General features: G+C 54.4%; 58 protein-coding genes and 7 pseudogenes (1 of these 65 only partly in view). 41 read left to right on the top strand and 24 right to left on the bottom strand.

The features are described 5' to 3' along the window. Together HYI44_RS27980 and HYI44_RS27975 are read left to right on the top strand one after the other, a co-directional pair. Positions 1-59, top strand: the final stretch of a protein-coding gene (locus HYI44_RS27980) for an acetyl-CoA C-acetyltransferase (protein WP_225571081.1). 1,219 nt of this gene lie to the left of the window's left edge; 59 of the gene's 1,278 nt are visible here — the last part of the coding sequence; its start codon lies off the left edge, out of view; the stop codon is at positions 57-59. Between the two features lie 188 nt (positions 60-247). Next, positions 248-1,141 (top strand): PA4780 family RIO1-like protein kinase, encoded by an 894-nt coding sequence (locus HYI44_RS27975; RefSeq protein WP_045058174.1) that lies wholly within the window; start codon positions 248-250, stop codon positions 1,139-1,141. 204 nt (positions 1,142-1,345) lie between these two features. On the opposite strand, the gene cueR is transcribed toward HYI44_RS27975, so the two are convergent. From cueR to HYI44_RS27960, 3 genes are all read right to left on the bottom strand, one after another. Continuing rightward, positions 1,346-1,783 carry a Cu(I)-responsive transcriptional regulator gene (gene cueR / locus HYI44_RS27970; protein WP_122841649.1) on the bottom strand — a complete coding sequence of 146 codons (438 nt, stop codon included), beginning with the start codon at positions 1,781-1,783 and terminating at the stop codon, positions 1,346-1,348. After that, positions 1,780-4,173, bottom strand: a complete 2,394-nt coding sequence (locus HYI44_RS27965) for a heavy metal translocating P-type ATPase (RefSeq protein WP_225571080.1) — start codon at positions 4,171-4,173, stop codon at positions 1,780-1,782. Before HYI44_RS27965 ends, cueR begins: the two co-directional genes overlap by 4 nt. Before the next feature lie 92 nt (positions 4,174-4,265). Beyond that, positions 4,266-4,649, bottom strand: coding sequence for a hypothetical protein (locus HYI44_RS27960; protein WP_045058177.1), 384 nt, complete (start codon positions 4,647-4,649; stop codon positions 4,266-4,268). A gap of 149 nt (positions 4,650-4,798) precedes the next feature. Between HYI44_RS27960 and HYI44_RS27955 the strand changes: the two genes are divergently transcribed. Continuing rightward, on the top strand, positions 4,799-4,996 hold the full coding sequence (locus tag HYI44_RS27955) for a heavy-metal-associated domain-containing protein (RefSeq protein WP_122841651.1): 198 nt from the start codon (positions 4,799-4,801) through the stop codon (positions 4,994-4,996). 93 nt (positions 4,997-5,089) lie between these two features. After that, positions 5,090-6,286: a multidrug effflux MFS transporter gene (locus HYI44_RS27950; protein ID WP_122841652.1), complete on the top strand. Its 1,197-nt coding sequence runs from the start codon at positions 5,090-5,092 to the stop codon at positions 6,284-6,286. A gap of 8 nt (positions 6,287-6,294) precedes the next feature. On the opposite strand, the gene HYI44_RS27945 is transcribed toward HYI44_RS27950, so the two are convergent. After that, positions 6,295-6,462 carry a hypothetical protein gene (locus tag HYI44_RS27945; RefSeq protein ID WP_163019560.1) on the bottom strand — a complete coding sequence of 56 codons (168 nt, stop codon included), beginning with the start codon at positions 6,460-6,462 and terminating at the stop codon, positions 6,295-6,297. Positions 6,463-6,598: 136 nt separating this feature from the next. After that, positions 6,599-7,612 carry a zinc-binding alcohol dehydrogenase family protein gene (locus tag HYI44_RS27940; protein ID WP_122841653.1) on the bottom strand — a complete coding sequence of 338 codons (1,014 nt, stop codon included), beginning with the start codon at positions 7,610-7,612 and terminating at the stop codon, positions 6,599-6,601. 116 nt (positions 7,613-7,728) lie between these two features. Here HYI44_RS27940 and HYI44_RS27935 point away from each other — a divergent pair, with 116 nt between their 5' ends. Beyond that, positions 7,729-8,658, top strand: a complete 930-nt coding sequence (locus HYI44_RS27935; RefSeq protein ID WP_225571079.1) for a LysR family transcriptional regulator — start codon at positions 7,729-7,731, stop codon at positions 8,656-8,658. Between the two features lie 139 nt (positions 8,659-8,797). On the opposite strand, the gene HYI44_RS27930 is transcribed toward HYI44_RS27935, so the two are convergent. The 3 genes from HYI44_RS27930 to HYI44_RS27920 form a co-directional block, all read right to left on the bottom strand. Then, the gene (locus HYI44_RS27930; RefSeq protein WP_122841655.1) at positions 8,798-9,751 is read right to left on the bottom strand and encodes an adenosine deaminase; all 954 of its coding nucleotides are present in this window, start codon (positions 9,749-9,751) and stop codon (positions 8,798-8,800) included. Positions 9,752-9,833: 82 nt separating this feature from the next. Then, complete coding sequence (locus tag HYI44_RS27925) at positions 9,834-10,799, bottom strand: 2-oxoglutarate and iron-dependent oxygenase domain-containing protein (protein ID WP_225571078.1); 966 nt, start codon at positions 10,797-10,799, stop codon at positions 9,834-9,836. Positions 10,800-10,963: 164 nt separating this feature from the next. Then, positions 10,964-12,046: a BMP family ABC transporter substrate-binding protein gene (locus tag HYI44_RS27920; RefSeq protein ID WP_045058184.1), complete on the bottom strand. Its 1,083-nt coding sequence runs from the start codon at positions 12,044-12,046 to the stop codon at positions 10,964-10,966. Between the two features lie 287 nt (positions 12,047-12,333). On the opposite strand from HYI44_RS27920, the pseudogene HYI44_RS27915 reads away from it, so the two are divergent. From HYI44_RS27915 to HYI44_RS27900, 4 genes and pseudogenes are all read left to right on the top strand, one after another. Further along, a pseudogene (locus tag HYI44_RS27915) lies at positions 12,334-12,660 on the top strand (calcium:proton antiporter); the annotation flags it as partial. 590 nt (positions 12,661-13,250) lie between these two features. Further along, a complete protein-coding gene (locus HYI44_RS27910) occupies positions 13,251-14,297 on the top strand; it encodes a DUF1837 domain-containing protein (RefSeq protein WP_225571077.1) in 1,047 nt (348 codons plus the stop codon). Continuing rightward, positions 14,294-16,924, top strand: coding sequence for a DEAD/DEAH box helicase (locus HYI44_RS27905; RefSeq protein WP_225571076.1), 2,631 nt, complete (start codon positions 14,294-14,296; stop codon positions 16,922-16,924). Before HYI44_RS27910 ends, HYI44_RS27905 begins: the two co-directional genes overlap by 4 nt. A 261-nt stretch (positions 16,925-17,185) precedes the next feature. After that, entirely contained in the window at positions 17,186-18,106 is a 921-nt protein-coding gene (locus HYI44_RS27900; RefSeq protein ID WP_205891951.1) for a DUF808 domain-containing protein, read from the top strand. A gap of 203 nt (positions 18,107-18,309) precedes the next feature. On the opposite strand, the gene HYI44_RS27895 is transcribed toward HYI44_RS27900, so the two are convergent. Then, positions 18,310-19,983 carry a DUF262 domain-containing protein gene (locus HYI44_RS27895; protein WP_225571075.1) on the bottom strand — a complete coding sequence of 558 codons (1,674 nt, stop codon included), beginning with the start codon at positions 19,981-19,983 and terminating at the stop codon, positions 18,310-18,312. 386 nt (positions 19,984-20,369) lie between these two features. Between HYI44_RS27895 and HYI44_RS27890 the strand changes: the two genes are divergently transcribed. Next, entirely contained in the window at positions 20,370-20,954 is a 585-nt protein-coding gene (locus tag HYI44_RS27890; protein ID WP_225571074.1) for a hypothetical protein, read from the top strand. Between the two features lie 90 nt (positions 20,955-21,044). On the opposite strand, the gene HYI44_RS27885 is transcribed toward HYI44_RS27890, so the two are convergent. After that, positions 21,045-21,506 carry a transcriptional regulator gene (locus HYI44_RS27885; protein WP_225571073.1) on the bottom strand — a complete coding sequence of 154 codons (462 nt, stop codon included), beginning with the start codon at positions 21,504-21,506 and terminating at the stop codon, positions 21,045-21,047. A gap of 230 nt (positions 21,507-21,736) precedes the next feature. On the opposite strand from HYI44_RS27885, the gene HYI44_RS27880 reads away from it, so the two are divergent. From HYI44_RS27880 to HYI44_RS29475, 5 genes are all read left to right on the top strand, one after another. Beyond that, complete coding sequence (locus HYI44_RS27880) at positions 21,737-22,135, top strand: DUF6957 family protein (RefSeq protein ID WP_225571072.1); 399 nt, start codon at positions 21,737-21,739, stop codon at positions 22,133-22,135. A 33-nt stretch (positions 22,136-22,168) separates the two neighbouring features. Further along, complete coding sequence (locus HYI44_RS27875) at positions 22,169-22,591, top strand: hypothetical protein (protein WP_225571071.1); 423 nt, start codon at positions 22,169-22,171, stop codon at positions 22,589-22,591. Positions 22,592-23,081: 490 nt separating this feature from the next. Next, entirely contained in the window at positions 23,082-23,297 is a 216-nt protein-coding gene (locus tag HYI44_RS27870; protein WP_225571070.1) for a hypothetical protein, read from the top strand. A 164-nt stretch (positions 23,298-23,461) separates the two neighbouring features. Beyond that, positions 23,462-23,839: a hypothetical protein gene (locus tag HYI44_RS27865; RefSeq protein WP_225571069.1), complete on the top strand. Its 378-nt coding sequence runs from the start codon at positions 23,462-23,464 to the stop codon at positions 23,837-23,839. Between the two features lie 92 nt (positions 23,840-23,931). Beyond that, positions 23,932-24,390, top strand: a complete 459-nt coding sequence (locus HYI44_RS29475) for a metallophosphoesterase family protein (protein ID WP_318653953.1) — start codon at positions 23,932-23,934, stop codon at positions 24,388-24,390. A 373-nt stretch (positions 24,391-24,763) separates the two neighbouring features. On the opposite strand, the gene HYI44_RS27855 is transcribed toward HYI44_RS29475, so the two are convergent. Both HYI44_RS27855 and HYI44_RS27850 read right to left on the bottom strand, forming a co-directional pair. Further along, the gene (locus HYI44_RS27855) at positions 24,764-24,925 is read right to left on the bottom strand and encodes a type II toxin-antitoxin system CcdA family antitoxin (protein ID WP_225571068.1); all 162 of its coding nucleotides are present in this window, start codon (positions 24,923-24,925) and stop codon (positions 24,764-24,766) included. Between the two features lie 40 nt (positions 24,926-24,965). Beyond that, positions 24,966-25,118 (bottom strand): antitoxin Xre/MbcA/ParS toxin-binding domain-containing protein, encoded by a 153-nt coding sequence (locus tag HYI44_RS27850; RefSeq protein ID WP_225571067.1) that lies wholly within the window; start codon positions 25,116-25,118, stop codon positions 24,966-24,968. A gap of 231 nt (positions 25,119-25,349) precedes the next feature. On the opposite strand from HYI44_RS27850, the gene HYI44_RS27845 reads away from it, so the two are divergent. Beyond that, positions 25,350-25,712 (top strand): LexA family protein, encoded by a 363-nt coding sequence (locus tag HYI44_RS27845; RefSeq protein WP_225571066.1) that lies wholly within the window; start codon positions 25,350-25,352, stop codon positions 25,710-25,712. A gap of 390 nt (positions 25,713-26,102) precedes the next feature. Here HYI44_RS27845 and HYI44_RS27840 read toward each other — a convergent pair. Then, positions 26,103-27,532 (bottom strand): annotated as a pseudogene (locus tag HYI44_RS27840) (IS1182 family transposase). Between the two features lie 678 nt (positions 27,533-28,210). On the opposite strand from HYI44_RS27840, the gene HYI44_RS27830 reads away from it, so the two are divergent. From HYI44_RS27830 to HYI44_RS27800, 7 genes are all read left to right on the top strand, one after another. Next, positions 28,211-28,630, top strand: coding sequence for a curli production assembly/transport protein CsgE (locus HYI44_RS27830; protein ID WP_225571065.1), 420 nt, complete (start codon positions 28,211-28,213; stop codon positions 28,628-28,630). Continuing rightward, complete coding sequence (locus HYI44_RS27825; protein WP_225571064.1) at positions 28,627-29,067, top strand: curli assembly protein CsgF; 441 nt, start codon at positions 28,627-28,629, stop codon at positions 29,065-29,067. The genes HYI44_RS27830 and HYI44_RS27825 overlap by 4 nt, the downstream gene beginning before the upstream one ends. A gap of 68 nt (positions 29,068-29,135) precedes the next feature. Then, positions 29,136-30,125 (top strand): hypothetical protein, encoded by a 990-nt coding sequence (locus tag HYI44_RS27820; RefSeq protein WP_225571063.1) that lies wholly within the window; start codon positions 29,136-29,138, stop codon positions 30,123-30,125. A 55-nt stretch (positions 30,126-30,180) separates the two neighbouring features. Further along, positions 30,181-31,083, top strand: a complete 903-nt coding sequence (locus tag HYI44_RS27815) for a CsgG/HfaB family protein (protein ID WP_225571062.1) — start codon at positions 30,181-30,183, stop codon at positions 31,081-31,083. Beyond that, positions 31,067-31,576, top strand: coding sequence for a curlin-associated protein (locus tag HYI44_RS27810; RefSeq protein WP_225571061.1), 510 nt, complete (start codon positions 31,067-31,069; stop codon positions 31,574-31,576). Before HYI44_RS27815 ends, HYI44_RS27810 begins: the two co-directional genes overlap by 17 nt. An 8-nt stretch (positions 31,577-31,584) precedes the next feature. Further along, positions 31,585-31,902 (top strand): curli-like amyloid fiber formation chaperone CsgH, encoded by a 318-nt coding sequence (gene csgH, locus HYI44_RS27805; protein ID WP_225571060.1) that lies wholly within the window; start codon positions 31,585-31,587, stop codon positions 31,900-31,902. Positions 31,903-32,030: 128 nt separating this feature from the next. Further along, complete coding sequence (locus HYI44_RS27800; protein ID WP_225571085.1) at positions 32,031-32,309, top strand: hypothetical protein; 279 nt, start codon at positions 32,031-32,033, stop codon at positions 32,307-32,309. A 133-nt stretch (positions 32,310-32,442) separates the two neighbouring features. Here HYI44_RS27800 and HYI44_RS27795 read toward each other — a convergent pair. From HYI44_RS27795 to HYI44_RS27785, 3 genes and pseudogenes are all read right to left on the bottom strand, one after another. Beyond that, positions 32,443-33,614 (bottom strand): annotated as a pseudogene (locus HYI44_RS27795) (IS1182 family transposase); the annotation flags it as partial. Positions 33,615-33,727: 113 nt separating this feature from the next. Then, positions 33,728-34,048, bottom strand: coding sequence for a hypothetical protein (locus HYI44_RS27790; protein ID WP_225571059.1), 321 nt, complete (start codon positions 34,046-34,048; stop codon positions 33,728-33,730). Positions 34,049-34,295: 247 nt separating this feature from the next. Next, positions 34,296-34,691 (bottom strand): annotated as a pseudogene (locus tag HYI44_RS27785) (hypothetical protein); the annotation flags it as partial. A gap of 184 nt (positions 34,692-34,875) precedes the next feature. Between HYI44_RS27785 and HYI44_RS27780 the strand changes: the two are divergent. Beyond that, positions 34,876-35,115 carry a hypothetical protein gene (locus tag HYI44_RS27780; protein ID WP_225571058.1) on the top strand — a complete coding sequence of 80 codons (240 nt, stop codon included), beginning with the start codon at positions 34,876-34,878 and terminating at the stop codon, positions 35,113-35,115. Between the two features lie 174 nt (positions 35,116-35,289). Here the strand turns inward: HYI44_RS27780 and HYI44_RS27775 are convergent. Together HYI44_RS27775 and HYI44_RS27770 are read right to left on the bottom strand one after the other, a co-directional pair. After that, positions 35,290-35,510 (bottom strand): annotated as a pseudogene (locus tag HYI44_RS27775) (hypothetical protein). A gap of 85 nt (positions 35,511-35,595) precedes the next feature. Next, a pseudogene (locus HYI44_RS27770) lies at positions 35,596-39,732 on the bottom strand (CheR family methyltransferase). Between the two features lie 399 nt (positions 39,733-40,131). Between HYI44_RS27770 and HYI44_RS27765 the strand changes: the two are divergent. Next, a complete protein-coding gene (locus HYI44_RS27765) occupies positions 40,132-40,353 on the top strand; it encodes a hypothetical protein (protein WP_225571057.1) in 222 nt (73 codons plus the stop codon). 205 nt (positions 40,354-40,558) lie between these two features. Here HYI44_RS27765 and HYI44_RS27760 read toward each other — a convergent pair whose 3' ends face one another. Next, the gene (locus HYI44_RS27760; protein WP_225571056.1) at positions 40,559-41,008 is read right to left on the bottom strand and encodes a low affinity iron permease family protein; all 450 of its coding nucleotides are present in this window, start codon (positions 41,006-41,008) and stop codon (positions 40,559-40,561) included. 404 nt (positions 41,009-41,412) lie between these two features. Between HYI44_RS27760 and HYI44_RS27755 the strand changes: the two genes are divergently transcribed. The 11 genes from HYI44_RS27755 (at position 41,413) to cydB (ending at position 49,257) form a co-directional block, all read left to right on the top strand. After that, positions 41,413-41,661, top strand: coding sequence for a hypothetical protein (locus HYI44_RS27755; protein WP_225571055.1), 249 nt, complete (start codon positions 41,413-41,415; stop codon positions 41,659-41,661). Positions 41,662-41,674: 13 nt separating this feature from the next. Then, positions 41,675-42,175: a CinA family protein gene (locus tag HYI44_RS27750; RefSeq protein ID WP_225571054.1), complete on the top strand. Its 501-nt coding sequence runs from the start codon at positions 41,675-41,677 to the stop codon at positions 42,173-42,175. A 5-nt stretch (positions 42,176-42,180) separates the two neighbouring features. Further along, positions 42,181-42,699: a hypothetical protein gene (locus HYI44_RS27745; protein ID WP_225571053.1), complete on the top strand. Its 519-nt coding sequence runs from the start codon at positions 42,181-42,183 to the stop codon at positions 42,697-42,699. A 7-nt stretch (positions 42,700-42,706) separates the two neighbouring features. Continuing rightward, positions 42,707-43,153, top strand: a complete 447-nt coding sequence (locus HYI44_RS27740) for a DUF421 domain-containing protein (protein WP_225571052.1) — start codon at positions 42,707-42,709, stop codon at positions 43,151-43,153. 90 nt (positions 43,154-43,243) lie between these two features. Then, on the top strand, positions 43,244-43,471 hold the full coding sequence (locus HYI44_RS27735; RefSeq protein WP_225571051.1) for a PLD nuclease N-terminal domain-containing protein: 228 nt from the start codon (positions 43,244-43,246) through the stop codon (positions 43,469-43,471). A 131-nt stretch (positions 43,472-43,602) separates the two neighbouring features. Continuing rightward, positions 43,603-44,487, top strand: a complete 885-nt coding sequence (locus HYI44_RS27730; protein WP_116030808.1) for a manganese catalase family protein — start codon at positions 43,603-43,605, stop codon at positions 44,485-44,487. 317 nt (positions 44,488-44,804) lie between these two features. Then, positions 44,805-45,638, top strand: coding sequence for a ZIP family metal transporter (locus HYI44_RS27725; RefSeq protein WP_412548520.1), 834 nt, complete (start codon positions 44,805-44,807; stop codon positions 45,636-45,638). 152 nt (positions 45,639-45,790) lie between these two features. Then, positions 45,791-46,291 carry a ferritin-like domain-containing protein gene (locus HYI44_RS27720; protein ID WP_225571050.1) on the top strand — a complete coding sequence of 167 codons (501 nt, stop codon included), beginning with the start codon at positions 45,791-45,793 and terminating at the stop codon, positions 46,289-46,291. A 167-nt stretch (positions 46,292-46,458) separates the two neighbouring features. Further along, positions 46,459-46,692, top strand: coding sequence for a DUF2934 domain-containing protein (locus tag HYI44_RS27715; RefSeq protein ID WP_225571049.1), 234 nt, complete (start codon positions 46,459-46,461; stop codon positions 46,690-46,692). 175 nt (positions 46,693-46,867) lie between these two features. Next, positions 46,868-48,259, top strand: a complete 1,392-nt coding sequence (locus HYI44_RS27710; protein WP_225571048.1) for a cytochrome ubiquinol oxidase subunit I — start codon at positions 46,868-46,870, stop codon at positions 48,257-48,259. Beyond that, positions 48,256-49,257 (top strand): cytochrome d ubiquinol oxidase subunit II, encoded by a 1,002-nt coding sequence (cydB, locus tag HYI44_RS27705; RefSeq protein ID WP_225571047.1) that lies wholly within the window; start codon positions 48,256-48,258, stop codon positions 49,255-49,257. The genes HYI44_RS27710 and cydB overlap by 4 nt, the downstream gene beginning before the upstream one ends. Positions 49,258-49,267: 10 nt before the next feature. Here cydB and HYI44_RS27700 read toward each other — a convergent pair whose 3' ends face one another. Both HYI44_RS27700 and HYI44_RS27695 read right to left on the bottom strand, forming a co-directional pair. Then, a complete protein-coding gene (locus HYI44_RS27700; protein ID WP_225571046.1) occupies positions 49,268-49,798 on the bottom strand; it encodes a cupin in 531 nt (176 codons plus the stop codon). A gap of 38 nt (positions 49,799-49,836) precedes the next feature. Next, positions 49,837-50,094 (bottom strand): hypothetical protein, encoded by a 258-nt coding sequence (locus HYI44_RS27695; RefSeq protein ID WP_225571045.1) that lies wholly within the window; start codon positions 50,092-50,094, stop codon positions 49,837-49,839. Positions 50,095-50,216: 122 nt separating this feature from the next. Between HYI44_RS27695 and HYI44_RS27690 the strand changes: the two are divergent. The 3 genes and pseudogenes from HYI44_RS27690 to HYI44_RS27680 all read left to right on the top strand — a co-directional run. Then, positions 50,217-50,447: pseudogene (locus HYI44_RS27690) on the top strand (transporter); the annotation flags it as partial. A gap of 504 nt (positions 50,448-50,951) precedes the next feature. Next, positions 50,952-51,245: a DUF1652 domain-containing protein gene (locus HYI44_RS27685; RefSeq protein WP_412548518.1), complete on the top strand. Its 294-nt coding sequence runs from the start codon at positions 50,952-50,954 to the stop codon at positions 51,243-51,245. A 93-nt stretch (positions 51,246-51,338) separates the two neighbouring features. Then, entirely contained in the window at positions 51,339-51,593 is a 255-nt protein-coding gene (locus tag HYI44_RS27680; protein WP_225571043.1) for a hypothetical protein, read from the top strand. Positions 51,594-51,843: 250 nt separating this feature from the next. Here the strand turns inward: HYI44_RS27680 and HYI44_RS29470 are convergent, their stop codons facing one another. Together HYI44_RS29470 and HYI44_RS27670 are read right to left on the bottom strand one after the other, a co-directional pair. Then, positions 51,844-52,005: a hypothetical protein gene (locus HYI44_RS29470; RefSeq protein ID WP_318653952.1), complete on the bottom strand. Its 162-nt coding sequence runs from the start codon at positions 52,003-52,005 to the stop codon at positions 51,844-51,846. 266 nt (positions 52,006-52,271) lie between these two features. Then, entirely contained in the window at positions 52,272-53,495 is a 1,224-nt protein-coding gene (locus tag HYI44_RS27670) for a zinc-dependent alcohol dehydrogenase (RefSeq protein WP_225571042.1), read from the bottom strand. Positions 53,496-53,682: 187 nt separating this feature from the next. On the opposite strand from HYI44_RS27670, the gene HYI44_RS27665 reads away from it, so the two are divergent. Together HYI44_RS27665 and HYI44_RS27660 are read left to right on the top strand one after the other, a co-directional pair. Continuing rightward, positions 53,683-54,384, top strand: a complete 702-nt coding sequence (locus HYI44_RS27665; protein WP_225571041.1) for a glycosyltransferase — start codon at positions 53,683-53,685, stop codon at positions 54,382-54,384. A gap of 59 nt (positions 54,385-54,443) precedes the next feature. After that, positions 54,444-54,659 carry a hypothetical protein gene (locus HYI44_RS27660; protein WP_412548519.1) on the top strand — a complete coding sequence of 72 codons (216 nt, stop codon included), beginning with the start codon at positions 54,444-54,446 and terminating at the stop codon, positions 54,657-54,659. Between the two features lie 67 nt (positions 54,660-54,726). On the opposite strand, the gene HYI44_RS27655 is transcribed toward HYI44_RS27660, so the two are convergent. Next, positions 54,727-55,521: alpha/beta fold hydrolase (locus HYI44_RS27655; protein WP_225571040.1), on the bottom strand; the 795-nt coding region annotated here is incomplete at its 5' end.

The following is a 55,521-nucleotide window of genomic DNA, read 5'->3' as shown; positions in this document are numbered from 1 at the left end:
GCCTGATCTCCATCTGCGCCGCGGGCGGGCAGGGCGTGACGGCGATTATCGAGCGTTGATAATCCCTTGCGCCGTTGAAAAGTCCGCTGAAAGCGGCCAAATTGACGGGGCATAATCGGCACATTGTGTGCATCTTTAGGCAGATAGCAGCGTTCATAGGTCGGCAACCCCTCCCACCGGCGAGTGGATTGCCGTATAACGAATGACTTTCGCGTGTTTGGTAATAAAGGACCCACAATAAAAGCTGATGAAGACTCCAAAACGCATTGAACCCCTGATCGAGGACGGTCTGGTCGACGAGGTGCTGCGCCCACTCATGAGTGGTAAAGAAGCAGCTGTTTATGTGGTGCGCTGCGGCAACGAGTTACGTTGCGCGAAGGTTTACAAGGAGGCGAATAAACGTAGTTTCCGTCAGGCGGCCGAATACCAGGAAGGCCGCAAGGTGCGCAACAGCCGTCAGGCCCGGGCCATGGCCAAGGGCTCGAAGTTCGGCAAGAAAGAAACCGAGGACGCCTGGCAGAACGCCGAAGTGGCGGCTTTGTTTCGTCTGGCCGGTGCTGGCGTTCGGGTGCCCAAGCCTTACGACTTCCTTGAAGGCGTGCTGCTGATGGAGCTGGTTGCCGACGAGTACGGCGATGCTGCGCCGCGTCTGAACGACGTGGTGCTGGAGCCGGACCAGGCGCGCGAGTATCACGCGTTCCTGATCTCGCAGATCGTGCTGATGTTGTGTACCGGCCTGGTGCACGGTGACCTGTCCGAGTTCAACGTACTGTTGACCCCGACCGGCCCCGTGATCATCGACTTGCCTCAGGCAGTGGACGCGGCGGGGAACAACCACGCGTTCAACATGCTGGAACGGGATGTGGGCAACATGGCCTCATACTTCGGGCGGTTTGCTCCGGAGTTGAAGCAGACCAGGTTCGCCAAGGAGATGTGGGCCTTGTACGAAGCCGGCACCTTGCACCCGGCCAGCATCCTGACCGGCGAGTTCGACGAGCCGGAAGAGTTGGCCGACGTTGGCGGCATCATGCGCGAAATCGAGGCGGCACGCCTGGATGAAGAGCGCAAGCAGGCGGTGCGCGCGGCAGATGACGCGCCACCAAACAAAACCGAAGAACCGCCTCCGCCCTGGATGCAGTGACTGGTTGATGAAAAACCCGGCTTCGGCCGGGTTTTTTGTGACCGGCTTGCCCGCGATCGTCGTCGACGATGACGCGGGACAGCCGATACCCCGCAGCGTCCTAAACCCGTGTAGGAGCGAGCTTGCTCGCGATGGTCGTCAACGGTGACGCGGGGCAACTGATACCCCGCGGCGCCCGCTGGTTTTTCGCGAGCAAGCTCGCTCCTACAGGGGGGCTCGCGGTCTCGTTGTTTGATGGGCAGGCTCAGCACAGCAGCCCGACTCCAGGTTCTTGAGGATCGGGCAATCGGGCCGATGGTCGCCCTGGCAGTGCTCCACCAGGTCCTGCAGCGTGTCGCGCAGTTGGCCAAGCTCGCGAATCTTCTGGTTCAGCTCGTCGATATGCTGGCGGGCCAGGGCTTTTACATCGGCGCTGGCGCGCTGGCGATCCTGCCAGAGGGTCAGCAGCTTGCCGACCTCTTCCAGGGAAAACCCCAAATCCCGGGAACGCTTGATGAAGGCCAGGGTGTGCAGGTCATCGTCGCCATACACGCGGTAACCGCTGTCAGTGCGATGGGCGGCTTTGAGCAGGCCGATGGATTCGTAGTAACGAATCATCTTGGCGCTCAGGCCACTTTTGCGGGCTGCTTGGCCGATGTTCATCGGTTGTCCTCCAGGTCCTTGGGCTTCCAGGTTTTCAACAGTAGCGCATTGCTGACCACGCTGACGCTCGACAATGCCATCGCCGCGCCCGCCAGCACCGGATTGAGAAAACCGAAGGCTGCCAGGGGAATCCCGACCAGGTTGTAGACGAAGGCCCAGAACAGATTCTGCCGGATCTTGGCGTAGGTCTTGCGGCTGATCTCCAGTGCCGCAGGCACCAGTCGTGGATCACCCCGCATCAAGGTGATACCGGCGGCGTGCATCGCCACGTCGGTGCCTCCGCCCATGGCAATGCCGATGTCGGCGGCAGCCAGGGCCGGGGCGTCATTGATCCCGTCGCCGACCATGGCCACGACTGCAGTTTTCTTCAACTCGACCACGGTGGCGGCTTTGTCGGCCGGCAGCACTTCGGCGTGGACATCCTCAATACCCAACGCGTCCGCGACCACTTTGGCGCTGCCGCGGTTATCACCGGTCAGCAGATGGCTGCTGATATGCCGCGCGCCAAGTTGTTGCACAGCCTGCAATGCACCCGGCTTGAGGGTGTCACCAAAGGCGAACAGGCCCAACACCTGCGGCTCGGGGCTTTGCTCGATCAGCCATGACAGCGTGCGGCCTTCGGTTTCCCACGCGCTGGCCGAGTCCGCCAGGGAGCCAGCCTGCAAACCGGTCTCCTCCAGCAGACGGCGATTACCCAGGGCCAGGCGCCGTCCTTCAAGCGTGCCGGCAATCCCACGCCCGGTCAGGGACTGGCTGTCGCTGACATTGGCGACGCTCAGCCCGCGCTCGGCGCAAGCATCCAGCACCGCTTTGGCCAAGGGGTGCTCGCTGCCTCGCTGCAACGCGCCGGCTTTTTGCAGCAATGCATTTTCATCGCCGCCGATGGCGCTCAAGTGAGCGATGCGCGGCGCACCCGACGTCAGCGTGCCGGTCTTGTCGAACACCACTGCACTGACTTCATGGGCGCGTTCCAGTGCCTCGGCATCCTTGATCAGGATCCCGTAGCGTGCAGCGACCCCGGTACCGGCCATGATTGCCGTGGGAGTGGCCAGGCCGAGGGCGCAAGGACAGGCGATCACCAGCACGGCAACGGCGTTGATCAGCGCTGTTTCGATGGGCGCACCGTAAAGCCACCAGCCAACCAGTGTTGCCAATGCGATCAGCAGCACGGTGGGGACGAAAACCTGGCTGACCTTGTCCACCAGTTTCTGGATGGGAGCCTTGGCCGCCTGGGCGTCTTCCACCAGGCGAATGATTCGCGCCAGCACGGTTTCGGCCCCCAGTGCCTGGGTGCGCACCAACAGCCGGCCCTCGCCATTGATCGCGCCGCCCGTGACCTTGTCCCCAGGTTGCTTGGGCACGGGCAGGCTTTCGCCGCTGATCAGGGCTTCGTCCGCATGGCTTTGGCCTTCGACAACTTCGCCGTCTACCGGAAAGCGTTCGCCGGGTTTGACCAGCACCAGGTCACCCAGGCGCAGGGCGCTGATGGCGACGTCCTGTTCGCGGTCATCGACCACCTGAATCGCCCGTTCCGGGCGCAGGGCTTCGAGGGCGCGGATGGCGCTGGCGGTCTGGCGCTTGGCGCGGCTTTCGAGGTATTTGCCCAGCAGTACCAGGGCAATCACCACTGCCGAAGCCTCAAAGTACAGGTGCGGCATGCGCCCGGCAGCGGTGGCCCATTCGTAAATACTCAGGCCGTAACCGGCGCTGGTGCCCAGGGCAACCAGCAGATCCATATTGCCCGCGCCGGCGCGGACGGCCTTCCAGGCGGCCACATAAAAGCGGGCACCCAGAATGAACTGCACCGGCGTGGCCAGCGCGAATTGCGCCCAGGCCGGGAGCATCCAGTGCACCCCGAACGGCTGCAGCAGCATCGGCAAGACCAATGGCAGGGCGAGGGCAATGGCCAGGATCACCCTCCAGCGTTCGCGGTGCAGGCGTTGTTGTTGGTTATCGGCAGCAGCGTGCTCGACTTCCCGCACGCTGGCCGAGTATCCCGCCTTGCTGACGGCTTCGATAAGGGTTTGCGCAGCGACCTGGCCCAGCAATTCGAGGTGCGCACGTTCGTTGGCCAGGTTGACGCTGACACTCTTCACGCCCGCAACCTTGGCCAGCGCCCGTTCCACCCGGCCGACGCAGGAGGCGCAGGTCATGCCATCGATGCTCAGTTCCAGGGTTTGCTGTGGCACGCTGTATCCGGCCTGGTGCACGGCGTCCATCAGGGCCGGCAGGCTGTCGCCGGGTGCCTGCACCCGGGCCTGTTCGGTAGCCAGGTTGACACTGACGGCGCTGGCGCCCCGGACTTTGCTCAAGGCACGCTCGACCCGCCCGGCGCAGCTGGCGCAGGTCATGCCGGCAATCGGCAGGTCGAACGTAGTGGTCTCGCTCATGGTCAAGCTCCCTGTAGTGGATGCCTACAGGATCAACCTTGCCATGCGGGCAAGGTCAAGCGCCAATATCACCTTGATCCGATCTGTGGCGCTCAGTAGTTCAACGCCGCAGGCTTGAGGTACATCCCTTCCTGCGACATCGCAATCCGGAATTTCAACACATCCCCGGCCTTGAGCGTGATGGTTTGCGAACCCGGCGCGAGCATCCCCGGATTGCACCCCGGGGCCTGGCCCGGCAGCAGTTTCAGGCGCAGGGAGACATTGCCCGGCGGCAAGTTGAATGACGTGCTTTGCTCCTGGAACAGCCGAGCGGACAGCTGGTCTTGCAGGTACACGCCAATTTCGCAATTGGTCGACACTTCCAGGCGCTCGCGGGAAATGATCAGCACCCCGTAGTCCTCCCCGGCAGCGTTGGCCGAAGGCAGGGCCGCGAAGAGGCCAAGGAAGCCAAACAGGCTGAGAGCTGACCAGCGCATGGCTGAATCTCCTGATGTTGAAGTCATTGATACTCGCAGCTTGGCCGAGCTCGACGGCGATTGCCAGCCCGGCCGTTCACTTCAGAACTTGACCTTGCCATGGTGGCAAGCTCGAGACTGGTGTCAACCCCATCAACAGGAGTCATCCCATGCAAGTGTTCACTGTTCAAGGCATGTCCTGCGGCCATTGCGTAAAAGCCATTACCCAGGCGCTTCAAGCCAGGGACCCGGCCGCCAGCGTGCGAGTCGATCTGGGCGCCAGGGAAGTTGGCGTCGAGAGCAGCCTGTCGGCTGAAGAGGTGCTCGCCGCCATCACTGAAGAAGGATATGAAGCAAAGCTCGCCTGAAGTCTTTATTAGTTAGCGACCTATCGGAATGTTCAAGGCGTCCATCCCCGGCTAGACTGTTGGGCTGCTGACTTTTGTCCAACTGGATGCCTGATGAACTTTCGTACCATTTTAATCCTCGGCGCCCTCAGTGCATTTGCGCCGCTGGCAATTGATTTTTACCTGCCGGCTTTTCCCGCAATGGCGCTGGCTTTCGGCACCGACGAGCAACACGTTCAAGTGACGCTGGCGGCCTATTTTCTGGGGCTGTCGATCGGTCAATTGGTCTACGGGCCGATTGCCGATCGCTTCGGCCGGCGGGTGCCATTGCTCACCGGCGTGGTGTTGTTCACGGTCGCTTCACTGGCCTGCGCCTTTGCGCCGAACCTCGACTGGCTGATCGGCGCGCGCTTCGTCCAGGCGCTGGGCGGTTGCGCAGGGATGGTGATCTCGCGGGCAATCGTCAGCGATAAATGCGATGCGGTGGGCTCGGCCAAGGTCTTTTCCCAGCTGATGCTGGTGATGGGGCTGGCACCTATCCTTGCGCCAATGCTGGGCGGGTTGCTGGTCAATACCACAGGCTGGCAGTCGATCTTCCTGGTGCTGACCGGCTTCAGTGCGCTGGCGGCGGTAGCCGTGGCGATGGGGTTGCCGGAAAGCATGCCGGCCGACATGCCGCGCCAACCATTGTCTGGCTCGTTGCGGCAGTACGGCCGGTTGCTCGCGGACCGGGTATTCCTGGGTCACGCCCTGACGGGCGGTATCGCCATCGCCGGGATGTTTGCCTACATCGCCGGCTCGCCTTTTGTGTTCATCAAGCTGTATGGCGTGCCGGCCGAGCATTTTGGCTGGTTGTTCGGCACCAATGCGGCAGGTTTCATTCTGGTGGCCCAAGTCAACGCCCGGTTGCTGGCCAAGCGTGGGCCGGCATTCCTGCTGGCTCGTGCGGTATGGGTTTACCTGGCGGCAGGCCTGGCGCTGCTCGCCGTGAGTGCGCTGCACACCGAGAAACTGTGGCCGCTGCTGATTCCGTTGTTCATCTGTATCGCCAGCCTGGGGTGCATCCTGCCCAACGCGTCAGCCTGCGCGATGAACGGCCAAGGCGCCCGTGCCGGCAGTGCGTCGGCACTGCTTGGTTGCCTGCAATTCAGCGTCGCCGCCGGGGCTGCGTCACTGGTGGGGATTTTGTACGACGGCACGGCCATGCCGATGGCCATGGTCATCAGCCTGTGCGGGGCTTTGGTGGTGAGCGTCGCAATGCTCACCCGACGTTTGCAGAATACCCGGGCGCTGGTGCAGGCCCAGGTTTGAGGGCGTGCTCAGCCAGCAGCGCGCTGCTGGTCGGGAAAACGGTGAGGCGCCTGCAGCCGCGCTTCCAGGGTTCGGGTAAAGGCGCGCGCTTCGGCTTCGCTGCGGAATGTCACGGCATGTTGGTCCAGGCGGACCTGCCACTGGGAACGGGCCACTTCTTTTATCAGGATCTTCATTGCTGACCTCCTATAAGTAAAAGATTTGCCTTGCAGAGGCCTCGATTGTAGTCCCGATCCAGCGCGTAATTGTGACAAAGGTCAACTCTCTGACTGACGGTGTCGGCCCTGTGCGCACGACACCGTCACCTCTGTTCTAGAAGCCTTCCAGGACAATCTTGCCTTTGGCCTTGCCGCTCTCCAGCAACTCATGGGCGCGTCGCAGGTTCGCCGCGTTGATGGTGCCGAAGTGTTCGCCCACCGTGGTTTTCAGCGTCCCGGCGTCGATCAGCTCGGCCACGCGGTTCAACAGTGTGTGTTGTTCGATCATGTCGGCGGTTTCGAACAGCGAGCGGGTGTACATGAACTCCCAGTGCAGCGACAGGCTCTTGCGCTTGAGTTTGGTGATGTCCAGTGCCTTCGGATCGTCGATCAGCGCCAGTTTTCCTTGCGGCGCCAAGGCCTCGACCAGTTGATCCAGATGCTGGTCAGTCTGGGTCAGGCTGGCAACGTGGGTCACCTGTTCCACGCCCGCGCGCTTGAGTGCTTCGCTGAGCGGCTGGCTGTGATCGATCACCAGGTCTGCGCCCAGCTCACGTACCCAGGCTTGGGTTTGCGGACGCGACGCAGTGCCTATGACCTGAAGGCCGGTCAACTGGCTGGCCAGTTGGGTGAGGATCGAACCGACGCCCCCGGCCGCGCCAACGATCAACAGGCTCTGGCCCTCCGCGGCTTGGCCTTCGCGCACTTGCAGGCGCTCGAACAGCAGTTCCCATGCGGTGATCGCGGTCAGTGGCAGGGCCGCAGCTTCGGCAAAGCCCAGGGTTTTCGGCATGTGGCCGACGATGCGCTCATCGACCACGTGCATTTCGCTGTTGCCGCCCGCACGGGCGATGGAGCCGGCGTAGAACACCTTGTCGCCGGCCTTGAACAGTGTCACTTCGCTGCCGACCGCCTTGACCACGCCCGCCACGTCCCAACCCAGGACCTTTGCCTCGCCGTCTTGTGGCTGGACGTTCTGCCGGACCTTGGTGTCCACCGGGTTGACCGAAATCGCTTTGACTTCGACCAACAGGTCTCGCGGGCCGGCGACGGGGTCCGGCAGCTCGATGTCTTGCAGGGCGTTGTTGTCGCTGATCGGCAGGGACGCGTAGTAGGCAATGGCTTTCATGGAGCACTCCAGGAGTCGGGATGATTTCGATGGGCAGATGATTAGCTATTTCTACCGAAGATAAAACCCGCTAAAAGAGCAGTCTCTTTCAATATTTTTTTGATAATAGGCCGCACATGCTGCGTTTTGATGACCTGCAATTATTCGTCCGGGCTGCCGACCTGGGGAGCCTGTCGGCGGCCGCCCGGGGCATGGACATGTCAGCCGCCGTGGCCAGCGCGGCGTTGAAGCGCATCGAACACCAGCTCGGCGCGCGTCTGCTGGCCCGTTCAACCCGCAGCCTGCGCCTGACCGCCGAGGGCGAAGGTTTCCTCGAATACGCCCGCGCGGCGTTGAGCAATATAGAAGAAGGGCGCCGCCTGCTGGCCAGTGGGCAGGATCAGGTCAGCGGAGTGTTGCAGCTGTCGGCACCATCGGACTTCGGCCGCAATGTATTGCTGCCCTGGCTGGACGATTTTCAGCGCGAGCACCCCAAGCTCACGGTGCGCCTGCTGCTGGGGGACCGCATTGCCGACCTGTTCCGCCAGCCGGTGGATATCGCCTTGCGCTACGGTGAACCGGAGGACTCAAGCCTGGTGGCGCTGCCCATTGCCCCGCATAACCGCCGCGTGCTGTGTGCAGCGCCGAGCTACCTGGCCCGCCATGGCGAGCCGCGGCATCTCGAGCAACTGGCCCAGCACAATTGCCTGCTGTACATGCTTGGCAGCCGTGTTCACGACCATTGGAGTTTCCAGGACGGCAAACGCGAAGTCGGCCTGACAGTCAGCGGTGATCGCTTCAGTGACGATGCCGACGTGGTGCGTTTGTGGGCCGTGGCGGGGGCAGGCATTGCCTATAAATCCTGGCTGGATGTTGCTGCAGATGTCCTGGCTGGCCGCTTGAAGATCCTCATGCCGGAACTGACGGGCGAGCGCGCTTCTCTGAATTTGTTGTGCGCTCATCGCGCACAATTGAGTAAGCCTGTGAACCTTTTACGGGAAATGCTCGCCAGTCGATGCGCGCAATTGAGCAGGCAATTTCCCGGTTTATCTGAGGCAAGGCACTAATCGCCCGAATAGAGAGAAATGTCCTCCAGCAGCTATCCCCCGAAGCTTGGGGGCCGCTGTTCATGCAATCACAAACCCTGTTCCCACAGGTATGAACACCGGTGGGAGCAAGGCTTGCCCGCGATGGCGGTGCCGGGTGTTACGGCTTGACCAGCCGCGCATCCAGGCTGTTCTGCGCCAGCCGCCTGGCCTGATCCTGGGTCATGCCCAAATGGGTGTGCAGGGCATGGAAGTTCTCCGTCACATAGCCGCCGAAGTACGCCGGGTCATCGGAGTTCACCGTGACCTTCACTCCGCGCTCCAGCATGTCCAGGATGTTGTGCTGGGACATGTGATCGAACACGCAAAGCTTGGTGTTGGACAGCGGGCAGACGGTCAGCGGAATCTGCTCGTCAATGATTCGCTGCATCAGCCGCTCGTCTTCGATGGCGCGCACGCCATGGTCGATGCGCTGGATTTTCAGCAGGTCGATGGCTTCCCAGATGTACTCCGGCGGACCTTCCTCACCCGCGTGGGCGACGGTCAGGAAACCTTCGTGGCGAGCCCGGTCGAACACTCGTTGAAACTTGCTCGGCGGGTGACCCATCTCCGAGCTGTCCAGGCCTACCGCGACAAACGCATCGCGAAACGGCAGGGCTTGATCCAGGGTTTTCTGCGCCTCATCTTCGCTCAGGTGGCGCAGGAAACTCAGGATCAAGCCACTGGTGATGCCCAGTTGCTGCTCGCCATCTTTCAACGCGGCGGCGATGCCATTGAGCACCACTTCAAAAGGAATGCCACGATCGGTGTGGGTTTGCGGATCGAAGAACGGTTCGGTGTGAATCACGTTCTGCGCCTTGCAGCGCAAGAGGTAAGCCCAGGTCAGGTCGTAGAAATCCTGGGAGGTGCGCAACACGTCAGCGCCCTGGTAATACAGGTCCAGAAACTCTTGCAGATTGTTGAAGGCGTACGCCTTGCGCAGGGTTTCCACATCGCTCCACGGCAGGGCGATCTTGTTGCGTTCGGCCAGGGCGAACAGCAGCTCGGGCTCCAGCGAACCCTCGAGGTGCAGGTGCAGTTCTGCCTTGGGCAGGGCGTTCAGCCAGTCGTACATATTCTTTTCTCATCAGGTGCAGATGACGAGCATTCTACAGATGCTCGCCGCCACAATTGGTAAAACCTGACCAGGTGGTTCATCACCCTGCCTGGGGCTCGCGGCGATAGGCATAGGTGTCGGCGAATCGCGAGAGCAGAAACTCGGCGCAGGTGGTGGCCGGGTACTTCGCCGGATGGTGCTCGTCCTGGCAGCCGGGCAGGCATTCAATCCGGGTGTCGGGGTGTGGTTCGGCGAAGAACGGCATCGAGTAACGGTCCACGCCCAGCGGGCTGATCACCCGGTGGGGCGTCGACAGATAACGGTCGTTGCTCCAGCGCGCCATCATGTCGCCGAGGTTGACCACGAAGGTACCTTCGATGGGTGGAGCGTCGATCCACTCGCCCTTGACGTTACGCACCTGCAGGCCGCCGGCGGCATCCTGGTACAGCAGGGTGATGCAGCCGTAATCGGTATGGGCGCCGGCACCTTGTTGTTCTTCCGAGCTGGCGGTATGGCGGGGCGGATAATGAATCATGCGCAGCACGCTGACGGGCTCGCTGAAGCGCGAGTCGAAGAAATCGGAATCGATGTCCAGCGCCAGGGTCATGGCCCTCAGCAAGGTCTGGGCAAGGGCTTGCATGTCGAGGTAATGCTGCTCCATCAGGGCTTCCCAGCCGGGTATCGACGGGTGGCGATTGGGACCTCGCAGCGGTTTTTCGGCCAGCACTTCGGGGTGGTCGGCTGGCAAGTGCAGGCCCATGTCGAAGGTTTCTTTCAGGTCGCTGGGTTTCGACGGGTCGAGTTGTTCCGTGGCTATCGCGCCATAACCCCGGTGGTGGCGGGTCTGGGTGATGTCGATCTGCAATTTTGTCGCGCTGGGCTGGGCGAAGAAATCCTTGGCCTGGGCGAGTACTTCTTCGATGCGCGCCGAACTGATCGGGTGACCCTTGATATAGAAAAAGCCCCATTCGCGGCAGGCACGGTCGATTTCCATGGCGACTGATTGCCAGGCAGCCGGGTTGTCGCTGTAGAGGGGGGCGATGTCGATGATGGGAAGGCTGTTCATGCGATTGTCCTGAGAGTGCGCCGTGTGTGGAACATCGGAGAAATATCGTGGGAACGAGCCTGTTCGCGATGAGGCCAGGGCATTCAGCATGGGTGTTGAATGCAGTGGCGCCATCGCGAGCAGGCTCGCTCCCACAGGAAGGCCAGTGGTTCAACCCAGGCGAGTTACTTCGGTATGTCAGCCTTCATGCCTTCCACGTAGTAATTCATCGAGGCCAGTTCGGCATTGGTCGCCGTCACGCCCGCCGGGATTTTCTCGGCACCGGCCTGGTCCTTGATCGGCCCGGTAAACGGGTGGAACGCGCCGCTCTTGATATCTGCAATGATCTGCTCGGCCTGGGCTTTCACCGGCGCGGGCACCAGGTCGCTGATTGGCAGTTCAACAGTACCTTCCTTCAGGCCGCCCCAGTAATCCTGGGACTTCCACGAGTGATCCAGCACGCTCTGCGTCGCCTGGATGTAGTGCGGGGCCCAGTCGTTGACGATAGAAGTCAGCACGGCTTTGGGACCGAAATGTGCCATGTCCGAAGCGTAGCCGACGGCATACACGCCGCGACGTTCGGCAGCCTGGATGGGTGCCGGGCTGTCGGTGTGCTGGAACACCACGTCCACGCCCTGATCGATCAGCGCATTGGCGGCGTCGGCTTCCTTGCCCGGATCAAACCAGGAGTTGACCCACACCACCTTGATCTCGGTGCCGGGGTTGTACTTGTTCAGTGCCAGCTGGATGGCGTTGATGTCGCGGATCACTTCCGGGATCGGGAAGGACGCGACGTAGCCGATTTTTTTGCTCTTGGTCATTTTGGCCGCGAGGAAGCCGCCGACATAGCGCCCCTCATAAGTGCGCGCCAGGTACGTGCCGAGGTTCTTGTCCTGCTTGTAGCCCGTGGCATGTTCGAAGGTCACTTTGGGAAATTGCTTTGCCACCTTCAGGGTCGGGTTCATGTAGCCGAAGGACGTGCTGAAGATCAGGTCGTATTTGTCCTTGGCCATGTTGCGGATCACCCGTTCGGCGTCGGCGCCTTCGGGGACGTTTTCCACATAGTTGGTGGTGATCTGGTCGCCGAATTTTTCGGCCAGTGCCTTACGTCCCTGTTCATGCTGATACGTCCAGCCGTGGTCACCGATCGGGCCGATGTAGACGAAACCGACTTTCAGCGGTTCGGCGGCCGTGGCGGTCAGGCTGGCGCTCAAACCGATGGCTGCGGCGACGGCGCAAAGCAGTTTCTTCAACGGGCGGTTGTGCATGAATTGAAACTCCATGTTGTTGTGAGGTTGGCAGTGGGCAATGCAAATTGCTGACCAACAGGACAACAAAATCAAAAGATCGCAGCCTTCGGCAGCTCCTGCATGGTCTGCATTGTTCTGCAGGAGCCGCCGAAGGCTGCGATCTTTTGATTCACCAGGACCAACCCGGTGCACGTGACCGAACCTGCGCCATCCGCTGGTGCGCTAAGGTGTAACGAAACGTTAGCGCCGCACCGTAGTCAGTAGCTCATCACATCAACTGCGCTTCATTCGGTAAAAGGCCCGCAATGTTCACACTCCTCAAGCAAGAAAAGTTTCTGCTGCTGGCCCTGATTGCCGCATTTGTCGCTTATCCACTGGAACACTGGCTGCTCAACAGTGGCCAGGCGGTAGCGCTGATCGGTGGCCTGGTGCTGATCGCATTCATCGTCGTCGCTTCCATGCGAGTCGCGCATCACGCCGAGTTGCTCGCGGAAAAAGTCGGCGATCCCTACGGGACCATGATCCTGACGCTGGCCGCCGTGCTGGTGGAAGTGGTGATTCTGGCGATCATGATGAGCAACGAAGCCTCGCCTACGTTGGTGCGTGACACGATCTACTCGGCGGTCATTTTGTAGACAATGCTTTTATGGGGTCAAAAAGTGTCAATCCACTTTATTGGTTGTCGACTTAAGATATTGATTTTATTTAGATATTTTTCTGATTAGATAGCTTTCAATGTGATTTCTCCACGTGCACTGTGTCTAAACTCGGTGTCACGCCCGGTGTCAAACTCCTTGCGCCTCAGCCACATTGAAAAGAGATGCCGGTCTTGTCGATGGGGAGTAAACCTGCATACCTCCTACCTGGTAGTGGGTGCTGTTGTTACAGCCTCATTTTTCTAGACACATCCCTCTTTGGTGTCAAAGCACTTAGGCTTTGACCTGCTTCTGCTTCTGCTTCTGCTTCTGCTTCTGCTCCTGCTCCTGCACTTGATATTGATCAGGTAGAGAAGAATGCTTGTGCTAGATGCTGGCCCCGCCGTGTGCCCTGATAATCAAAACGACACACATTTAAAGTCATGTCCCATGGTAGGGGGGGGGCGGCGCGATTCTTTAGGGTGATGGCCATTTGGCGCTTTTCGAGTCATGATCAATTTCTGTGTTCGCGGAAGCGTAGTGAACAGTGTCAGCCTATGCCTTAGGCCAAACCAGGGATCGGATCAGTGTCATCATCTGCAGATAGTGCCCCGTCGCTCAGTAGTGTCATCCAGAAGCTGTTGGATAAATCACCTCTGGATCGTTTCGTGAAGTGTACGGTGGACATAGCTACCGTACCTCCATATAAGGCTCCACGAGTCGCGCTACTGCATGTCCGATTCAAAGAAGATATTCCCAGTATCAGGGCGTTTGCCGATTTCCTTGGTAACCAAGCAGCGAACTATGCGTTGAGCCGGCGGCGTCGAGATGCGTACCAGGCCCGGATAGCTTCTGCAGAAAACGGGGATGTTTCAGCTGCGCAAGAGCTCAGTCGGGCTGTAAGGAATGCATTCATCGAGTTTCGAAAGGCTCACCCCTCTAGGGCTAGCGAAGTGGGGGAGGTGCTGGCTTACTGCGTCGCCGTTCACCATCTACAGGCGTCTCAGCTGATCGCCAAGATGGCCTTGAAAACCAGCAATAACATGCCGGTCTATGGCCTCGATGGTATCCACGCCTCGGTGATCAACGGTGAATTAAATGTATTTTTCCTAGAGTCGAAGCTTGCAGGTACTGCCGCCAGCGGCACAGCTGATTACGCGGAATCTGTCTCAGGCTTCCTCAAAGACGATGGGCAATATGAGCATGAGTACGGGCTGGTTACTAGCCTGGGGAATCTTGATGCGCTCGACCCAGCTGATAAAAATTTGATGATGGACTATCTCGATGTATTCAGTAATCCAAATGCCCCCAGGCGTGAGCGATCTGTGGGAGTAGTGTGTTACTCAGAGGTCAAGCATTTTGCGAACAAGCTTGAAGTCGATGAAGGTTCAATATCCAAGCATGAGGATCATTTCGGTGAACTCTATAGGAGCGATTTCAACAGACACCATACCAATCTGGGCAATCAGCTGGGTGTTAAGAAAGTTGATCCGAATAAATGCATGGTTTATTTGATAGCGGTTCCCGATGTCGACGAGCTGAGAGAGATGTTTTACGACTCGATAGGCCTTACGGGCTTGGAATCAGATGTTCCTCTTACTCCGCCTTCCGTCATCGAGGGGGGCGCGCTATGAGCACTTTCGCGGCGGAGCTATCCTCACGGTTTGTCCAGAATGAAAAATTCAGACGTGCGCTAGGTCACCTCCAGGCTTGCGGTGCTGCCAGTGCGCTGCCTTGCTCGGTCGTGCAGCCGCATGGAATACCCGATCAGAATGCGATCGGGAAAATGCTGTATTGCGCATCAGTGTTTGCACAATCTGGTTCCGAGTTGCATATAAGTCTGGCTCAAACGATTGCTTTTAATGCAATGTTGATCTCGCAGGAATCGAGCGTTCTTGAAAGATGCGCAACGATATTGACAGAGATCGGAAATTTTCCGAGTTTGACTTATGCGGAGAAGCGGCACTCTACAAAGCCTTCAACATTGCTAGGGATGATTCAGAGGAATATTGTTGAGCAGCTGAATACTGTTGAGGTGGCAGGGTCGTCGATTACTCTCACCGATTATCAGCGTAAGGTGTGGGACTCTCTTCAGGAGGGGCGCTCTTTAGCGATATCGGCACCTACGTCCGCTGGAAAGTCATTCCTGGTAATCGAACACTTGTGTAGAGATGCGCTGGCGCTTCCACATTTTGTATTTGTCTACATCGCACCGACGCGAGCACTGTTGTCCGAAGTCCATTTGAAAATAAAGGAGCGTCTTGCAAGTGACGTGACTATCCGCGTCACAGATATCCCCACTTTTGAGGGCGTGCCTCGACAAATTTTTGTGCTGACTCAGGAGCGATTTAAAGTTCTTCTTTCGATAACCTCATCTCCGATAAACTTTGTGGTTGTTGACGAGGCTCAAAACTTGTCAGATGGCGCCCGGGGGATGATACTGCAGGACTGTATTGAGCAATGCTATGCACGAGATCATAAAACCCACGTGGTGATGCTCGCACCCGGCGCACAAGGTTTTGCGAATGCACTGGAAAGCCTAGGTATGCCTGGAATTCCGGAAGTCAGCACCACTGTCTCACCTGTGCTGCAAAACCGCATCGTGGTATCTAAAACTCCGGCCCTCAATCAGCTGGAATTCAAGCTGCTCAATGCCCATGGATACTCTCTTATTGGCACTATGCCCTGCAAAGTCGGTCTTGACTTGGTTGAAAGCAAGCTTGCAGCTGTCGCATTGGAATTGGGGAGCGGCGGTGCATCCCTGGTCTATGCAAAGACGCCTACCGAGGCGGCAAGCCTCGCCGGTTCAATTGCTCTAGGTTTAGATGATGTGGCAGATGCTGGAGCTAATGAGCTGGTGGAGTTCATTAAAGATCATATACACCATGAGTATCACTTGATCGGGATGGTTAAGAAGGGAGTCGCCTTCCACTATGGACAAATGCCTTCCCTACTTCGTGAAGCGATTGAGGCAGCATTTCGTGCCGGTATCATAAAATTCCTGGTGTGCACTACAACCCTGTTTCAGGGTATCAACCTTCCTGCTCGCAATGTTTTTATAAATACCCCGGCCAGGGGACGGGGAGAAAAGGTAATGCTGGATCCTGCCCTGCTTTGGAATTTTGCCGGTCGAGCAGGGCGCATGGGTAAAGACATAGTCGGGAACGTATTCCTCATCGATTACGACGCCTGGAGTACGCAGCCCATGGATACGTTCTACAAATTCACCATTCGATCCGCGCTTTCTGAGTTTGTCACTGAGAATGCTACGGATGTCCTGACGGTGTTAAATAAAGGGAAGCTTGATTCCAGGCCAGGGGATGAGCGTTCTCGGAATGCAACTGCATCAGCCGGCATGCTCGTGAATAAAGCTCGCCAGGGCGACGTTACGGATTATCTGATCCGAGTCGCCCCGGCGTTAGATTATTTTGAATTCCGGGATATCCAAGAGGCGGCTAATAGGGCCTCTGAAGAGCTACTGCTGCCTCAGCATGTAATAGAAGGAAACTGGACATTAGATTTGTTCGCACTGGACAGGTTGATGGCTCACCTCGTTGAGCGCCTCAACGATGGAACCTTAGATAGCGTGGTACCTAAAAGCCCCTCAGATCTAGGTAGAGCGGCCTTCAGTCACTACCAAGAAATTTTTAATATATTGTTCAGGTATATAAAAGGTTTCGATAAAAATTTTGGGGGCTACGTTGCCCGTATTGCAGTGAAATGGATGGAAGGCAAACCCTATCCCTTTATTTTGAGTTACGAGATCAGATCCGAAAAGCTTCGTATCACGAAGAAACGTAATCAAGAAAAACTTAATCTCATGGCTGATTCTAATTATAGGGTTAAACATATAGCCGAGGCCGATCCGAGTAAGGTGATCAAAAAGGCGTTTGATACCATAGAAGATGTCGTTCGTTTTCAATTAGTACAGATGGGTAAGGCTTATAACGATATTTTGATACATATCTTCAATGATAATGGTCTCACGCACAAGGTGCCCGAGATTTTTGATTTTGCGTTGGCCTTGGAGCTTGGAGTTAGCACAAATACCGGGCGCGCGTTTTTGGAGTTGGGTCTCTCTCGAATTGCTGCTTCCGAACTTCAGAAGTTAATTCCTAATAGCGATCTTGATATTTCAAGTGCCAGGCAGAAGCTGTTAAGTTTTGATCCGTCGCCGCACAAGCTGAGCTCGGTCATCTTGGCAGAGATAGATAAGGTGAGATCTACTATCGCACCTGTTGATACCGCTGTTTCGGGTTAACCCACCCGTACATCGTTTCTCGCGGCTTACAGGTCAAATGTTCCAGACACGGGAATGAAGTGAATCATCTCGTTGCGCGGTCAAGGGCGTGAATATTCACTGCATCCATGGATGAACGTGTTGGTAAGTCAATTGTCTAGTAGAGGTGCTTTCCGTGTCACATGACGAGATGCATCTCTGAGCCTACGGAGAGCGTATGGAAAGAATTGGCCCCGGAATGCCTGAAGTGGCCGGGGAGCAAAATACCGGAAGGAGCCTTAGATGGCCGGCAGCAGCCTGTTCGCACTATTAGATGACATCGCCACACTACTAGACGACATCTCGCTCATGAGCAAAGTCGCTGCAAAGAAATCGGCTAGTGTCCTGAGCGACGACCTTGCTGTGAATGCTGAGCAGGTTACCGGCATGAAAGCAGACCGAGAGCTGCCGGTGGTATGGGCTGTATTCAAGGGGTCGTTGAGAAACAAAGCAATCCTGGTGCCTTGTGCGTTGGTGTTGAACGCACTGCTGCCTGCGGCGGTTCACTGGCTGCTCATGATTGGGGGAGCATATCTCTGTTATGAAGGCTTTGAGGCTATCAAGGACAAGCTCACGGCGAGTCGAGACGATGGCACAGAGCAGCCAAAGAAAACGAAGCCTAAGACACCTGAAGAGCTCGCGGCTTATGAAAAGAAGAAGATTGCTGGGGCGGTACGCACGGATTTTATCCTGAGCGCCGAGATCATCGTCATCACCCTAAATATCGTTACTGATGCACCAATGCTCCAGCAGGTTTTAACGCTAGCGTTGATTGCTGTGGTCATGACGGTGGGCGTTTACGGCTTGGTCGCTGGGATCGTACGCCTGGATGATGCAGGCCTTATCCTCCAGAAATCTAAAGCTACCGGTACATGGGGTTCTGTGGTGAGAACTGTCGGAGGATGGCTGCTGTCAGCTGCGCCAAAGCTTATGAAAGCACTGTCCTGGATAGGAACTGTCGCAATGTTTTTGGTCGGTGGAGCGTTTATCACAGAAGGCATTGAGCCGATGCAGCATTTTGCTGAGAGACTGGTCGAAGAGGCAGGTGCGTGGGAAACCGTCGCAACTCTAGGTATCCACTGCCTAGTAGGCGCCTTCGTAGGCATGGCGGCGGTACTTATCGTCAAAGGCATCACCATTATCTCTGGTAACGCCTCAACTTAGTCTGCCGGAGCTGACCAGGCGCACTCCCTCCCGGCTCACCTTCCTCAGAAAACCGAGTGTTGGACGTAGCAGAGCTCTAAGAAGCGCTCGCTACAATGTTCCGTAATTGGCGCATTAAGCTTCAAAATAGGGCTAATGCGCCGTTTTGGGGACACTAGCGTCTCCCTCCAGCGTCCAGGGTTGTGAATCACTCATGCCTCGAATCAGTCGGCCCATTCCAGTCTGATGAAGTCTTCGATGCTCTGTGCTCGAGCTAGAACCATTTCTTCAGTCCATGATTCAGCGTCATGAATCTGTTGGCCAACCTGGATTGTGGCAATGAGACCGCAGTTACGATAAACCTCAAACTTTTCAATTGGAGGCTTCGCTTTGAGCGATGAGTTGATACCTGGCGGGAGCATAGTCAGATTGCCCAAGTGATGAGCCCAATCAACGCCGCTGCTTTGAGCTGCTATGTGCTCTATAGAGCTCGCGGGATCTTGCTCCCAGATCTTGCTCCATTGGCTTTCGTTGAGCTTTTGTCCGGCAAGTTTTGCCAAGTGCTCGTCATAACGGTTAAGCACATAGCGCAGTTGATTTTGCCAACCCTCGTAGCTGCTTATCCAATCGATGTTTTTTAAAACCTCGTCAATCGAATATCCCTTGGAGATTTTCTGGATCCCACTAAGGATCTGATCCTTATCCAGGTTATTCCGATAGATTTCATAACCAAGACGAATGTACTCCCCAACCTTGTGACGGCTATCCCGGCTTGCCAGCTCGTAGATCCTGAAAGTAGCGCGCTCCCATTTACCCAGTAGCTCTTGCTCTGTCTTCTTGTCGAACTTCCGCAGGAGGATCGCTGCCGCAACAAATCGAGCGTGCACAATACGCGTCACAGCCCGTAGGCGCGGATCTCGAAACAAGCGCAGGTTCGCTTGCACGACTGCGTCGAGTTCATGACCAACCTCTGCAATTGTTCTCAACTGGGTGCCCGCCTTTGAGGTAAGCAGTGCAGTCGAGTCTGCTTCACTGGGAATCCGATTTGGTCGAGCGTCAGAGGCCCATGCTCCTGCAAATCGGAGTGCTTCGTCTCCAATACGTGTGCTGGTCTCCAGCGACCGGTAGATACCTCGCCAGATATCCTGCATTTCACTAACCGCCTCATCGCGGGTTCCGCCTTCAACGTGCTCAAATAACAACGCCATCAGCTGGCTTTTGAGCTTGTCGATCCATTTAACGTCTAGACCACGGCTGTTAAGAACCTCGAAGACCCGGTATACAGTCGCCTCGTCCGAAATCTCATGGTAGATGATAGTTAGCTTGTTCCTAATGGTCACCAGCAGCTCAAAGATCGTAGATCCTCGCGCTAACCATTTGCTCACAAAGAGCTCGCAATCACGGGCGGCCTCAACCAAGTTCTGATCCGCAGCGGTTTTTGCAAAGCCTTCCTCCACCAACCCTTTGCGGATGTAGTTGGTAAAAACCTGACTCGCATCATGGTTGGTCTGGAGCAGAATCAGAGAGTGGTCGTCACCTTTTACAAGCAACTCTCCTAGTTCACGGCGAACCTTCGCTTGCGCTGCATCATCGTTGTCTAATGCCTTTTCAATCGCCTTCATCAAAATGATCAGCGTCGTTACGCGCTGCTGGCCGTCCACCAGCTCAACAGTCTTAAACTCGTCAACGCCGATTAAGCGGGTCTCCTTCTCTTTGGCTAGGGCAACCAGAGTCGCCATGAAGTGCTCTCGACCAGATCGAAACGCCTCCTCGATGTCGCCAAACAAGTCCTTACGCTGGCGGGATGTCCAGGAGTAGGCGCGTTGATATTCGGGGATTCGGAACAGTCTGCCCTCAAGCAAACCAGCGATCTTGACGTGTAGCGGATTAAGCTTCATGGGCGTTCCCTGCGGTAAGATCGTGAAAGAATAGCTATTGGCCATTGCGCGTGGCTAGCGAATTCCTTGTCCTTCGTTCCGGCAAGGTTTGATGGGGAGGGCATGAGTGTCAGCAGTGACTGTGAGGCTGAGTCAGTGCACCGTTTGCCTCCTTATGTATAAAGATCTGGCCGTGGGTGCCGATTACATGCGGGCGGCTAGTCGCGGTGCGTCTGACATGCACTCGTTGATCTGTTCCTAATAACTGACAAGGGGAGCCGAAACCTCGATGCGTTTGGTGTTATCCACTCAGCCTTAGCTATTTGATAAAAATATTCTGAAATCTGCTAAAGGTTTCTCGAATTTGATCCGTTTAAGCTTTCATGAGCCAACTTTTCGAGAATGCTATGAGCGGCAGTAAACGTTTGAAATCCAGCCTCACCTTCAAGTTATTTGAAACGTTCATGTTCCCAGGAACGAATGAAGATTTTCGTACGACTGTCAAACTCACTGCGTCGCAGCTGGTACGGGTACGGCTGCACGATTTCAACGTCAGTTTTACATCTCTTCAGGCATATGATGTGGGGTTGGGTTTAATAGAGGCAATCATCAACACCAATGGTCATGGTGAAAGTGAGTCGGATAAGTCAAACCATCAAACGAGTCTCGAGTTTTGGCGCACTCTCATTCAGCGCAATGAAACGTTTGGATCGCCAGAGCAGTCCGATTTGCTCCAAGTTGTGAGCACAGGAAGAGAGTTCCTCATTGTCGGAACTCTGTTGGATCCTGAACCCATTATAGAATTTGAGGACGATGAGGAGCCCTATTACGATCTGCAAATCGGGCTAGAAGGACAGTACATTTATTTGAGTTTTGGCTGGGTTCGGTGGAATTTCACTACCAGTGAAGCAGAATGGCTGGCAGAACAGTTGTTAACTGCCGCATTTTTGGCAACAAAGTCGGTGAGGGCCATTCCACGGAAAGAAGCATAGCTCGGTCTCTCAAAAAATCGACTGGGGCATCACACCTGGAAATCAGACTCAGTGGCATACGGTCTTTAGGCAGGGCCGCCAAACTGATGCCTACTTTGTGTCTGATTTGTGCCAGTAGCGGCCCACACTCGGTCTCGGAATCCCCAGCATTTGCGCTACCTGCGTTGGCGTATATCCTTCGTGCTTCAGTCGCTGAACAGCCTCTCGCTTTTTTTCCGCATTTATCGTTCTTGGTGGTCTGAGTTTCTTGGGCTCTGCAGGGAGCAGTTCGTCTAACAATGACAGCGCTTCCAATTCATCGAGGGCTATCTGCAGTATTTCGCGTGCTGATTTCTGCTCGTATGACGCCTGGACTAGGGTAAGCAGCGTCACGGGATTCAGGTTGAGTGCCGATGCCAGATCTTCATTGGCCTCCAAGGTCGGTGACGTTTTAGCGGCCTCAAGTTGACTGACGTGTGAATGCGTCACCCGTACAGCGATGTCCTGCTGCAGCAACCCACGGCGTGTTCTAACGAATTGCAGCACCGCTGCGTACGCCATCCGTAATGACATTCGATCCGTCCTCTGTAAACCGAACGGTATGCCGTGTTTGCTACTTCTCACTCAAATCTATATATTTAAGTGAGTGATAAATCTGGGTGGGTGACACTTAATCTACTCCTTCGCTCTCCGGGCCTGAGCCCTAGGAAGGAGTGAGCTGTAGGGCTTCCTAAGCTCCTGCTCGTAAGGGGCGGGCTCGCCTGAAGATTTTATATGTATTGCCAAAGCAAAGAGGATGCACAGTGAACGAGCCAACATCAGATAGCGAGCTTCTCAATGGCCCAGGAGCCCCTCGCCAAGGGCCCATGGACTCAGACGAGATTCTCATCGGGCTCGTGCAAGCGCTCTATCCAGGCAAGCCGTATTGCTTAGTGGAGGACTGGACGATCTTCAAAGTCGACGTCACAGAAGACGAGTTCGCAAAAATCCAAGCAGCCGGCCAACTGCCCCTAATTGTTTTTGCCCGCAACGTACGCTTTGACAGTCAGAGGCGCTTCGACATCGGCGATTGGGTACGTTCCACCTTCGCCACGTCCTTTGAAGAGGGCTTTCTCTTTGAGACCAGGAATACCGTCTACGTCCTCGCAGGGGCAGGACACGAGAAGACCGCGAGTTCCAGCACGATCATGTCCATTTTTTGATCTTAGAAGAAGTAAATTTACGGAGTTTTAAAGATGTTTCGGACACACGACAGCGCTCTTGCCGGTATCCCTGGAATGTTCGGTGAGGGGTATAGCAACTGGCACGTGGTTGGGCGATTACTGGATCTGCATTGTTTTCACGTTTGCTTAGAACATAGCCAGGAAGGTCGGACGTGGTCGTTTATTCAGATGACGAGTGACGTTAAAAGCTTGAAGGAGATCCTGAATCAAGGAGATTCGTCCACTGTGGTCACCGAGCTTCAGGTGATGACTCCAGCATGGATGAATAGGTGGGATAGCTGGAAGATGGAAAAGCTGGTTAGCCTGGCCATTGGGTATGACCAACTCGGTGTAGCGGTCTCAGTCATCGAGGTCGCAGGTGGACAAATTTATACGGACGTTCATGCCGATAATTTTGATCCTTCGTCACTAAAAGACGTCTGCAAGATCTACTGATCTTCATAGCCATGGCTGTGCCATGAACAGTCGAGCAGGGGCAAAAAAATGCAGGAAACCAACGTTGAATTCCATTTCAAGCGGCTCACAGATTTTCACTTACTACGGATTATTCGAGCGCAAAAACACGTCTACGAAGCACCGATCACAGCTTACTTGAGCGACGTGTTCTTTTCGGCCGGGTTGGCGTACGGAGTTTTTTTGAGCACATCAGACGCGACCTGGAGGGACAGTTTTCGGATGGCCATCTCATGCGTACCTCAACAATCCGCTTTGTGCGAAAAGAGGGGCGCTTCTGGGTACTAACCACAATGAATTCCCGGTATGTCATCGCGTCCTTCAAAAAGTGCCATGGGCGGCCTAGCTTCCAAAATTTCCTTCGATCCACGGCGAGTGAACCTGGCTGTCCATCGCATATCACCCATTAGCTACCTGCATTACCCTACGAAGTCTTGGCATCAACCTCGAAACCCATAATAGGTGATCGGTGATGGCCTTCAACGATTACGACATGGTGTACTGCGATGTTCAGATGCCAGTCGCGCAGGGCCGAGATTTACTGCAGGTAGTGAGTGTCTTGCTCAATTCGGGAGCTCATCCAAACATCGATACAGTTTTTGCTCATATGCAGCATGAGCTGACAACGTCGATTGATATTGTTGAGACCCCCCTGCCTCTAGGTGCAGCCATACCTACCAATCACTGAAATATGAAAAGGCTAGGCGCTGGCGCGAAAAGGCGATTGCAGGCTGCAGGTTAGGGAATCAAAAGTCGTCCTTGGTCTGTGTGCGTCGACGAGGCGCGCGAGCCTGTCTGCTACCCCGGCGCTAGCAGCGACCTCAAATACAGAAAATGGAGCATTGGAATCATATGACGGATGACCTATTGCCCATTTTACGAGGGCGCTATCCAGAGCTTTTCTCCGATACCCATCTTCGGGAGATTGCATGCTTGCCGGGATGGTTAAATCTGATTGATGAACTGTGCCGCACTTTGCAAATTCACCTGGCTTCTCAGCCTGATGTTCCTCAGGTGAAGGTGCTCCAAGTGAAGGAAAAGTTTGGTGGGTTGCGCTTCTATTTTTCTGGCGGTGATACGGCATGCCGTGGGGCGGTTGCCGCTGCAGAAGAGCGGTCGCTCTCGACTTGCGAAGTTTGTGGGCAGGCCGGGAGTTTAGGAGGGGGGCGTTGGCTGAGCGTACGATGCTTTGAGCACATCCATTGGTCACCTTCTGACGACTCCAAATGAAGTGATCGGATGCAAGCCATCGACCAGATGAAACGGCAGACCGCTCACACCGGTTTAACAATGCGGCGGGCGTTGCTCGGTCGGGTAATCCAATGAAGCTACAAATCTATTCAGATCTGCACGATGAATTTTCCAAATTTGATCCTGTCCCGAGCATTGCGGACGTGGTCATCCTCGCGGGTGACATAGATCTGAAAACGCGAGGAGTGAAATGGGCGAACGAAGTGTTCCAATGCCCGGTAGTTTACGTGTGCGGCAATCATGACTACTACGGTGGGCACATCGACCACACATTGCGAAAAATGAAGGAAGCGGCAGCGCCGAATGTTCATATGCTGGAGAATCAGACGCTGCTTTTGGATCAAGTTCGGTTTCTGCAGACTACGGGTTGGACGGATTACACATCGACTGGATATGCCCAGGCTGCAATCCGGATGGCTGCTGAATGGTTGAACGATTTTCGTGTGATTAGGGCGGATGATAGCTACAGGCGCTTGAGACCTGCTGATCTGATAGCGAAATCAAAGAAGGCTTACAGCTGGCTAGCCTAGGAGTTAGATTCGGCTTTCGCCTGTAAAACCGTGGTAATCACCCATCACGCACCAGTACCGGATTATTATGTCTGATGCGCATGAAGGACACCTGGCAGCGGCCTATGCGAACGACTGGTCGGATCTATTGGGGAAGGCCGATCTTTGGATCTATGGGCACACGCACGTAGAGGCAAACATTCATCAAATGTGGGTGCCGTTTGGATTTCAAATCCGCGCGGCTATCCAGGGCAGCATACGGGCTTTGCTCCTGATCTGATTATCGAGCTTTAAAACCTGGAGATAGCCGCTTACGCGAAGAAGCGACTTGCATTCGATTTCGCTGCACGACCGCTGTCGCAATCTCGTTATCCTACTCGTGGAAACCGAGGCATCAGAAGCTTCGTATGTTGTCGCTGAACACGCCTTGGGTTTCCACTTCTTCGTTGTAGGCATTTACGGCTTCGCTGTTCTCTGCCAGCCATTGCTCGCGCCGTTGCTTCTTTTGGGCATCGGCCAGAGCCTGCTCCAATAGAGCTTTCTCTTGATTGTGCATGGTATTGTCTCCCGTTAAGTCGCGATCATAAGGGGAACCCTTAAGCAAGTACCCCATTTTCCAGCCGGCCGATCAGATCCAGTACGGCTTGAGTTTCCATCCGCGTTTCAAGCATATCTATTGGACATTTTCCTAGTCTCCGCACTGGTGTGCTCATCCAACCAATTGCAGCGCTGACTTCACCTTGAAACAAAAGACAAAGGCATCCTGAAGAACACCTAGCCGCTTACGCGAAGAAGCGACTTGCAGCAATGTCGACGGTATAGCGAAAAGTGGTCAGGGTTCAATCATCATGGCCTCCTGACCTACCTGCAGATTTTGCTCCCGTGAATCCTTCGGTCGCAATTTTCCTCCCCCAAGAGTGACCGCTAGCAAGCTTTGACGTTAACTGTATGCATATACAGTTTAGGTTAAGGCACCCTTCATGAGCGTCACCATCCTCGGCCCGTTGGCAGCAGGGGGAGTCCAGCTCCCGTTTTACTCGTTCAAAGTCCCTGCGGGATTTCCGTCGCCGGCTGCGGATCACCTTGAACAACATATTTCCATCGACGAGCTTCTGGATATTCGAGCACCCCATATCTACCTGGTGCGCATCGAAGGCCACAGCATGGAAGGCGCTGGAATATTCGATGGTGATATGGCTGTGGTTGATCGCTCGATCACCGCTGAACACGGCCACATAGTGATTGCGGCAGTGAACTGCGAGCCGGTGTGCAAGCGCCTGTGCAAGCGAGGCTTCGACATCATCCTAATGTCCGAGAATACAGGGTACCTGCGTCAAATATAATTTCGTTGGATCCCCGCGGGCCGAGAAAGCTTTGAGATAACAACGCGCATTCGGCTAGTCGCCTGGGAGTATGGGCTGGCCTATTCCGACCACTTTGCTGCTCAACCTTGATGCGGCGAGCCGGAAAGAGCTGAGCGCTCTGCTAGATTGAGGCATCTCAGCCGGCAGCTCCGGGCTAGAGGCTTCCTGGCTACTGAATGCGATCCGCCGATGGAAACAGGCAGCTATCGGCCCAGAGTGTGTAAAAACACTTTCCGTATGTTGGATGCCTGAGCCCAGCGCTGCTGGGCGAGGCGATTTCCCGAACATTTGCCAAGATCGGCGCCGATAGCGCGTCAGATCGTTTATGAAGCGCTTTGGTACCTCCTGGTGCAGTAAAAGCTGCGGTTTTTACGCCGCCATCGCCTTCGGCAAGCCTTCTGTACCGATGATTTTCATAACCCGCTTCAAGTTATAAGCGAGCACATTCAAGCTCATCTCCGCACTCACCCCGTTCAGTTTTCGAGTCAGGAAGTGCGTTGCCCCCATCCATTGCTTGAGCGTCCCGAAGGGATGCTCAACTGTCCGTTTTCGAACCTTCATCATCTCTGGTGCCTGGTTCAACCGACGCTGCATTTCCTCCAGCACAGCTTCATGTTCCCAACGCCTTACTCGACGATTTGTGCTTGGCGTGCACTGGGTTTTCAGCGTGCAACTCTGGCACTTTGAACTCCAGTAGCAGTGCATATACAAGCCTTTCTCAACGCTGGAGAATCGCCAGATCAGTGCCTCTCCCGCCGGGCAGGTGTATTCGTTTTTCGTCGCGTCATACACGAAGGCATCTTTGTTGAATCGGCCATCAGCTTTGGCGCTTGAAGTCATCGGCTTCGGCACGTAGGCGGTGATGCTTGCGTCGTGACAAGCCAGGATTTCTTCGCCTTTGAAGTAGCCTCGGTCGGCAACTACCGACAACGTTTCTACGCCGATGGCTTCACGAGCCTGCTTCGCCATTGAACTGAGTTGGTCACGGTCAGAACCTTTGTTGGTGACTTCGTGAGCAACGATTAAATGGTGCTCCGTATCGACAGCCGTCTGCACGTTGTAGCCAACGATCCCGCTGCACGCGTTATCATCGAACGGGCATCCGGGTCGGTCAGCGAAACCTGTTTATCTGGCGATTCGTTGAGCTGAGACTCAATCCCCTGAAGCTCTTTCATCTGTGCTTTGAGCTTGGCGATTTTATCTTCCAAGCTCACCGTGTCGGGCTTGGAGGCGCTAGGGATCTGGCGATCAGCCGCATTGAGCGAGGCCAAATAACGGCTGATGCTCGCCTCGATTTCTTCCATACGCCGCTTCAGTTTGGCGCTGGTGAAGTTCCGGTCGCGGTTGTTCACCGCCTTGAATTTACTGCCGTCGATGGCAACCAGGTTTTCGCTAAACAACCCCAACTGCTGGCAGAGCAAAACGAACTGGCGGCAGACACCGCGAATGGCTTTGCTGTTGTCTTTTCGGAAGTTGGCGATGGTCTTGAAGTCGGGCATCAGGCGCCCGGTTAACCACATCAACTCGACGTTACGCTGAGCTTCTCGCTCAAGACGTCGGCTCGATTGAATACGGTTCAGGTAGCCGTAGATATAGATCTTCAGCAGGATCGCAGGGTGATAAGCAGGTCTGCCGGTTTCGGCTGGAATGACGCTATCGAAACCCAGTTTGGCTAGGTCGAGTTCATCGACGAAGACATCGACCACACGCACTGGATTGGTATCGCTGACGTAGTCGTCGAGGCTTTCTGGAAGTAAGGTACTTTGACCTCGGTGTTCACCCTGGATAAACCGTTTCATGGGTTCCCCCTGCGATGAGATTCCCAGAAATCATAGCAAGGGTTTGTCCGCGCGTTTTTACACACTCTGGGCCATAAGCAGACAGTGCTCATGCCGATCTACCAGTCACTTCTAGATGCCGCTTTGTAAACCACAGGTTTACAAACTCTGGTAGCGCTCTTTGAAGCCACTGGCCGGCTGTTCAAGCGTGACGCTTCCTAGGTGATCTATAAGCAATGCCTGCGCCGCGTTAAACGCTTCGGTTAACCATCACACCACTAATGCCGGTGTTTGCTGGCTACGCGGTTGATTCACGCCGCACCTAACGCCGGGAAGAAGCAGACGGGGCGAAATCCGGTGGGAAAACAAAAGTGAGGCCACTAAGTTTGCTTTTTTCAAACAAGGCTACGAGCTGCGAGCCCGCGAATTGTCCTGTATCTCCTTTAAAGATCGGCAAGTTTATACGTAGCAAAATAGGAGCGTGCGTTTTTTGTTATTACGAAAAATTGACGCCATACTTCTGTCTCTTTATTGATTAGCGCTCTATCAACAAAACTAAAAAAACAAAAAATAATTGACGCCAAAAAAAGGTTAAATTAAATTTAAAATTATGCTGGCATAATAATATTATTCGTATATACATAACGTCATACCTGTAACGATGGTTTAACAGCTATGACTTGCACTCGAGTTTTCAGTGTGTTTGCTCTACAAATGTGTGTTGTTTCTACCGTATTTGCCCAAGCGAGCGTGAACAGTACTGCAACCGTCGATCAACACCGAACGTTGAACTACAAAGACGTTGGTGGTGTTGTCATCGGACAGACAATTACTCTGGCGGGGCGCGCGTTTTACGACAGCTTTGCCAGCGCGTGGAGTGAAAAAGACGAGACCGGAGATTTCACTGTCGCCATTACTGAGCGACCTACCGCACGCTTGGGCAGTCAGGTGTTCGTCGACTACGGCAATCGTCGCCTATTTCAGATGTTTCTTCCTCCAAACCGCACACTCATCCCTGCCATCGGTACTGACGCAGCTGCTCAGGTGTACCAGGCAATTCTTGACTACCAACTCGCACAGTTTTTTGGCGATCCGGACTTGGGGCGCGACGAACTATGAAAGGTACCCGCATGCACTCTATATCGCGGGCTGTCATCAGCCTGACGTTCCTATCTGGCTTGACGCATACCGCACATGCTAGCGAGCTCGCATACGTGCCCAATAACCCTTCGTTCGGCGGCAACCCGCTGAATGGCCCGGTACTGCTGAACCAGGCGCAGGCGCAAAATCGCTTTGTTGAAAAGTCATCAACCTCCGCTTCGGGGCAAACTGCCCTGACTCAATTCAACAGTATGTTGCAGAGCGCCATTCTCAGTCGGGTGTCTTCTGCCGTGACCTCCAGCATCGTCGGCACCAACGGCCAACTCGTTCCAGGAGTTGTCGAGACCACCGACTTCCGCATTGCAATTACCAATCTTCAAAGTGGTTTACTGCAAATCGTTACCACCGATAAGAACACCGGGCAGACCACCCAGTTTCAAGTTAATCAACCATGAGTTCTGCTGTACAAACCAATACGCAACACCCCTACCTGTAAGCACTACACTTAAAAAGGAAGTTTATAATGCACGCACGTAAATCAATCCTGTCACTGGCAATTCTGGTTGCACTGTCCGGCTCGGCCATGGCTGATTCCAGCAGCGTCAGCACTTCGCAAAATGGCTCCCGTAACGTATTGAACGTTGACCAGCGCGGCGCGACCGAGTCGTCAATCAACATCAACCAGACAGGCAACAGCAACACTGCTGGCACTGGCTCGGCACACGGTTCGCCGATCAACCAGACCGCCACCTACAGTGCCCTGGGCATCAATCAAAATGGCGCTTACAACAGTGCCGCCGCCAATCAGGCCGGTAACAACAACGGGGCGGCCATCAACCAGACGGGCACCGGCGTTCAACGCGCCGATCTGACTCAGGCTGGCGGGTTCAGCAACGCCACAATCGCGCAGGACTACAACAGCAATACATCGGCCAGTATCAACCAAGGTGGGGGCAACAATAATACCGCTAACGCTGCTCAGAGCAGCAACCGTGGCACCACTGCTACTATTACTCAATCCGGTAGCTACACTTCCGGCAACATTTCTCAGCAAGACAACACCAGCGCTGTGGCCCGCCTTCGTCAAGCAGGCAACGGCAACACAGGCACCGTGTCTCAGCAAAACAACACCTTGGTTTCGGCCAGCCTGCAACAAAGCGGCAATAACAATACCGGCTATGTTCAGCAAGTCAATTCTGGCATCAGCTCCGCCAGCGCCCTGCAATCGGGTGATTACAACAGCGCCAATGTTTACCAGAACGGCAGCGTCCTGAATGCTGACATTAACCAGTATGGCAACAACAACTACGTCTCCAGCACACAGACCGGTTCCTTCAACGAAGAGTCGCTGCTGCAAAGTGGCAATAACAACCGCGCAGTTGTCAGCCAGACCGGCGCAGGTTCACTCTTTGCCGCCAACACCGTCGGCCTGACCCAGGCAGGCAACAACTTGACTGCTAATGTCAGCCAGACTGGCGGCAGCGGCAACGTCGCCACTATCTACCAGCACTAAGATGTTTTACCCCGCCGGTTTTCCGGCGGGGTTTATTTGCAGGAAGAGAGCCCGTATGCGCGTCCGTTCGCTATCGTTGATTGTATTTGCTGCATCGCTTCTCGCTGGTTGCGTCACGTCCCGCCCGGCGTCGACCATATCCCCGGCTACGCTGGCACCGCCTACACAGAGCCTGCGTGATTTGACACACCTGCCAGCCCCTGCGGGCCCTATCAGCGTCGCGGTGTACAGCTTGCGAGACCAGACCGGTCAGTACAAACCGTCCCCTGACAGCTCGTTTTCAACCTCGGTCACCCAAGGGGCAGCATCGCTCTTGATCACCGCGCTGCGCGATTCGCGCTGGTTCCAGCCTGTCGAGCGCGAAAACCTGCAAGACCTGCTGACCGAACGCAAAATCATCCGTGCGCTGGAGCAGCCGCAAGATAAGGCCCAAGTTCAGTTGCCGGCATTACGGCCGGCCAACATGCTGATTGAAGGCGCCGTCGTCGCCTATGAAAGCAACGTCAGAACAGGCGGCATTGGCGTTCGTTATCTAGGGGTCGGGCCATCGGAGCTGTACCGGCAAGACCAGGTGACCGTCAACCTGAGGGCGGTCGACATCCGAACCGGCGACATCATTCAGAGCATTACGACGACCAAGACAGTGTTTTCGATTCAGGTCGATTTCGGCATTTTCCGTTTTGTCTCACTCAAGCACCTGCTGGAAGTCGAAACAGGGCTGTCGCGCAACGAGCCCGTTCAGCAATGCGTGCGCGAAGCGATTGAAACCGCACTGATTCACATGATTGCCCAAGGCGTCCGCGACGGTAGCTGGAATCTGAAAAACCCGGACGATCTCAACAAACCGTTGCTTCAAAGCTATCTGCAAAGCTACGACGAACTAATGACCACCTTGCCGATTGCCGCAACCGATAGAGAACTTCTTCCAAACGGAGACAACAATGGCACTCAAAAATAATCGAAACTGGTATTTGGCCGCCGCGCTGTCCGCCATCAGCGGTCTATGTCAGGCCGCAGACCTTATGCCCGAGACGCGTTACGCCGGCATAACCGTGGGCAACAGCGTCGCCACCATTTCGCAGATCGGCTCGAACAACAACACACGAGTCGATCAGAGTGGTGGAGCACAGCGCCTGGTTCAAAGTCAGGTGGGACATCTCAATCACGCGGCGATCAACCAAGGCGGGGTTAGCAACTCGACTTCTGCACAGCAGTCAGGATTGAACAACGGTCTGGAGATTAACCAGTCTGGTGGCTACAACCAGGCAGGCGTGGTGCAGCAAGGCGCTTATAATCTGGTCAGCGTCGTCCAGAACGGTGCGTACAATCAGGCGTTTGTCGGCCAATACGGGCAAGCTAACCAGGCGACAGTGAGCCAGTCCGGGTTCGGCGGCACGGTCTCGATCACCCAGTATGGCAACAATATGAGCGCCAACGCGACGCAGAGGTAGACCCCTTGATGGACTTCTCCCAGTTGGCCGTGTCGATCGAAATGCAACGTAACGCAGGAATTGTAATGATCCGTCCGCACATCGAGAACCCCACACCCCTGTCACTTCAGTATCGAATGACAGTGCGCCAGAGCAGCTCGAACGGAAGCGCCGGTATCAGTCAGCAGGGTGAAGTTCAGAGCGGTGTTTCGTCCAACGGCGTAAGCCTGAGTATGCCTGAGGGCGCAACCTGCCAAGTGCATTTGGAAGTTTTTCAGAACGACACGCTGCTCAAAGAGATCGATAGTTCGTGCAGCGGCCCGTCTGGGGCGCCGCTGCAAAAGTAGCCAGCGCCGCCAAGTAGCCCGTTGCTTGTGCACCGCCCCGGCTCGATCGTGTTGAGATAGGCCGTCAACGCGCCGATGGAGCGTGTGTTGGAGGACGGTAGAAATCTTGGACTATCTGGAGGCAGTTCATGTATTCGTACAAACACCGCATCCGAGCAGTCAAGCTCCACATCAAACAGAGGAAGCACGCCGGGGCAACTATTCGTCAGTTGGTTGAGACTGCTGGGTTGGATCAAAACAGCGCCAGCACAAGGGTCAAAAATGCATTGGCGGTAATAACCCATGACGTTGATACGCGTTTTAAGACCTATGCCTGGTCTATTTCTACCGGTTTCGACTTGCAGCTGGCCGATATATGCATTCCACCAACGGCAGCTTTTGTTCCAGAGTGTGTAAAAACGCGCTGATGCACTGTCGGCGCGCAGCGCCGACGGTTGTTAGCTGAGTAATAGCTCGCAACAAGTCCTGCGGATCATCACTAGGGCCTGGAAGCCCCCAGCGCTGCTTCTACCTTGGCGGGTGGTCAAAATAACGACCTCTTCAGGCCGACAGCGCCTTCATTAAACCGCTGGTACCGAGAATTTTCATGACCCGCTTCAAGTTGTAGGCGAGGACGTTCAAACTCATCTCCGCACTTACTCCGTTCAGCTTTCGTGTCAGGAAATGCGTGGCGCCCATCCATTGTTTGAGTGTCCCGAAGGGATGCTCGACCGTACGCTTGCGGACTCGCATCATGTCCGGCGCGTTGCTCAGTCTGTTCTGCATTTCCTCCAGTATGGCTTCATGCTCCCAGCGTCGAACCCGCCGTTCCGTGCTCGGGTGCACTGCGGTTTCATTGCGCAGCCCCTGCATTTCGAACTCCAGTAACGGTGCAACGTCAGGCCTTTTTCAACGTTGGTATAGCGCCAGATCAGTGCTTCTCCCGCCGGGCAAATGTATTCGTTTTTTGCCGCGTGGTAGATGAAAGCATCGTTATTGAAACGCCCGTCCGCTTTGGCTCCAGAGGTCATCGGCTTGGGCACATAGGCAGTGATGCCTGCATCGTGACAAGCCAGGATCTCTTCGCTTTTGAAGTAACCTCGATCAGCCACTACCGACAACGTTTCTGACGCCAGAGCCTCGCGGGCCTGCTTGGCCATCGAGCTGAATTGATCGCGGTCGGAACCGACGTTGGTAACCTCATGTGCAACGATCAAATGGTGCTGGGTATCGACCGCTGTCTGCACGTTGTAACCGACGATTCCAGTGCCGCGAGTCATCATGGAACGGGCGTCTGGATCGGTCAGTGATACCTGTTTATCCGGTGATTCGTTGAGCTGAGTTTCAATGATCTGTAACTCTTTCATCTGAGCTTTGAGCTTGTCGATTTTCTCTTGCAGACGACCAGCCTTGGGCTGAGCGACCGAGGGTTCTTGCCGATCGGCTTCGTCGAGCGCAGTCAGGTACCGATTGATACTCGATTCAATTTCTTCCATCCGCCGCTTCAGCTTGGCGCTGGTGAAATTGCGGTCGCGGTTGTTGACGGCCTTGAATTTACTGCCGTCGATGGCGACCAGATTTTCTCCGAACAATCCCAGCTGCTGGCACAGCCCCACGAATTGGCGGCAGACGCCTCGGATGGCCTTGCTGTTGTCTTTTCGGAAGTTGGCGATGGTCTTGAAATCGGGCATCAAACGTCCGGTCAGCCACATCAGCTCGACGTTGCGTTGGGCTTACCGCTGGAGTCGGTCACCTTATCTGTTCATCCAGAAGATGTGCTGAGATTTGAACAAGCCATTGCCGAAGCAATAAGACGTGGCGGCGCCTATCTAACTTGACCTAGGCGTCAATCACATTTACGGAGCGAGCTGAACCATCCAGCATAAAGGGAAGTTGTGACCCGATGCATGTTGAGGTCGGGACTGCCATCTTCCCACCAAACAGGGCCCCGCTCACCAAGTGCTACTTTGGCGAGTTGTACCTTTTCCCGAGCGCGCTTCATCTGCGATTCGTCTTCCGAATCCTTTGCTCTCTTCACCTCGCGTCGAGCTGCCATGAGCTCATCGACAAGACGCTGGCGCACGTCCTCTTCCAATGACGGGTTTGAACAGCGCCACAGCTGCCCTTTGACAACGAAGTAACGACCGTCAGGGGTCACAGGATGCATTTTCTCACCGCCGATCTTTCCAAGGGCGCTTCTCTAGGGAATTCACGGAGGACGACTACCTCAGCTTTCGAATAGGAAGGCGTTTGGCCTGTTTGACCCCAAACAGTATTCCCAGTAATAGCGCAGCGCCCGCCGCTAGGAGTATTGGATAGGGATGTTTACCTGACATCCGGACGCCCTCAGCTCCGTGTTGATCGCTTGTCGGAGCAGGGCGATGACCCGATGACGACGGATTACGACTGATTGGAACGTCAGAGGAATCGATCTCTGCTTCGTAGGGCATTTCGTTTAAGGGTAAACGCGCACCGTCTGCGAGAATGAGGGTGAGGTCTTCGACCGTGCCGGCAAGTCGATTGGGGAAAACCGGCTCACCCGTGGGATCAAGCTCATCGTAATAAAACTGCTGTCCTTCCAGCCAACCAATGGCCGTCATCAATTCGGGGCCAAGGTAATATTTCCCGTCCAGGAAGAAGCCTGGGAAATGTCGTGTGCGTTCANCTTCCAGCCAACCAATGGCCGTCATCAATTCGGGGCCAAGGTAATATTTCCCGTCCAGGAAGAAGCCTGGGAAATGTCGTGTGCGTTCAAGACTTTCTACGATGTAGCGCTCGCCCGCCTTCATACCGGTTGCTGGGTCGATCATGATGAAGCCCTCAGATTCGCTGGTGTTGCGATAGAGGATGCGACTTGGCGCAATGTTCCATCGAGATGACTGAAAGGCTGAGTGGCAGGAAAGTGACGGTCGGTAAGCCAATAAATCGAACACTCGAAATACGATCCCTCTCCAAGCTACATGCCCCCACCATTGAGGGTGCTGAGAGGTGTGTATGAATAGCGATCCAAAGCTGCAAGGAGGGATTGGTCAAGATGACCCTATCCCTACATCACGTGATCCATTGAGCCCAGGCCGCACCGAAGTTGATCCAATGAAGGAAGAGGGGATTGACGAACTGCCGGATAACGAAGGTGAGCGCCCGCTTGATGATGACGACGTCGGGCTTGACCCTGAGCGTGTGCGGGAGGAGACGGATAATGCGGTGATGGATAAACAGCAGGATCCACGCTAAAAGCCGGACATTCCTTCCAGGGCTCTTTGATGCAAGCGGGTCAGGGACGGCCCGCCATATAAGAAGAACAATGGGCTCTATCGACTCGATCTCAGTTAATGCTTAAAAGCGAGCAGTAAGATCCGAGAGCGCCAATAGAGCTGTTGATGATGGTGTTCAGTATGAGTTGATAACCTATGATTGGCGTAGCCGGTAAAGTCCTCAGTGATTCCTTGAGCATTTTTGTCCAGCGTTTCCATTGCTGTCACTGCGTTGACCGCAGAATTCCCCGCACCGTTTTCCGAAAGCCATTTGGTGGCCTCCTCAATTGCTGTGCATATTGCATGCTGGTTATGCAGAAGCAATGTAAGAGCGTCAGCTGCAGCTACGTTTGCTTCAAAACTAGACGATGCCACAGGTATCTTCCCTTAGTGTTCTGTTCGGGAGCCTAGCGAAACTGCGAGAGCATGTGCAATTTTGCATCCTGCTCTCTCGCCAGAGTTAGGATCGTTGACCAGCCGCAGTAACCAATTCGCAAATCAACGTTGTCAAATCCTCAACGGCTACCGGTTTCCCGAGAGACGCATCAAAACGGCCTTCCCCTTGGTACTGAGCCCCCTCCGCCGCACCGTAGCCTGTCAGAGCTATTGCCGGCACGGCTGCGTAATCCGGAAACTTACGTAGCGCAGCAAGTAGCTCATGACCATCCATAAGCGGCAGTCCGATGTCTGAAATAATTACATCGGAGCGTTGCGTTTGCGCGATTTCCAAGGCTTTGGAAGGATGGTCGAATGCAAGAACCTCCGCGTCCTCTAATTCAAGCAGTAGCTGAAGTGCTTCCAGTACCTCAGGCGAATCATCGACGAGAAGGACACGAATCTCAGCCAACTGACCTTCGTCGTTCTCGGCGTCATTGCTGGCATGTTGATGGGGTGGTTCAGTCAGCGGCAGTTCTACGGTAAACCGCGAACCCTTACCCGCGCCCTCAGAATACGCCTGTATCTTGCCATGGTGGCTCTCAACCAGTTGTTCGACCAGTGCTAAGCCAATTCCCAAGCCACCTCGATGCTGGCCCGAAGGGCGATGGTCGGCCTGTCCGAACATTTCGAAGATACGTTCCAATTGATCCTTCTCGATACCCGGCCCAGTGTCGATCACTTCGATACGTACAGCTTGCTCCAGCTTCGTCGTGACAACTTGCACTGTACCTTCAGCAGGGGTGAACTTGATGGCGTTACTGATCAGGTTCCAAATGATCTGTTCAATCCGGGTCTGATCTGCATCGATGAATAGACTTTGTTCCGGTGTCTTGAAGTGAATCTTGCAGCCGGATTCTGCTTTCAGCACGACTTGTTGAATTTCATTGAGTACCATCACGAGATCCAGTGGTTTGCATTGCAACTGCAGCTTTCCATTGCGTACCCGCGCAACGTCCATCAGGTCATCGATGATGCGTGCTTGGCTGGCTACCGCATCAGTGATGGTGGTGATCGCTTTTTGTAGCGTCGGGTCTTTCTTTGACACAGGAAGCCGACGAGCCAATTGAGCGTTTAGTTGAATGAGGTTCAGCGGATGTTTGAGTTCATGCGACATGACCGCAAAGAACTGGTCTTTTTGCTGGCTAGAATTTAGGGATGCCGTAAGGTTCCGCTGTTGCTCTTCGTGCAACTTGATATGGTCAGTCAGATCGCGCGCGATTTTGACAAAGCCTTGGAAGCCTTTGCTCGCCAATGCCGTGACCTCGCCGCTGCAATAAAACTTGCTACCATCCTTGCGTGCGTGCCAGCGCTCATCGTCACTACGACCTTTAGTACGGGCCGTTTCCAACTCCATTTCTGGTATTCCTGCGCGCTGATCCTCGGCGGAAAAGATGAAGCGAAAATGCTGACCCTCCGCCTCGTCACGGCTGAAGCCAAAAGTGTTCCTCGCCCCGTCATTCCAGTCAGTGATGAAGCCCTCTTCATTAAGCACGATGATCGCGTAGTCATGGGTGCTTTCTGTGACCAGACGCATTCGCTCCTCACTCAAACGAAGCTCTTGCTCAGCCTCGCGCCGTGAGGTGATATCAATGAAAGTCAGAACGATACCGCCTATCTGATCCACATTGGAACGATAGGGCAAGATTCGCACGATGTACCAGCGGTCATCGGAACTCGCGACTTCGCGTTCGATGCCCTTGAGAGTCTCGAATACTGACATCGCATCCTCGGCCATTCCGTCGTATTTGAGGCGATGAGTGATATCCAACAAGGGCCGACCGGCGTCTACCGCCAGCATGCTAAAAATATCCGTTGCTCGAGGGGTGAACCATTTGATTCGCAGCTCTCTATCAACGAAAACAGTGGCAATGTCGGTGGAACTGATCAGGTTGCTCAGGTAGTCGTTGACCTGGTCTGTTTCCTCAACCTTGATCTTCAATTCGTGGTTTACAGTGAGGAGCTCTTCGTTGATCGACTGCAACTCTTCCTTGCTGGTTTCGAGTTCTTCAGATGCTGAACGAAGCTCTTCATTGATTGCCTGCATTTCCTCGTTGGAGGCCTTCAGCTCTTCGCTCGAGACCTCCGACTGCTAAATAACGTCCTGAAGTTGCAGCTTGGTACGTTGCAACTCCCGATCCAGATTAGAAAGCATTTGATTTTCAGACTGTACGGATGCGTTGGAACTGACGTTTTGTGCGTCTATTTGTTCCTCGGTGAACGAGATGTAAAGACAGTTCAGCTCTGTTTCAGCATCAGTGAACGGGTGTACCTCGACCTGCACCTGGTAATGCTGCCCGTCGCGTTTATGATTGATCGGGCGGGCCCGAGCGGATTGGCCGGATTGTTGAGTTTGGTAGATGGTAGTGCGTAGTTCCAAGCGCAGATCTCCGCTCACCAGCGATAGGAGATTATTGCTGACCTCGCCGGTCATGTGCTGCAGATATCGACCAGCGCCTTGACTGATGTAGAGAATATCGGCTTCGCTGTTGACGATGATGCTGGGTGGGGAAAAGCGCTCTGCAGCCCGCTGATATATTTCGACCGTGGACGGCTTTTTCACTGGTCGTGTATCACTAGGTAGAGACGATGCAATGGTGCGCGCATATCCCCCCCGAGGCATGGCAGGTAGGCGGTGAGTATTGGGGCCGCCGCGAGCACGAAAAATGCGATTCTTCTTGTCAACGGTGGTGAAAAGTTCAGGGCAAGCATCCGCTGATTCAGAGGTGCCGAGAAAGAGATATCCACCTGCACGCAACGCAAAATGAAACATTTGCAAAATTTCGCGCTGAATGTCGCGATCTAGATAAATAAGCAGATTCCGGCAAACGATCAGGTCTATCTGAGAAAAAGGTGGGTCAGCCAACAAGCTGTGCTTGGCGAAGAGCACTCGTTCACGAATATCCTTGCGGACGCGATAGTTGGCATCTTCTTTGATGAAGTATTGCCGCAAGCGTGCGGGTGAGACGTCAGTGATGATTGCTTCAGAGTACAGTCCTGTACGTCCGGTGCTTATGGCACGGTCATCGATATCGCTGGCGAACACCTGGATTTTGAAATCAGACGACGTTTCAGCTTTGTAATCATTGAGCAGGATTGCAAGTGAATAGGCTTCCTCCCCCGTGGATGCACCCGCCGACCAGACTCGAATCTCATGAGCGCTATCGATGTCGTTTTGACGAGCGAATAACTGGGGAATCACCTCGCGTTCCAATGATTCAAAAGACTCACGGTCGCGGAAGAAATTGGTTACTCCGATGAGCATGTCATCGAGCAGAGACTTGGTCTCATCAGCATGTTCACAGATGTAGCGATAGTAGGCGGGCAAATCAGTCTGCGTGGTCACCTGCATACGGCGTTCGATACGGCGCAAAACTGTGGCACGCTTGTAGTGCTTGAAGTCATGGCCGGTAGCGGCGCGTAGCTTGGTAAGGATATCAAGCAACGCTTGTTCTGCCTGCTCGACAGCCCGTTCGTCTAGCTTAGGTGGAGTGCCTGGCTGGAGATCCGCAGCATTTGGAAGTTGAATACGTTGGGCGTTGTGCCATACATCCAGAATTTTCTGCGGCATTTCGACAACCGGTAGTACGAAATCGACTTTATGAGTATTGATCGCCGCCTGCGGCATTCCATCAAACTCGGCATCCTCTGGATGCTGAGCTAGGGTGACACCGCCTTGCTCCTTGATACGTGACAAGCCAACGGCTCCATCAGATCCCGTGCCGGAAAGAACAACACAGAAAGCGTGTTCTTTGTGGGCGTCCGCAAGATCACGAAAGAAGAGGTCGATGGTTACGTGTCGTCCATTTCGTGGCTCGGGTGGCAAACCACGTAAGTAGCCGTCGTTCATCGAAAGGCGCTGCGCTGGGGAGATTCCATATACATGGTTGCGTTCGATGGGCGCAGCAGAAACCAACTGGGTGACAGGCATTTTAGTACGAGACGCGATCAGTTTTCCCGCGCTACTTTGGTGATCGGGGGACAAATGCATGACCACTACAAACGCCATACCGCTGTCAGCTGGCATATGCTCGAAGAAGTGCTGAACAGCCTGCAAACCGCCTGCGGAAGCTCCAATTCCTACTACCGGAAAGCCCAGATGACTAGGTTGAATATCCTGTCGCTGAGGACGATCTGCGCCCGCATCATTTTCGGTGTTCATCACGTAAATCCTATCGTGGTCGCGCGTTGTGGAGATCACCTCTAGAGGTAGCGTGTCAGCTATGGTTGTTCATGGCAAACCAACAATCTGCAGCGAGCGAACACTTCGAAAGGAGATGTTTAATAATAGCCGATAGGGAGGGTATCGAAGACATTTTCACATACTTTGCTGGTGCGCACGTATGAAAGCGGGAAGTCAGACCGGACGAGGTCATCGAGTCAGGTCGACCCGCTGAAGAACCCATTCCAAAGCTATTTGTACGACAACCCTTGAACCGCGATGCTAGATCAGTTGGGAGGAACATGCCGGTGAAAGCACTGGCGAACCGCCATTCATCGACAGGCCTGAGCTGCGCTAAATGCTTTTGTCTCTACTGCTGACACTGTGGAGATTTTCATCATGTATGAAGACAGAAAAGCGCACGCGTTGACGACATGGCATCAGCTCCTGGAACACCCTGAGATTCGAATGAGCGCTCCGGAACAGTACGACGAGCTACTTCGCCTCGCTGAGGAGTATTGCGAGGAAGGATTTATCACCCGGGAAGACCGTCGACGGATGATTGAGAAGGCCACCGCAAACTATCGGCGAGCAGTGGAAGGTCTCGGCCAAGGCATTTAAGCTCATGGCGGGCGCAAATCGCACAACGCCCACCTCCCCGAGGATTATAAGATGGTGGAACTTTTGACTGGGGCTTACGTGCTGAATGATGTATCGCGCCGGTCATTCAGAGATGAGCTAATTGCGCCGCGACCAACAAGGTACACACAAAAGACTTTCACAGGCAGAAGACGTCAATGACATCAGCAGCGAACGGAGGAGAATTTCACCTTTGCACGCCTCCTAGGTCGGATTCAGACGTTTTGCCTTGACGAGATGGTTGAACGGAAAGCAACTCGTTCGTGCCGGCTGTGTCGAGATTGACCTGATCATTTTCACCGAGAGAGCTGTACTGATCCCGGAGCTCTCGAAGGTCTTTTGAGCCCATCTTCTCCAAGCACAACGTCGCGTTTTGTGCGTCTTTAGTGGCTCGAATCAATTCGTCGATTTTGAGATGCAAAATGTCGTTGTCACGGTTTTGCGTGTTCTGAATAAGAAAAACCATCAGGAAGGTGATGATGGTCGTTGACGTATTGATGATCAGCTGCCATGTATCGTTGTAGTGAAAGTATGGGCCCGTGAGCGCCCAAACTCCGATTAGAACGATGGCCAGTAAGAAGGTTTTCGAGCTGCCTGCCCAGTTGGAAAGCGCTTGGCAGAAACGTGCGAATTTCATGATTGCGATCTCTCGTTGTATTCATGAAATAGACAACCTATGCGCCTGAAATACTTTATTACATTTTGACCTTTCGTCGGACTTCTCTATCACAGGAATCAGCTTCATCTAGGTGAAACCCTGAGAAGTTTGCTGCCAGTTCTTCCCCCTCTGTAAGCCCGTTTTAGCTCAAAGGGTCGACAAGGTGAAAAACCATACAATTCTTTATACGCGATACCTTGACGAAAACAAGTGAGCAGACTGGATCTGACAGGCCACCCGCCACTAGGTCTACGAGCGCAGTTCATTCTCGCGGGGTTAGGCGCCTCCTCCTACTTTTTCGTTCCGGTATCTGATTTTCGTCAGACATTTTGAACCTAACTCGAATTCGGTCGCTCAATTGGAAAATGGTCGGGGGAAGCAGAATGAACGCTTTCAAGAACCAACTGACATTCACGCAAGAAATCAAATTGCTCGCCTTGGCAGCTTGGCAACGTGCACTGGAAAACCGTGAATTGCGAATGGATAGCCCAGACGCCTATCACGACGAACTGCTGCGACAGTCGGATGAAATGGATCGCCTCGGTATACTCAGCTGGGATGAGTGGCGCGACTTGCGAAGAGAAGCGGACGTGGCGTACCTCCGAGCAGTCGCCGGAGACGATTACCACTGAGGTTATTCAAGTTATGTCCATCGCCAGTGACACAGTCCAGTACCTGCGTAACAACGCATTGGTGATAACCACAGCGGAGTCGTGTACGGCGGGCAAGATCATCACGCGGTTATCCGAGATAGAGGGTAGCGGCGAATTTATTGAATGTGGTTATGTCGTTTACTCGCCCCAGGCTAAAGAGCGCCTACTCCATGTCAGCCCGCAGACTATCGAAACCTTCAACCTGACGAGCGTCGAGGTGGCGAGAGAAATGGCTAGGGGGGCCTTGCGAGATAGCACCGCGAATGCCGCAATCGCGACTACCGGAATTCTCGGGCCGGACGATGTCGATGGCATCCCTGCAGGTACGATTTGTTTCGCTTGGGCATTTCAGGCAAATAATGAATGCTACGTCTTCAGTCATGAACACCGGTTCTTCGGAGGACGTTGTCAGGTTCAGGCACAGGCGACGGAATATGCGTTGCAGTGGCTACCGCATTTTCATCGCCGTGCGCGCGCTGGCGAGAAGGCCTAAGCCTGATGAACGAAGACTCCGATAACGCAGATATGAGAAGCCGCGAACATCCGATTCGCGAGGACATGGCCTATCAATTGAAGGTCTGGCGTTTCGAGCGCGTTGGCTGGTACGTATTGGTTTTAGTCGTGTTGATGGGGTTAGTGGGCGTCTTTTCCAGAGGCTTACTCAGTTCAAGAGATGTCCGCAGTGAGGACGGTAAAGTCAGAGTGGAATATGAAATGTTTCATCGCAATGGCTCGACTAACTCGATGAAAATCACTTTGAGTTCAACGTCAGATTCTCAGGTAGAGCTGGAGCTCGCAGGTCAGTTATTAGAAGGCTTCAGTATTGAAACTCTTCAACCCGAACCTCTGCGCTCAAGAAGTTCTTCACAGGGCATCAGGCTTTGGCTACAGACTGACCTTGATGGTCAAGCGACGCTGTACATCACTCTGCGAGGGGATGGCCTTGGCTTCTACCGCAGTCAAATCTCGTCACCGGGCACCAACAGCTTAAAGCTTGTGCAGTTCATTTTCCCTTAGGTGATTTATGGATTCGGTTTTGCGTGCAGGTGCGATGTATGTGGCTCTCATGGTGCTCTTCAAGATCGCTGGGCGGCGCTCCTTGGCGGAACTGACGACGTTCGATTTCGTCCTATTGATGATGATTGGCGAAGCTACGCAGCAGGCGCTGCTAGGTGATGATTTCTCGCTGACCAATTCGATGATAGTCATCGTCACGTTGATCGCTATCGACGTCGGATTGTCCTTGCTCAAACAGCGCTCGGGATGGATTTCACGACTGATCGATGGTGAGCCCACCGTCATTGTCGAAAACGGAAAGCTCCTTCATCAACGATTGCGTCATGCTCGATTGGTTGAAGCTGACGTCATGGAAGCTGCGCGATCCAGTCAGGGGATAGAGAAGCTGGAAGAGATCAAGTTCGCGATCATTGAGCGCAACGGCAAGATTTCCATCATTGCCCGAGAGGATTAATTTCTGACGCTTACATGCGTCCCGAGATTTGCTTGGAACACCCTGATTGGTATGCAGCCTAAGAGTTAACTATCTGAGGAGGGTTACATCATGTCTGAAGCTACCAGCTATTTCGCGATTGCTGTCGCCGTGATCATTCTGCTCGTCGATCTTTGGGCGATTGTTAGCGTGTTTCGAAGCGACAAAACGGTAGGGATAAAAGCCGCGTGGGCGCTTGGCCTCATTATCTTCCCAGTCTTAGGTTTGATCGTTTGGGGTGTTGCGGGGCCTCGCGGGATCAAAGAAGGCCCCTCGTCGCCAGAACACAGCAAAGGTTAGTCACTATCCGTTTGTCGTTCGCGCTGAAGGTTTTTGAAATTAACCCTGGCGCACTTGCTTCAGATGTTTGTGGGCTGGCATTCGGTCTATCACCGAGTGACCGCAGCCCTTATTCGCCTGAGGAGAATGTCATGTTCCTACATAACAAACGACTTCAATACACCGTGCGTGTTGCTCAGCCCAATCCTGGGTTGGCCAATCTTCTACTGGAGCAATTCGGCGGAGCTCAAGGGGAGCTCGCGGCGGCGTCACGCTACTTCACGCAGGCATTGGCAGAAGATGATCCGGGCAGGAAGGATCTCTTGATGGATATCGCTACCGAGGAGCTCAGTCACCTTGAGATCGTCGGCTCGATCATCGTGATGTTGAACAAGGGCGCCAAGGGACGAATGGCCGAAGGTGTCGAGGAAGAAGGCGAGCTATACCGCGCCATCAACGGAGCCGGTAACGACTCTCACATCACGAGTCTGTTGTATGGCGCAGGTGCTCCTTTGACTAACTCGGCAGGCGTACCTTGGTCGGCGGCATACGTCGATACCATCGGCGAACCCACAGCAGACATGCGCTCGAATATCGCCGCCGAGGCGAGAGCGAAGATTGTTTACGAGCGTTTGATGAATGTCACCGACGATCCCGGAGTGAAAGAGGCACTGGGATTTCTGATGACACGTGAAATCGCCCACCAGTTATCTTTCGAAAAAGCACTGCACGCCATCCAGCCAAATTTCCCTCAGGGCAAACTGCCGGGCATGCCGGAGTTCACCAACGTCTACTTCAACATGTCACAGGGCGAAGGCAGCACTCGCGGCCCTTGGAACGAAGGGGACGATTGGGACTTCGTGGAAGATCCTGCGCCCGCAGTGGATGGTGGGGACGGCACCGCCTCTGTGCAATTGAGCGCTGAGGACGAGGCGCTGCTCATGGATATGAAAGCAAGGACGATGTCCGACCCAGACAGCAATCCGATCACAGGGGCGGACTTAGGGGCGGGGGTACAAGGCGAACCTCAACCTTGAAGAGCAGCCGCACGCCCTCTGGCGTGCGGTCTTCCATCTTATTCGAGGGGAATCACATCATGGTTAACAAAAAATCAGCGCGTCGGAATTTAACTGGCCCTGAGATGCTCTTTGCCACCTGCGTCGCTTTTGAACGTGAAGCGCAACGCGTATCCAGGCAGTTCCTACGGTCGCTTTCCGTATCTACTGAAAAGTACGATTCAAAAAAATAGGAGGTATCCGTGCCCGATCCGTTGACCTCATCAGGCGCACCGCCTCGCTCCTGGTTCGCCCGGTTCTCAGGAACTGGGTGGGGCGGGCGCGCCTTCTGGTCAATTTTGATTTGCGTAACATTGTTCTTACTCATATGCGGGTATGGCGCCTTTGTCGGCGCCAACAAACAAAATCTGCACTTCGCTTTTCTCGGTGGCATGTCAGGTTTCGCTGCGACGGCCATGGGAGCTGTCGTAGCGATTGCGTTACGAGACATCGCCGCCCGTACTCAAGACACCATGCTGGGCTTCGCCGCCGGCATGATGCTGGCCGCCAGTTCCTTCTCGCTCATTCTCCCAGGGATCGAAGCAGCTCAAGCTCTTTGCGGAAACCAGTTCCTCGCAGCATGTGTAGTTGTGGCGGGATTGGGATTGGGCGTAGCGCTGATGGTTGGCCTTGATCGTTTTGTCCCACACGAACATGAGAAAAGCGGACGCAGGGGGCCGGACGCGCAGCGCATCAATCGTGTTTGGTTATTCGTCCTGGCAATCACACTGCATAACTTGCCGGAAGGCATGGCCATTGGTGTGAGCTTCGCAAACGGCGACATGAAGGTCGGGCTCCCGCTAACTACAGCTATCGCTATTCAAGATATTCCCGAAGGTTTGGCTGTCGCACTGGCGTTACGTGTGACAGGCATCTCAGCGCTTCGTGCAGCGCTTATCGCGGTGGGTTCAGGATTGATGGAACCCATTGGCGCCGTTGTTGGATTGGGCATTTCCAGCAGCTTTGCATTGGGCTATCCCATTGCGCTCGGCTTGGCAGCAGGAGCCATGATTTTCGTGGTATCTCATGAGGTCATTCCGGAGACTCATCGCAACGGTCATGAGACGCCGGCGACTTTAGGTCTGATGCTCGGTTTTGGGGTGATGATGTTCCTGGATACCGCTTTGGGTTAGCGATGAGCCTTTTATCCGTCACCCTGAAAATTTTCGGAACACCTTTTAAATCAGGCTGGTCATTCTTCATGTACGGCAAATTTTGCATGCATGTCGATCCCATGCGGACGCTCACCAGGCGACGCCAATACTGACCAGAAGGAAGTTTAGAAATGGCTAGAAAAACTGTCGAAGACTTGTTTATCCATGAACTCTCTGATGTTTACAGTGCGGAAAAACAAATCACCAAAGCGTTACCGCGCTTGGCAAAAGCAGCGACCAATCCACTGTTGGCAGAAGCGTTTACGGCGCACCTAGAGGAGACGCATGGGCAGATTGAGCGCATTGATCAACTGGTCGAGCTGACCGGTATCAAACTGAAGCGCATGAAGTGCGTGGCCATGGAGGGACTTGTCGAAGAATCGAAAGAGCTGCTGGAAGAGATCGATAAGGGAGCTGTCCTCGACGCAGCATTGATTGGTGCGGCGCAAAAGGTGGAGCACTACGAAATTGCTGCCTACGGCACCCTGATAGCTATGGCCAAGCATCTAAAGCTCGACGACGCGGCAGCCTTATTAGCAGCAACGCTTGTTGAAGAAAAAGGTGCGGACGAGAAACTGACCAAGATTGCGGAGCAAGGTGGTAATCAAGCAGCGACCATGGATTCTAAATAAGCGGTATCAGCAAACGTGCTGGTCGACAAAGGCGAGATTTCGTCGACCAGCCTCGATAGAAAATCATGATCAATTCAAGCTCGATCCAGTTCTGGCGAGCTTGATGCGCTGATCCATGATGCCGAATTTTCCTAACTAGCTCCAGGATAGCCAAGCAGGAGAAAACGATGATTGATGAATCGGTAATTCGCGAAAGGGCGTATGCACTCTGGGTAAAGGATGCTTGCCCTGAGGACGCTGACCTTTTTTATTGGTTTCTTGCTCGAGAGCAGCTTGAAACAGCGCTCAAGCGAACTTCCGTCGAGAGTCATGTGTGCGATGGAAACGATAAGTTTTTCAACAAAATCGGCAAGAAAAAAAATGAAGTAAATTTACGTTCCAGGAAGCGAGAGTCGGCGTGAGAACGATTTTCCCTACTTTTTTTGACCGCCAATTAGTCAGGAAGAGCCAACGGGCAATATTTTCGGACAAGTGCTACGCCTGTATCCACGCATCCATTTGGCTCTTCGCGCAGCTAAGCTACGAGCTTGCGTTACGAAAATTTCCGTAAATGCAGGCCAATCATTAGAGGGCTGTATGGATGCGATTGATTCGGCGCTTATGGCAGCGCGTGCCCAGTTCGCGATTGCCATAAGCTTTCATATCGTGCTGGCAGCCTTCACCATTGGCTTGGCCAATTTTCTCATGGTGCTGGAGGCACTGTGGCTGTGGCGCAGGCGAAGGATCTACTTGGATGTCTACCTTTACTGGCTAAAGGTGTTTGCGCTCAACGTTGCGGTAGGCACAGCGTCGGGTCTGATTTTGGAGTACCAATTCGGATTGAATTGGTCACGCCTCTCGACCCAGGCGGGAGACATTCTAGGGCCGTTGATGTTCTACGAGGTACTGGCGGCATTTTTCCTGGAAGCGGGTTTTCTCGGCATCATGTTGTTCGGGTTGAAGAGGGTGGGCCCTAGGCTGCATTTCTTCGCCACCTGCGCCGTCGCAATTGGATCTTTGATCAGCGCCTTTTGGATCCTGTCAGCCAACTCCTGGATGCAAACACCCGCCGGCTATTCAATTGGAGTCGATGGACGTTTTATTGCCGAAAACTGGTGGGCGATCATCTTCAATCGTTCGTTTCCTTACCGGCTTGTGCATATGACATTGGCCGCGATTATAGGCAGCGCCTCGCTGGTAGCCGGTGTTAGCGCTTGGCAGTTGTTGCGTGTGCCACAGAACCCGCGAGCCCGGCTTGCCTACTCCATGGCGTTGTGGGTGGTTGCGTTGCTGACGCCTGTGCAACTACTGGTGGGCGATCTGCATGGTGAGCACAGCCTTAAAGTTCAGCCGCAAAAGGTTGCCGCCATCGAAGGTTCCTGGACACGACCAGCGGAAGGAGAGGGGGAACCATTACGTTTATTCGCCATTCCAGATATGGCTGAGCGACGCAACCATTGGGAAGTAGCGATTCCGCGCGTAGCGTCTTTGTACTTGCGACATGACCTGAGCGGCACTATTAAAGCGCTTGATGAATTCCCGCCTGAGGACATACCACCTGTGCCACCCGTGTTCTTCGCTTTCCGTGTCATGGTCGGATTGGGGCTGTTCATGCTGGGGCAGGGGTTAATCAGTCTGGTATTACGCTGGCGGCATCGCTTGTACTCTGCGCGTTGGATGCTCCGAGGGAGTGTGCTGATGGCGCCTGCTGGATTTCTGGCAATGCTAAGTGGTTGGGTTGTGACAGAGGTTGGCCGTCAGCCCTTTACTGTCTATGGATTGATGCGAACTGCTGACAGTCTGTCTTCGGTGTCTCGTCAGCAGGTGGTAGGAGCAACTTGGACAATTTTGGCGTTTTATCTGGTGATCTTCGGCGTGGGTTTCTGGGTACTGCTGCGACTTTTGCGGGAACCACCTCACGAAGACGAGCCAGGGCCTCAACCCTCTTTGGCCGACGAGACGGGTAATCCTGTGGGCAAACATCGATGATGGACAATGACTGGATAACACTACTGTCCGCTGCGGCGCTGGGGTTTTCGGTATTGAACTACGTGCTGTTGGACGGCACTGACCTAGGTGTTGGCGTACTGCTTGGCCTAACTCGTTGTAGTAAGCACCGACGTGCCATGGCTGTGACTATCCTTCCGATTTGGGACGCTAACGAAACGTGGCTAGTGCTCGGTGGCGGCGGTCTGCTCGCGTTGTTTCCGCTGGCTTACGCTGTCCTGCTGCCGGCGCTTTATTTGCCGTTTATCGCGATGTTCCTGGCATTAATTCTCCGCGCGGTCGCGCTGGAGTTTCGCGATTACTCGAAAAGCTATCGTATGAAGCGCAGGGTCGATGGCTTGCTGCTGATAGGTTCACTGCTGGCCGGGGCAACTCAGGGGATTGTGTTGGGAACGCTTGTACAAGGGGTGCCGAATCAGGATGGGCAGTACAGCGGGAACGGCTGGGAGTGGTTGGGCCTATTTCCGCTGTATTGCGGTGCTGTGCTCGTAGTGGGTTATATGTGGTTGGGCGCCTGCTGGCTGTATTGGCGTACTGTCGACGATCTGCAATGTAGGTCAGGTCGACAGGCAAGGGCGTTGGCCATCGTGACCATAATGCTTTTGGCCGTGCTGGTGGCCTGGACAGCGACGCTGGATGCTCAATATGCGCAACGGCTTTCCAATCGACTTATTTGGTTGCCGGCGGCAATGCTGCTTACTGCATTGCTGTTCAGTTTCGCCCTGAGCTTTCGAAGCCGCCGGCAATATCTGCCGCTATTCGCCGCACTGGGAATTTTCATCTTGGCATTCGCATTGATGGTCGCAGCGCTCTTTCCATTGATTGTCCCGCCTAACCTGACCTTGCAAGAAGCAGCCTCAAGTCCCACCAGTCAGATTTTTATGCTGGTCGGGTTCGCCATGCTGATCCCGGTGACGCTCCTCTACAACACCTACGGCTTCAGAGTGTTCAGCGGAAAGGTTCGCGCCATTCGTGATTGACTGCAATATCTCAACCTTGGCCAGCCCAATACCGATGTACGGCGCCTTGCGAGCCTTGCACCGGATCCTGGTCGGGAAACGGCAGCGTGTCGATGCTCGCCAGTTGAGCATTGGTGGGGGCCTCTCGGCAGATATCTGCACGTTGCCCCGGCGGATAGGCACCGACTACCAGAAAATCTTCACTTGAATCTAAATTGCAATGGCCGGTGCCGGCAGGCAATAGCAATACGTCGCCTGCACTGACTTCAAGTACATGACCCTCCGGGCCGCCCAGCATCAGTCGAGCTCGACCGCTGGCGATGCCAAGCACTTCATGACCTTCGGTATGGTAGTGGTGGTAGCTGTAAATCCCATATCGCCATTGTGATGGCCACCCATTGGCGATGAAGGTTTGCTCGAACAGCGCAGCCGGATCATCGCCCTGAATTGCAATCGCGTTGGGGTAAATGAGTACCGGCAGGCGCGGGTTGTTGGTAACCCATTGGTTGCGTTCAAACATCAGGGTTTGCACGGTAGCTGTCTCAGCTCGCAGTTTGTTCATTCAAGGATCCTCCGAAACCCTGATGTGGCAATGGAATTTCACACATCGATCTGCAACTCCAAATCAGCATTATCCAATGTGCGGGCGTGGGCCACCGTACCGTTCAAGCGTTCTCCCGAAGAGAGAATCATGGTCAAGGAGTGAGCTTTGTGTAGATCATCAGGTATTGGGGATAGCACCTGCACCTGGAAGGCACCTGGCGTGATGGGAGTGATGAGTACGTCGCAATCAATAGTTTTGGCGATAGGGCCGAAAAGGGTGTCGTTTAAGTAATTCAAACGTGCGCGCTTAGTCATGGATATGTCCTCTGACGCCAGGTTTTTAAAGCATCATTTTTGTGCTCCATTTGTGTGGTAGACGACACCCACGACAGATGAGTTCAACGCCATGGAGTCATGGTTCCTTGCTTGATGCCTTCAACCGTGCGCTCTGGGCATCCCTGGACGCGACCTACAATCGTGGCGGAGAGACCAAGATCGATGGAGACTGGCAGGACAACAAGCAGGAAAACGGCCTGCTTGGTGCCAGCGTCGGTTTCATGCTATCGCCTCAATTCGGCGGACTGATCGCGTATTCCGATACGATTTCCGAAAGAACTGGATATCCGGACGTAAATACGTGGACGCTACGCCTCCAATACGCCTGGTAAAAAGCCTTGGTGGTAATAGCGGGCAGTGTCATGTGTACGTCAATGACCGAATGCGGTCGGTGTGTTCGCTGGATGCTTACCACCTATCCTCCTGATATCGTCGAGAAGAATGGTGACGATCAGTACCGTGATTGCAGTGGCGGGGTGCCTCGCTCACCAATGGATTATTGGCGATTGGTATGCTACGGGCAGTCCCTTAAGAAACTCAGCCAAAACGGTTCCAGATTGGCGCTGCGGTTGAACCCGATATGCGTCAGGTGAGTTTCCAGTACGATTAAAAGGGCGCTTTTCGGTGAGAATTCTCTCTCCCATTGGACTCGATGACTTTTGATTGGGTGGTCTGAACGGTGGTAACGAGAAAGATAAGCTCGAGGCGCACGAAGCCTCCAAAAATATGCGACGGGCCGACGGCAAGTGCAACGTTTCAGCAAAATCATCGTGAAATGTCCTGTCGATTAATCCGTCGTGGAATTTTTGACTACCTCCGCATATGAACAATACTTAATGGAAACTGCTTTCAGGACGAATACCATGATCTCCGCCCTTGAGCTCCGACATATGATTGAGTGTGGCTTTCTACCATTGTCCTGCACATGCACGACAAATGCGGATGGCTCGTTGATGATTAAGGTTATTGATCCTTCAACAGGCAATGTGGAGCTTTTGGTGACGGGTGTTTCGACGCCAGCGCTCACGTCTAGCAGGGCGATTGCCGGTCTAATTGGCCAGCTACGCAGTGAGATGGCGGCACGCAAAACCAGGTTCGAATCGAGCGAGCGCAGAGCCCACGAGCGTTGAGCAATCCATGCACAAGGGTAGCCGTCCATAACTGCCTTTGATGTCAAACTGGTATCAGCCATACTATGGCTTCATTTTCATGGAGCCCGTCCCGTGTCCTCCGATAGAACACAGCAACTTGAGCAAGCACTTCTAGCCGTCATCGCGGCAGCCACAAAGATGGGTGTGAGCTGTGATGCACTATGTGCAGAAGCGGTTGGCGGCCTGATGGCAGATCGTTACTGGCAGTGGTCGCTCACGGAGCATAAAAACGGCGCTGCTGATGAGATAGAGGAAGCACTCACCAAGCTTCTGATGAGAGGAGTTACAAAGTCGAGCCCGACCTACCTTGCATCTCCGATCCCATGAGTCAGGCTTTGTGAATCGCAATGCCGGGCTGCAACACAGTCGCCATAGCGATCACGAAATCATCAAGCGACCACGGCTTGTGCAGATAGATGCTAGAGGCTGGAACAGCTGCAGGATCTATCAAATATCCAGAAGTCAGGATTGCTGCAATAGATGGCCATCTACTACTTACCATCTCGATGAACTCGATCCCCTGGATCTGGCCAGGTACGCCGTGGTCTGCGATCACTAGACGGCACTGTTCATGAGTTTAAAGCAGATAGGTTAACGCATCATCTGCCGTCTCAAACGAGATTGCCCGTCCTCCGACTTCCGACACAATTTCTTCCATTAGTGCTCGCAAGGTCGGATCGTCTTCGATGACGATCACCGATCCTTCGATAGGCAAGAAACCTTCCCACTGGACGATCAATCAAAGATCCCTTAGCCGAGCGCTCCTGGCCGGCGTCTGATGAGTCAGTCTCTGAGTTTATTCGCATTTCGGTATTTTGTGATCCTTCTTCCGATTGGTTTGATGACACAGATCACATCTAGACTTGAGTACCTGAACGAACTGAATAGGCGAGGCCGACCAGGGTGGAAAACCGTTACCATTTTCGGATCGCCCCCCAAATGAAAAAAGGACGAGAGCTTTCGGTAAAAAACCGAACCATCTCGTCCTTTTCACTACCGGTAGACTTAGGTAGTCAACAGTGTTGCGCTGCTATTGCTCTCCGGAATGTCGATGTGGCTATCGCCGGGTGTCAAAATGACTTTTCGGCAGTCCTCTTCTTTTTTATCAAAGATTTTATATCCCTCAGCGGCCTGTTCCAGTGACATGCGATGGCTGATGATGACTTCCGGTGAAAGACGACCAGTCTCGATGTGTTCGAGGAGCTCAGGTAGGAAACGATGCACATGGGTTTGACCCATTTTGAAGGTCAGCCCCTTGTCGAATGCGTCTCCGAACAGGAAGCCATGAATGAACCCTGAATAAACGCCAGGAACACTGACGATGCCGCCGCGTCGAACGGCGGCGATGCACTGACGTAGAGCCTTGCCGCTGCTGCCCTCAAGCTTGAGTGTCGCGAGAACTGTTTCAGTCGTACTACCTTTTGCTTCAAACCCGACCGCATCCACGACGCCATCAACTCCGCGCATTCCTTTGGTTTGTCGAATGATCGTATCTGCGGGATCGTCGTCTTCATCGAAGTTGATCGGAATTACACCGTATGTTTTCTGCGCGTATGCCAAGCGGTATGGATGGTGATCGACCATGAAAATTTGGTCGGCACCGAGCATCCTTGCACAGGCCGCGCTCAACAACCCAACGGGGCCTGCACCATAAATGGCGATGCTCGAGCCATTACCAATCCCCGCGTTCGTTACAGCCTGATAAGCAGTTGGAAGGATGTCTGAAAGGAAAAGAACCTTTTCATCCGACAGCGTCCCCGGCACTTTAAACGGCCCGGTGTTGGCTTTAGGTACGCGCACGTATTCGGCTTGCCCGCCAGGCACACCTCCGTACATGTGACTGAAGCCGAACAGCGCGGCTCCTGGTGGTATTGCCTTTTTATTTATGATCGCTCCGCGCCCTGTATTTGTTGTTTCGCAGGCCGCGAACAGATCCATTGCGCAGAAGAAACAGCTGCCGCAGGCGATTACAAAGGGAATTACCACGCGGTCGCCGGGTTGCACGGCGGTCACAGCTGAGCCTGCCTCTTCAACTATCCCCATGAATTCATGGCCGAAGATATCGCCATGCTCGACAGTTGGAATCTTTCCCCGATAGAGATGGAGGTCAGATCCGCATATCGCCGTCGCGGTAACCCGAAGAATGATGTCATCACTGTCCTCAATAACCGGATCGGGAACCGTGTCGACTTTGACGCTGTGCGCGCCGTGATAGGTGAGTGCTCTCATGACGTCTTACCTACTTCAGCTGGATGGTAAGTGGGAGAGGAGGATCGAAGAAAGTAAGTTCAGAGTGATATAGACGCAAATGACTAGCGGTCGTCTTAGTAGGCACGCACCTGATTTTTTAAACCTAATGGAGCGGAAGTAGGTCGACTGCAGGAGTCAGTAACTCAGGTAGTCGGAGGTGACGTTAATGATCGGTGTTGTCATACCTGCCCACAATGAAGAGCACCACATCGCTGCGTGTCTAACATCTGTCCTGTTCGCCGCTGCACATCCTGCATTGGCAGGCCAGCCGGTCTCCGTAGTCGTCGTTTTAGACGATTGCTCTGATCAGACCGGGCAGATCGTTTCAGCACACGGTGTTATCGGGATCGAGGTTTCCTTCCAGAACGTTGGCAAGGCGAGAGCAACCGGTGCGGATCATCTTCTGGCCGCTGGCGCGGAGTGGCTTGCCTTCACCGATGCCGACACTGTCGTGCCACATGATTGGTTGGCTCGTCAGATTGAGTTCAAGGCTGATGCAGTCTGTGGAACAGTCGAGGTGGATAGCTGGAATATCCATGGAGATTTGGTTCGCTCAAAGTACATGGAGCTTTACCAGTTTATCGAGAATCACCGGCACATCCACGGCGCCAATCTTGGACTGAGTGCCGAGGCTTACCGGAACGCTGGCGGGTTCCAGCATCTCACTGCACACGAAGACGTCCATTTGGTTGCTGACCTGAAGAGGGTTGGTGCTCAGATCGTTTGGACGGCAACGAATCCGGTCATCACCAGCGCCCGCAAGGATTACAAATGTCGTGGAGGGTTTGGAGAGTATCTGGTCAATCTGGGTGCCTCACTGGGATTGCCTGCGCTTGATCCACAGGTTAGCGCCGGCGTATCTCTTTGAAAGTGCTGTCGGAAGGAGGTGGCAAGTTGGAGTACATCGATTACCTGCAATGGCCAGCCATGGTAGTGACGGTAGCCTCAGCGTGGTTCATCGGTTCGCAACGAGCGTATAGGCGCATGATCGCCTTTTGGGGATTTATCACCAGTAATGCGCTTTGGGTGATCTGGGGGCTTCACGCCGACGCTTACGCGCTGATCCTGCTCGAATGCATACTTTTGGGGATGAATGCCCGAGGCTTCAGGAAGAACTTCAATGCTTCCGAGTCATCAACCTAAGACATGTAGCTCGAATGACTTTGACCCTACGTAGCCCGAAGCGATTACGAATTAGTGTACTGAGAGATCATTGTTCACGCAGGAACTCGATTATTTCTCTCGCGAGCTCGTCGGGCACTTCCTCCGCCATGTGATGCCCACAGTCGAGCCCACGACCACGTTGTCGTGTTGTCCATGGTTCCCACACGCCTAAAACATCGCCGTACAGAAGCTCAAGATCATCACGTAGCGACCATAAAATCATTGTCGGGCACTCGACCCTGCGGCTCTCGCGGCGGTCGACTTCATCGTGAATACGGTCGATTCCAAGGCCTGCTCTATAATCTTCGACCATGCCATGAACGGTCGCTGGGTCATGGATGGCTGCTTGATAGTCTCTGTAGGCGTCTGCACCCATCGCCTCGGCGGTGCCGCCGTACCATCGATCAGGGTCAGCCAGGATTGCCTGCTCCGGTTTTTCGAGTTGTCCGAAGAAGAACCAATGCCACCATTTTGTCGCGAACTGGGCGTTACAGCGCTCGAGAGCTTCAAGGATCGGGACGCCATCCAAAATGCCGAGATGTGTGACGGCTTCGGGATGATCCATCGCCGTGCGAAAGGCGGTGTAACTACCTCGATCATGGCCAATCACGGCGAATCGCTCATGACCCAAATGGCGCATCAAAGCGATGCAGTCACGCGCCTTGGCGCGCTTTGAGGAGCCCGCATGATCGGCTGTGTCCTCAGGCTTTGATGACTGGCCAAAGCCTCTAAGGTCAGGACAGACAACATAATGATTTTTTGCCAAGAGTGGAGCAACGCGATGCCAAGTCGCATGAGTTCTAGGATGCCCATGGAGTAATAAGACGGGAGAGCCGCTCCC

The sequence above is a fragment of the Pseudomonas sp. Y24-6 genome, assembly GCF_020295325.1.
GTDB classification, from domain to species: domain Bacteria; phylum Pseudomonadota; class Gammaproteobacteria; order Pseudomonadales; family Pseudomonadaceae; genus Aquipseudomonas; species Aquipseudomonas gregormendelii.
The sequence above is the reverse complement of the archived record's forward strand: the minus strand, read 5'-3'. Positions and strand labels throughout refer to the sequence as shown.

Bases quoted from the DNA above. Each gene is read 5' to 3' on its own strand.
- HYI44_RS27740 (WP_225571052.1), top strand. From the start codon at position 42,707: ATGGATTCGGTTTTGCGTGCAGGTGCGATGTATGTGGCTCTCATGGTG.
- HYI44_RS27870 (WP_225571070.1), top strand. From the start codon at position 23,082: ATGGCCTTCAACGATTACGACATGGTGTACTGCGATGTTCAGATGCCA.
- HYI44_RS27715 (WP_225571049.1), top strand. From the start codon at position 46,459: ATGATTGATGAATCGGTAATTCGCGAAAGGGCGTATGCACTCTGGGTA.
- HYI44_RS27940 (WP_122841653.1), bottom strand. From the start codon at position 7,612: ATGAAAGCCATTGCCTACTACGCGTCCCTGCCGATCAGCGACAACAAC.
- HYI44_RS27800 (WP_225571085.1), top strand. From the start codon at position 32,031: ATGTATTCGTACAAACACCGCATCCGAGCAGTCAAGCTCCACATCAAA.
- HYI44_RS27710 (WP_225571048.1), top strand. From the start codon at position 46,868: ATGGATGCGATTGATTCGGCGCTTATGGCAGCGCGTGCCCAGTTCGCG.
- HYI44_RS27790 (WP_225571059.1), bottom strand. From the start codon at position 34,048: ATGCATCCTGTGACCCCTGACGGTCGTTACTTCGTTGTCAAAGGGCAG.
- HYI44_RS27660 (WP_412548519.1), top strand. From the start codon at position 54,444: ATGGTAGTGACGGTAGCCTCAGCGTGGTTCATCGGTTCGCAACGAGCG.
- cueR (WP_122841649.1), bottom strand. From the start codon at position 1,783: ATGAACATCGGCCAAGCAGCCCGCAAAAGTGGCCTGAGCGCCAAGATG.
- HYI44_RS27935 (WP_225571079.1), top strand. From the start codon at position 7,729: ATGCTGCGTTTTGATGACCTGCAATTATTCGTCCGGGCTGCCGACCTG.
- HYI44_RS27975 (WP_045058174.1), top strand. From the start codon at position 248: ATGAAGACTCCAAAACGCATTGAACCCCTGATCGAGGACGGTCTGGTC.
- HYI44_RS27900 (WP_205891951.1), top strand. From the start codon at position 17,186: ATGGCCGGCAGCAGCCTGTTCGCACTATTAGATGACATCGCCACACTA.
- HYI44_RS27895 (WP_225571075.1), bottom strand. From the start codon at position 19,983: ATGAAGCTTAATCCGCTACACGTCAAGATCGCTGGTTTGCTTGAGGGC.
- HYI44_RS27695 (WP_225571045.1), bottom strand. From the start codon at position 50,094: ATGACTAAGCGCGCACGTTTGAATTACTTAAACGACACCCTTTTCGGC.
- HYI44_RS27885 (WP_225571073.1), bottom strand. From the start codon at position 21,506: ATGTCATTACGGATGGCGTACGCAGCGGTGCTGCAATTCGTTAGAACA.
- HYI44_RS27950 (WP_122841652.1), top strand. From the start codon at position 5,090: ATGAACTTTCGTACCATTTTAATCCTCGGCGCCCTCAGTGCATTTGCG.
- HYI44_RS27845 (WP_225571066.1), top strand. From the start codon at position 25,350: ATGAGCGTCACCATCCTCGGCCCGTTGGCAGCAGGGGGAGTCCAGCTC.
- HYI44_RS27810 (WP_225571061.1), top strand. From the start codon at position 31,067: ATGGCACTCAAAAATAATCGAAACTGGTATTTGGCCGCCGCGCTGTCC.
- HYI44_RS27920 (WP_045058184.1), bottom strand. From the start codon at position 12,046: ATGCACAACCGCCCGTTGAAGAAACTGCTTTGCGCCGTCGCCGCAGCC.
- HYI44_RS27890 (WP_225571074.1), top strand. From the start codon at position 20,370: ATGAGCGGCAGTAAACGTTTGAAATCCAGCCTCACCTTCAAGTTATTT.
- HYI44_RS27955 (WP_122841651.1), top strand. From the start codon at position 4,799: ATGCAAGTGTTCACTGTTCAAGGCATGTCCTGCGGCCATTGCGTAAAA.
- HYI44_RS27685 (WP_412548518.1), top strand. From the start codon at position 50,952: ATGGAAACTGCTTTCAGGACGAATACCATGATCTCCGCCCTTGAGCTC.
- HYI44_RS27825 (WP_225571064.1), top strand. From the start codon at position 28,627: ATGAAAGGTACCCGCATGCACTCTATATCGCGGGCTGTCATCAGCCTG.
- HYI44_RS27760 (WP_225571056.1), bottom strand. From the start codon at position 41,008: ATGAAATTCGCACGTTTCTGCCAAGCGCTTTCCAACTGGGCAGGCAGC.
- HYI44_RS27945 (WP_163019560.1), bottom strand. From the start codon at position 6,462: ATGAAGATCCTGATAAAAGAAGTGGCCCGTTCCCAGTGGCAGGTCCGC.
- HYI44_RS27925 (WP_225571078.1), bottom strand. From the start codon at position 10,799: ATGAACAGCCTTCCCATCATCGACATCGCCCCCCTCTACAGCGACAAC.
- HYI44_RS27735 (WP_225571051.1), top strand. From the start codon at position 43,244: ATGTCTGAAGCTACCAGCTATTTCGCGATTGCTGTCGCCGTGATCATT.
- HYI44_RS27930 (WP_122841655.1), bottom strand. From the start codon at position 9,751: ATGTACGACTGGCTGAACGCCCTGCCCAAGGCAGAACTGCACCTGCAC.
- HYI44_RS27720 (WP_225571050.1), top strand. From the start codon at position 45,791: ATGGCTAGAAAAACTGTCGAAGACTTGTTTATCCATGAACTCTCTGAT.
- HYI44_RS27865 (WP_225571069.1), top strand. From the start codon at position 23,462: ATGACGGATGACCTATTGCCCATTTTACGAGGGCGCTATCCAGAGCTT.
- HYI44_RS27730 (WP_116030808.1), top strand. From the start codon at position 43,603: ATGTTCCTACATAACAAACGACTTCAATACACCGTGCGTGTTGCTCAG.
- HYI44_RS29475 (WP_318653953.1), top strand. From the start codon at position 23,932: ATGAAGCTACAAATCTATTCAGATCTGCACGATGAATTTTCCAAATTT.
- HYI44_RS27960 (WP_045058177.1), bottom strand. From the start codon at position 4,649: ATGCGCTGGTCAGCTCTCAGCCTGTTTGGCTTCCTTGGCCTCTTCGCG.
- HYI44_RS27745 (WP_225571053.1), top strand. From the start codon at position 42,181: ATGAACGAAGACTCCGATAACGCAGATATGAGAAGCCGCGAACATCCG.
- HYI44_RS27750 (WP_225571054.1), top strand. From the start codon at position 41,675: ATGTCCATCGCCAGTGACACAGTCCAGTACCTGCGTAACAACGCATTG.
- HYI44_RS27670 (WP_225571042.1), bottom strand. From the start codon at position 53,495: ATGAGAGCACTCACCTATCACGGCGCGCACAGCGTCAAAGTCGACACG.
- HYI44_RS27965 (WP_225571080.1), bottom strand. From the start codon at position 4,173: ATGAGCGAGACCACTACGTTCGACCTGCCGATTGCCGGCATGACCTGC.
- HYI44_RS27875 (WP_225571071.1), top strand. From the start codon at position 22,169: ATGTTTCGGACACACGACAGCGCTCTTGCCGGTATCCCTGGAATGTTC.
- HYI44_RS27755 (WP_225571055.1), top strand. From the start codon at position 41,413: ATGAACGCTTTCAAGAACCAACTGACATTCACGCAAGAAATCAAATTG.
- HYI44_RS27700 (WP_225571046.1), bottom strand. From the start codon at position 49,798: ATGAACAAACTGCGAGCTGAGACAGCTACCGTGCAAACCCTGATGTTT.
- HYI44_RS27765 (WP_225571057.1), top strand. From the start codon at position 40,132: ATGTATGAAGACAGAAAAGCGCACGCGTTGACGACATGGCATCAGCTC.
- cydB (WP_225571047.1), top strand. From the start codon at position 48,256: ATGATGGACAATGACTGGATAACACTACTGTCCGCTGCGGCGCTGGGG.
- csgH (WP_225571060.1), top strand. From the start codon at position 31,585: ATGGACTTCTCCCAGTTGGCCGTGTCGATCGAAATGCAACGTAACGCA.
- HYI44_RS27665 (WP_225571041.1), top strand. From the start codon at position 53,683: ATGATCGGTGTTGTCATACCTGCCCACAATGAAGAGCACCACATCGCT.
- HYI44_RS27905 (WP_225571076.1), top strand. From the start codon at position 14,294: ATGAGCACTTTCGCGGCGGAGCTATCCTCACGGTTTGTCCAGAATGAA.
- HYI44_RS27855 (WP_225571068.1), bottom strand. From the start codon at position 24,925: ATGCACAATCAAGAGAAAGCTCTATTGGAGCAGGCTCTGGCCGATGCC.
- HYI44_RS27815 (WP_225571062.1), top strand. From the start codon at position 30,181: ATGCGCGTCCGTTCGCTATCGTTGATTGTATTTGCTGCATCGCTTCTC.
- HYI44_RS27780 (WP_225571058.1), top strand. From the start codon at position 34,876: ATGAATAGCGATCCAAAGCTGCAAGGAGGGATTGGTCAAGATGACCCT.
- HYI44_RS27820 (WP_225571063.1), top strand. From the start codon at position 29,136: ATGCACGCACGTAAATCAATCCTGTCACTGGCAATTCTGGTTGCACTG.